Annotated in this window: 54 protein-coding genes and 2 riboswitches (1 of these 56 running past the window's edge); of the genes, 32 read left to right on the top strand and 22 right to left on the bottom strand. The window is 62.9% G+C overall.

What is annotated here, in order from left to right; all coding sequences use genetic code 11:
• Window positions 1-321: the 5' end (the start) of a mannose-1-phosphate guanylyltransferase gene (locus ACT3UQ_RS15760; protein WP_444637495.1), read on the bottom strand. Its footprint begins 792 nt before the window's first position; 321 of the gene's 1,113 nt are visible here — the first part of the coding sequence; the start codon lies at window positions 319-321; its stop codon lies off the left edge, out of view.
• Between the two features lie 247 nt (window positions 322-568).
• On the opposite strand from ACT3UQ_RS15760, the gene sdhC reads away from it, so the two are divergent.
• The 6 genes from sdhC (at window position 569) to ACT3UQ_RS15730 (ending at window position 5,817) form a co-directional block, all read left to right on the top strand.
• Complete coding sequence (gene sdhC, locus ACT3UQ_RS15755; RefSeq protein ID WP_170947871.1) at window positions 569-982, top strand: succinate dehydrogenase, cytochrome b556 subunit; 414 nt, start codon at window positions 569-571, stop codon at window positions 980-982.
• A gap of 3 nt (window positions 983-985) precedes the next feature.
• Window positions 986-1,429, top strand: a complete 444-nt coding sequence (locus ACT3UQ_RS15750; protein ID WP_096288996.1) for a succinate dehydrogenase hydrophobic membrane anchor subunit — start codon at window positions 986-988, stop codon at window positions 1,427-1,429.
• A 48-nt stretch (window positions 1,430-1,477) separates the two neighbouring features.
• On the top strand, window positions 1,478-3,265 hold the full coding sequence (gene sdhA / locus ACT3UQ_RS15745) for a succinate dehydrogenase flavoprotein subunit (RefSeq protein WP_105554137.1): 1,788 nt from the start codon (window positions 1,478-1,480) through the stop codon (window positions 3,263-3,265).
• Window positions 3,265-4,047 (top strand): succinate dehydrogenase iron-sulfur subunit, encoded by a 783-nt coding sequence (locus tag ACT3UQ_RS15740; RefSeq protein ID WP_096289000.1) that lies wholly within the window; start codon window positions 3,265-3,267, stop codon window positions 4,045-4,047. Before sdhA ends, ACT3UQ_RS15740 begins: the two co-directional genes overlap by 1 nt.
• A gap of 120 nt (window positions 4,048-4,167) precedes the next feature.
• On the top strand, window positions 4,168-4,329 hold the full coding sequence (locus ACT3UQ_RS15735; protein WP_176484302.1) for a hypothetical protein: 162 nt from the start codon (window positions 4,168-4,170) through the stop codon (window positions 4,327-4,329).
• Window positions 4,330-4,350: 21 nt separating this feature from the next.
• A complete protein-coding gene (locus tag ACT3UQ_RS15730; protein ID WP_096289002.1) occupies window positions 4,351-5,817 on the top strand; it encodes a catalase in 1,467 nt (488 codons plus the stop codon).
• Between the two features lie 97 nt (window positions 5,818-5,914).
• On the opposite strand, the gene dctA is transcribed toward ACT3UQ_RS15730, so the two are convergent.
• The 8 genes from dctA to ACT3UQ_RS15690 form a co-directional block, all read right to left on the bottom strand.
• Window positions 5,915-7,357 carry a C4-dicarboxylate transporter DctA gene (gene dctA / locus ACT3UQ_RS15725; protein ID WP_096289004.1) on the bottom strand — a complete coding sequence of 481 codons (1,443 nt, stop codon included), beginning with the start codon at window positions 7,355-7,357 and terminating at the stop codon, window positions 5,915-5,917.
• 167 nt (window positions 7,358-7,524) lie between these two features.
• The gene (locus tag ACT3UQ_RS15720) at window positions 7,525-8,622 is read right to left on the bottom strand and encodes a tartrate dehydrogenase (RefSeq protein ID WP_096289006.1); all 1,098 of its coding nucleotides are present in this window, start codon (window positions 8,620-8,622) and stop codon (window positions 7,525-7,527) included.
• A gap of 115 nt (window positions 8,623-8,737) precedes the next feature.
• The gene (locus ACT3UQ_RS15715) at window positions 8,738-9,643 is read right to left on the bottom strand and encodes a LysR family transcriptional regulator (RefSeq protein WP_096289008.1); all 906 of its coding nucleotides are present in this window, start codon (window positions 9,641-9,643) and stop codon (window positions 8,738-8,740) included.
• 192 nt (window positions 9,644-9,835) lie between these two features.
• Entirely contained in the window at window positions 9,836-10,312 is a 477-nt protein-coding gene (locus tag ACT3UQ_RS15710; RefSeq protein ID WP_176484303.1) for a 2'-5' RNA ligase family protein, read from the bottom strand.
• A gap of 62 nt (window positions 10,313-10,374) precedes the next feature.
• Window positions 10,375-11,412: a tryptophan--tRNA ligase gene (gene trpS, locus ACT3UQ_RS15705; RefSeq protein ID WP_181150413.1), complete on the bottom strand. Its 1,038-nt coding sequence runs from the start codon at window positions 11,410-11,412 to the stop codon at window positions 10,375-10,377.
• Between the two features lie 16 nt (window positions 11,413-11,428).
• A complete protein-coding gene (locus tag ACT3UQ_RS15700; RefSeq protein ID WP_181148545.1) occupies window positions 11,429-12,274 on the bottom strand; it encodes an exodeoxyribonuclease III in 846 nt (281 codons plus the stop codon).
• Window positions 12,275-12,342: 68 nt separating this feature from the next.
• A complete protein-coding gene (locus tag ACT3UQ_RS15695) occupies window positions 12,343-12,846 on the bottom strand; it encodes a hypothetical protein (RefSeq protein WP_105554139.1) in 504 nt (167 codons plus the stop codon).
• Between the two features lie 78 nt (window positions 12,847-12,924).
• Window positions 12,925-13,743 (bottom strand): GAP family protein, encoded by an 819-nt coding sequence (locus ACT3UQ_RS15690; protein ID WP_105650234.1) that lies wholly within the window; start codon window positions 13,741-13,743, stop codon window positions 12,925-12,927.
• Window positions 13,744-13,852: 109 nt separating this feature from the next.
• Here ACT3UQ_RS15690 and ACT3UQ_RS15685 point away from each other — a divergent pair, with 109 nt between their 5' ends.
• Window positions 13,853-15,091: a sensor histidine kinase gene (locus ACT3UQ_RS15685; protein ID WP_444619584.1), complete on the top strand. Its 1,239-nt coding sequence runs from the start codon at window positions 13,853-13,855 to the stop codon at window positions 15,089-15,091.
• Window positions 15,088-15,729 carry a response regulator gene (locus tag ACT3UQ_RS15680; protein ID WP_444637494.1) on the top strand — a complete coding sequence of 214 codons (642 nt, stop codon included), beginning with the start codon at window positions 15,088-15,090 and terminating at the stop codon, window positions 15,727-15,729. The genes ACT3UQ_RS15685 and ACT3UQ_RS15680 overlap by 4 nt, the downstream gene beginning before the upstream one ends.
• Window positions 15,730-15,745: 16 nt before the next feature.
• Here ACT3UQ_RS15680 and ACT3UQ_RS15675 read toward each other — a convergent pair whose 3' ends face one another.
• Together ACT3UQ_RS15675 and ACT3UQ_RS15670 are read right to left on the bottom strand one after the other, a co-directional pair.
• A complete protein-coding gene (locus ACT3UQ_RS15675; RefSeq protein WP_096289022.1) occupies window positions 15,746-16,102 on the bottom strand; it encodes a VOC family protein in 357 nt (118 codons plus the stop codon).
• A 156-nt stretch (window positions 16,103-16,258) separates the two neighbouring features.
• Window positions 16,259-17,209: a LysR substrate-binding domain-containing protein gene (locus ACT3UQ_RS15670; protein ID WP_105554143.1), complete on the bottom strand. Its 951-nt coding sequence runs from the start codon at window positions 17,207-17,209 to the stop codon at window positions 16,259-16,261.
• Between the two features lie 134 nt (window positions 17,210-17,343).
• Between ACT3UQ_RS15670 and ACT3UQ_RS15665 the strand changes: the two genes are divergently transcribed.
• Window positions 17,344-18,744 carry an MFS transporter gene (locus ACT3UQ_RS15665; protein WP_105554144.1) on the top strand — a complete coding sequence of 467 codons (1,401 nt, stop codon included), beginning with the start codon at window positions 17,344-17,346 and terminating at the stop codon, window positions 18,742-18,744.
• A 78-nt stretch (window positions 18,745-18,822) separates the two neighbouring features.
• Here ACT3UQ_RS15665 and ACT3UQ_RS15660 read toward each other — a convergent pair whose 3' ends face one another.
• Window positions 18,823-19,719: a LysR substrate-binding domain-containing protein gene (locus ACT3UQ_RS15660; RefSeq protein WP_181148543.1), complete on the bottom strand. Its 897-nt coding sequence runs from the start codon at window positions 19,717-19,719 to the stop codon at window positions 18,823-18,825.
• Between the two features lie 114 nt (window positions 19,720-19,833).
• On the opposite strand from ACT3UQ_RS15660, the gene ACT3UQ_RS15655 reads away from it, so the two are divergent.
• Genes ACT3UQ_RS15655 through ACT3UQ_RS15640 form a run of 4 tightly spaced genes read left to right on the top strand, consistent with a single transcriptional unit; the run spans window position 19,834 to window position 24,194 of the window.
• Window positions 19,834-21,111, top strand: a complete 1,278-nt coding sequence (locus ACT3UQ_RS15655) for a cytochrome P450 (protein WP_444637493.1) — start codon at window positions 19,834-19,836, stop codon at window positions 21,109-21,111.
• Window positions 21,112-21,167: 56 nt separating this feature from the next.
• Window positions 21,168-21,491, top strand: a complete 324-nt coding sequence (locus ACT3UQ_RS15650) for a 2Fe-2S iron-sulfur cluster-binding protein (protein WP_105554147.1) — start codon at window positions 21,168-21,170, stop codon at window positions 21,489-21,491.
• Window positions 21,492-21,496: 5 nt separating this feature from the next.
• Window positions 21,497-22,744 (top strand): NAD(P)/FAD-dependent oxidoreductase, encoded by a 1,248-nt coding sequence (locus ACT3UQ_RS15645; protein ID WP_105554148.1) that lies wholly within the window; start codon window positions 21,497-21,499, stop codon window positions 22,742-22,744.
• A 49-nt stretch (window positions 22,745-22,793) separates the two neighbouring features.
• Window positions 22,794-24,194, top strand: a complete 1,401-nt coding sequence (locus tag ACT3UQ_RS15640; protein ID WP_444637492.1) for an MFS transporter — start codon at window positions 22,794-22,796, stop codon at window positions 24,192-24,194.
• 190 nt (window positions 24,195-24,384) lie between these two features.
• Here ACT3UQ_RS15640 and ACT3UQ_RS15635 read toward each other — a convergent pair whose 3' ends face one another.
• Window positions 24,385-25,269 (bottom strand): bifunctional methylenetetrahydrofolate dehydrogenase/methenyltetrahydrofolate cyclohydrolase, encoded by an 885-nt coding sequence (locus ACT3UQ_RS15635; protein ID WP_444637491.1) that lies wholly within the window; start codon window positions 25,267-25,269, stop codon window positions 24,385-24,387.
• 55 nt (window positions 25,270-25,324) lie between these two features.
• Window positions 25,325-25,412, bottom strand: a riboswitch (ZMP/ZTP riboswitch).
• 78 nt (window positions 25,413-25,490) lie between these two features.
• Here ACT3UQ_RS15635 and ACT3UQ_RS15630 point away from each other — a divergent pair.
• The 4 genes from ACT3UQ_RS15630 (at window position 25,491) to ACT3UQ_RS15615 (ending at window position 29,319) form a co-directional block, all read left to right on the top strand.
• Complete coding sequence (locus tag ACT3UQ_RS15630; protein WP_444637490.1) at window positions 25,491-26,711, top strand: flavin-containing monooxygenase; 1,221 nt, start codon at window positions 25,491-25,493, stop codon at window positions 26,709-26,711.
• Between the two features lie 61 nt (window positions 26,712-26,772).
• Complete coding sequence (gene purU, locus ACT3UQ_RS15625; protein WP_096289032.1) at window positions 26,773-27,618, top strand: formyltetrahydrofolate deformylase; 846 nt, start codon at window positions 26,773-26,775, stop codon at window positions 27,616-27,618.
• 78 nt (window positions 27,619-27,696) lie between these two features.
• Window positions 27,697-28,218: a gamma carbonic anhydrase family protein gene (locus ACT3UQ_RS15620; protein ID WP_105570062.1), complete on the top strand. Its 522-nt coding sequence runs from the start codon at window positions 27,697-27,699 to the stop codon at window positions 28,216-28,218.
• A 42-nt stretch (window positions 28,219-28,260) separates the two neighbouring features.
• Entirely contained in the window at window positions 28,261-29,319 is a 1,059-nt protein-coding gene (locus tag ACT3UQ_RS15615) for a Gfo/Idh/MocA family protein (protein WP_444637489.1), read from the top strand.
• A gap of 96 nt (window positions 29,320-29,415) precedes the next feature.
• On the opposite strand, the gene ACT3UQ_RS15610 is transcribed toward ACT3UQ_RS15615, so the two are convergent.
• From ACT3UQ_RS15610 to ACT3UQ_RS15590, 5 genes are all read right to left on the bottom strand, one after another.
• A complete protein-coding gene (locus tag ACT3UQ_RS15610) occupies window positions 29,416-30,417 on the bottom strand; it encodes a bile acid:sodium symporter family protein (protein WP_444637488.1) in 1,002 nt (333 codons plus the stop codon).
• 67 nt (window positions 30,418-30,484) lie between these two features.
• The gene (locus ACT3UQ_RS15605; protein ID WP_444637487.1) at window positions 30,485-32,401 is read right to left on the bottom strand and encodes an HNH endonuclease signature motif containing protein; all 1,917 of its coding nucleotides are present in this window, start codon (window positions 32,399-32,401) and stop codon (window positions 30,485-30,487) included.
• 20 nt (window positions 32,402-32,421) lie between these two features.
• On the bottom strand, window positions 32,422-33,642 hold the full coding sequence (locus tag ACT3UQ_RS15600) for a cystathionine gamma-synthase (RefSeq protein ID WP_444637486.1): 1,221 nt from the start codon (window positions 33,640-33,642) through the stop codon (window positions 32,422-32,424).
• Window positions 33,639-34,949, bottom strand: coding sequence for an O-acetylhomoserine aminocarboxypropyltransferase/cysteine synthase family protein (locus ACT3UQ_RS15595; protein WP_444637485.1), 1,311 nt, complete (start codon window positions 34,947-34,949; stop codon window positions 33,639-33,641). The genes ACT3UQ_RS15600 and ACT3UQ_RS15595 overlap by 4 nt, the downstream gene beginning before the upstream one ends.
• 120 nt (window positions 34,950-35,069) lie before the next feature.
• A riboswitch (SAM riboswitch) is annotated at window positions 35,070-35,160 on the bottom strand.
• Between the two features lie 238 nt (window positions 35,161-35,398).
• Window positions 35,399-36,340 (bottom strand): LysR family transcriptional regulator, encoded by a 942-nt coding sequence (locus tag ACT3UQ_RS15590; RefSeq protein ID WP_105554158.1) that lies wholly within the window; start codon window positions 36,338-36,340, stop codon window positions 35,399-35,401.
• A gap of 122 nt (window positions 36,341-36,462) precedes the next feature.
• Between ACT3UQ_RS15590 and ACT3UQ_RS15585 the strand changes: the two genes are divergently transcribed.
• The 4 genes from ACT3UQ_RS15585 to ACT3UQ_RS15570 all read left to right on the top strand — a co-directional run bounded on the left by ACT3UQ_RS15585 (window position 36,463) and on the right by ACT3UQ_RS15570 (window position 40,513).
• The gene (locus tag ACT3UQ_RS15585; protein WP_444637484.1) at window positions 36,463-37,455 is read left to right on the top strand and encodes a DUF1852 domain-containing protein; all 993 of its coding nucleotides are present in this window, start codon (window positions 36,463-36,465) and stop codon (window positions 37,453-37,455) included.
• A 17-nt stretch (window positions 37,456-37,472) separates the two neighbouring features.
• Window positions 37,473-38,513: a methionine synthase gene (locus tag ACT3UQ_RS15580; protein ID WP_444637483.1), complete on the top strand. Its 1,041-nt coding sequence runs from the start codon at window positions 37,473-37,475 to the stop codon at window positions 38,511-38,513.
• A gap of 297 nt (window positions 38,514-38,810) precedes the next feature.
• The gene (locus tag ACT3UQ_RS15575; RefSeq protein ID WP_105554160.1) at window positions 38,811-39,383 is read left to right on the top strand and encodes a YdeI/OmpD-associated family protein; all 573 of its coding nucleotides are present in this window, start codon (window positions 38,811-38,813) and stop codon (window positions 39,381-39,383) included.
• 185 nt (window positions 39,384-39,568) lie between these two features.
• The gene (locus tag ACT3UQ_RS15570; RefSeq protein ID WP_444637482.1) at window positions 39,569-40,513 is read left to right on the top strand and encodes a hypothetical protein; all 945 of its coding nucleotides are present in this window, start codon (window positions 39,569-39,571) and stop codon (window positions 40,511-40,513) included.
• 106 nt (window positions 40,514-40,619) lie between these two features.
• Here the strand turns inward: ACT3UQ_RS15570 and ACT3UQ_RS15565 are convergent, their stop codons facing one another.
• Window positions 40,620-40,829 carry a hypothetical protein gene (locus tag ACT3UQ_RS15565; RefSeq protein WP_444637481.1) on the bottom strand — a complete coding sequence of 70 codons (210 nt, stop codon included), beginning with the start codon at window positions 40,827-40,829 and terminating at the stop codon, window positions 40,620-40,622.
• 182 nt (window positions 40,830-41,011) lie between these two features.
• Here ACT3UQ_RS15565 and ACT3UQ_RS15560 point away from each other — a divergent pair, with 182 nt between their 5' ends.
• Window positions 41,012-41,947 (top strand): 2-hydroxyacid dehydrogenase, encoded by a 936-nt coding sequence (locus ACT3UQ_RS15560; protein ID WP_146112490.1) that lies wholly within the window; start codon window positions 41,012-41,014, stop codon window positions 41,945-41,947.
• A gap of 62 nt (window positions 41,948-42,009) precedes the next feature.
• Window positions 42,010-43,542 carry a deoxyguanosinetriphosphate triphosphohydrolase family protein gene (locus ACT3UQ_RS15555; RefSeq protein ID WP_096289058.1) on the top strand — a complete coding sequence of 511 codons (1,533 nt, stop codon included), beginning with the start codon at window positions 42,010-42,012 and terminating at the stop codon, window positions 43,540-43,542.
• A gap of 21 nt (window positions 43,543-43,563) precedes the next feature.
• Here ACT3UQ_RS15555 and ACT3UQ_RS15550 read toward each other — a convergent pair whose 3' ends face one another.
• Complete coding sequence (locus ACT3UQ_RS15550; protein WP_096289060.1) at window positions 43,564-44,175, bottom strand: maleylpyruvate isomerase family mycothiol-dependent enzyme; 612 nt, start codon at window positions 44,173-44,175, stop codon at window positions 43,564-43,566.
• A gap of 277 nt (window positions 44,176-44,452) precedes the next feature.
• Between ACT3UQ_RS15550 and ACT3UQ_RS15545 the strand changes: the two genes are divergently transcribed.
• Window positions 44,453-44,887 (top strand): hypothetical protein, encoded by a 435-nt coding sequence (locus tag ACT3UQ_RS15545; RefSeq protein WP_141393620.1) that lies wholly within the window; start codon window positions 44,453-44,455, stop codon window positions 44,885-44,887.
• 96 nt (window positions 44,888-44,983) lie between these two features.
• Here the strand turns inward: ACT3UQ_RS15545 and ACT3UQ_RS15540 are convergent, their stop codons facing one another.
• Window positions 44,984-47,206, bottom strand: a complete 2,223-nt coding sequence (locus ACT3UQ_RS15540; RefSeq protein WP_444637480.1) for an NADP-dependent isocitrate dehydrogenase — start codon at window positions 47,204-47,206, stop codon at window positions 44,984-44,986.
• A gap of 206 nt (window positions 47,207-47,412) precedes the next feature.
• On the bottom strand, window positions 47,413-48,024 hold the full coding sequence (locus ACT3UQ_RS15535; RefSeq protein ID WP_096289066.1) for a TetR/AcrR family transcriptional regulator: 612 nt from the start codon (window positions 48,022-48,024) through the stop codon (window positions 47,413-47,415).
• Between the two features lie 150 nt (window positions 48,025-48,174).
• On the opposite strand from ACT3UQ_RS15535, the gene ACT3UQ_RS15530 reads away from it, so the two are divergent.
• From ACT3UQ_RS15530 to ACT3UQ_RS15495, 8 genes are all read left to right on the top strand, one after another.
• The gene (locus tag ACT3UQ_RS15530; RefSeq protein WP_255248536.1) at window positions 48,175-49,632 is read left to right on the top strand and encodes an MDR family MFS transporter; all 1,458 of its coding nucleotides are present in this window, start codon (window positions 48,175-48,177) and stop codon (window positions 49,630-49,632) included.
• Window positions 49,633-49,835: 203 nt separating this feature from the next.
• Window positions 49,836-50,594, top strand: a complete 759-nt coding sequence (locus ACT3UQ_RS15525) for a LamB/YcsF family protein (RefSeq protein ID WP_096289068.1) — start codon at window positions 49,836-49,838, stop codon at window positions 50,592-50,594.
• Window positions 50,591-52,201, top strand: a complete 1,611-nt coding sequence (locus ACT3UQ_RS15520; RefSeq protein WP_444637479.1) for a carboxyltransferase domain-containing protein — start codon at window positions 50,591-50,593, stop codon at window positions 52,199-52,201. Before ACT3UQ_RS15525 ends, ACT3UQ_RS15520 begins: the two co-directional genes overlap by 4 nt.
• A complete protein-coding gene (locus ACT3UQ_RS15515) occupies window positions 52,198-53,934 on the top strand; it encodes an acetyl/propionyl/methylcrotonyl-CoA carboxylase subunit alpha (protein WP_444637478.1) in 1,737 nt (578 codons plus the stop codon). The genes ACT3UQ_RS15520 and ACT3UQ_RS15515 overlap by 4 nt, the downstream gene beginning before the upstream one ends.
• Before the next feature lie 40 nt (window positions 53,935-53,974).
• A complete protein-coding gene (locus ACT3UQ_RS15510) occupies window positions 53,975-54,661 on the top strand; it encodes a GntR family transcriptional regulator (RefSeq protein ID WP_444619555.1) in 687 nt (228 codons plus the stop codon).
• 7 nt (window positions 54,662-54,668) lie between these two features.
• Window positions 54,669-55,112: an HD domain-containing protein gene (locus tag ACT3UQ_RS15505; protein WP_105570049.1), complete on the top strand. Its 444-nt coding sequence runs from the start codon at window positions 54,669-54,671 to the stop codon at window positions 55,110-55,112.
• A gap of 178 nt (window positions 55,113-55,290) precedes the next feature.
• Window positions 55,291-55,836, top strand: a complete 546-nt coding sequence (locus ACT3UQ_RS15500) for a Clp protease N-terminal domain-containing protein (RefSeq protein ID WP_444637477.1) — start codon at window positions 55,291-55,293, stop codon at window positions 55,834-55,836.
• A gap of 128 nt (window positions 55,837-55,964) precedes the next feature.
• Window positions 55,965-56,516, top strand: a 552-nt coding sequence (locus ACT3UQ_RS15495; RefSeq protein ID WP_444637476.1) for an adenosine deaminase family protein, incomplete at its 3' end; no start/stop codon positions are given.

Raw genomic sequence — 56,516 nt, 5'->3', positions numbered from 1 at the left:
ACGGCGATACAGGATGGCTGCGGCGAGTCCGATCGCGGCCGCCGAATCACGTGGCTCGGGTTCGAGCACCAGGTTCTCGTCACACAGTTCGGGGAGCTGGTCCATGACCGCGCCGCGGTGGGCACGACCGGTGACGACCATAATCCGCTCACCGGCCAATGGCACCAACCTGTCGTACGTCGCACGGATCAGGGTAGAACCCGAGCCGGTGAGATCGTGCAGGAATTTGGGAGCCGAGGCTCGGGAGAGGGGCCACAGTCGGGTTCCGACGCCACCGGCCGGAATCACGCCATGGAATCGCGCTAAAAGGTCTGCATTCACGAGCACAACACTAATTCATTCGGTGGGCAAACCCGGTCATTGAAGCTCTCGGGCGATCAATAAATACGAAACGTGTCTATGCGTTATTACGCGCGTATTTCCGGCCTTCTGGCGCATATTTGCCACTATTCGGTGAACATACTCACAAGCGCGAGACTCAAGATAGAACCGAGGCTCATATGTGGTTTAGACTCGCACAAGGAACGCTCGCACAAGTGCGTCAAATCTCATTGTGTGCAATATACACATGCGCCGTTGCGAGCCTTGGAGGTTTAGTTCAGTGTCGAAGACTTCGTCAGGCACCCTATACCGCGGCCGTGAAGGCATGTGGTCCTGGGTGGGACACCGGGTCACCGGTGTCGTTATTTTCCTTTTTCTTTTAGTGCACGTGCTTGATACAGCACTTGTACGCGTCGATGCCAGTGCATACGACGCAGTGATTGCCACGTACAAAAACCCCCTGATGGCACTCGGTGAAACCGCTTTGGTCGCCGCCATCCTCTTCCACGCATTCAATGGACTGCGTCTGATCTTGGTTGACTTCTGGAAGCAGGGCACCAAGTACCAGCGCCAGCTGTTGTGGGGCGTCATCGGCGTTTGGGTCGTTGTATTCGCCGGCTTCGCAATCCGCCACCTCTCGCTTGCATTCGGAGGACACTAAACCATGAGCGCAGAAATTGCTGCCCCCCGTAGCCAGCGTATAGACCCGAAGTATGTTCGCGGACCAAAGTCCCGCAGCAGCTTCGAGATGCTCGCATGGCTGTTCATGCGCCTATCCGGCGTAGTACTGGTCGTTCTGATCTTCGGTCACCTGATCGCCAACCTGCTGACCGGCACGGGCATCAACGCCCTGTCCTTCGGCTTCGTTGCCGGCAAGTGGGCCTCACCAATCTGGCAGTTCTGGGATTTGGCGCTGCTTTGGTTGGCGATGCTGCACGGCACCAACGGTGTGCGTACCATCATCAACGACTACGCCGAGAAGCACGCAACCCGTGCCTGGCTCAAGGGCGTCCTCTATGTGTCGACGATCTTCATCATCGTGCTTGGCTCCCTGGTGATCTTCACCTTCGATCCTTGCGTTGTGAACAGCCCGTTGCCACAGTGCTAAAACCCCTTTTTTAGCCACACAGATTTTTCAGAAAAGAGAGCATCAAGAATGCAGGTACACAAGTACGACGTAGTCATCGTCGGTGCCGGTGGTGCAGGTATGCGTGCCGCGATCGAGTCCGGTCAGCGCGCGCACACCGCAGTGCTTACCAAGCTTTACCCAACCCGTTCGCACACAGGTGCGGCCCAGGGCGGCATGTGCGCAGCACTTGCCAACGTCGAGGAAGACAACTGGGAGTGGCACACCTTCGACACCGTCAAGGGTGGCGACTACCTGGTGGACCAGGACGCAGCGGAGGTCATGGCGAAGGAAGCCATCGACGCCGTGCTCGACCTGGAAAAAATGGGTCTTCCGTTCAACCGCACCCCGGATGGCAAGATCGATCAGCGCCGCTTCGGCGGCCACACTCGTGACCACGGCAAGGCCGCCGTGCGTCGCGCCTGCTACGCAGCTGACCGCACCGGTCACATGATTCTGCAGACCCTGTACCAAAACTGCGTCAAGCACAACGTTGAGTTCTACAACGAGTACTACGTGCTGGATATGCTCATGGTTGAGGAGGATGCCTACCGCGAGGACGGCACCGCCTACAAGCAGAAGCGCGTTGCCGGCGTCGTTTCCTACGATCTGGCTACCGGCGAGCTGCACATCTTCCAGGCCAAGTCGGTTGTCTTCGCAACCGGCGGCGCGGGCAAGGTCTTCAAGACCACCTCGAACGCACACACCCTGACCGGCGACGGCATGGGCATCGCCTTCCGCAAGGGCATCCCGCTGGAAGATATGGAATTCGTGCAGTTCCACCCGACCGGCCTGGCCGGCTTGGGCATCCTGCTTTCCGAAGCGGCCCGTGGCGAAGGCGCGATCCTGCGCAACTCCGAGGGCGAGCGCTTCATGGAGCGTTATGCTCCGACCATTAAGGACCTCGCTCCGCGTGACATCGTCGCACGTTCGATGGCCAATGAGGTGCGTGAAGGCCGCGGCTGCGGCCCGAACAAGGACTACGTGCTGCTCGACCTGACCCACCTGGAACCGGCGCATATCGATGCGAAGCTTCCAGACATCACCGAGTTCGCCCGCACCTACCTGGGCGTTGAGCCGTACACCGAGCCAGTTCCGGTCTTCCCGACCGCGCACTACGTGATGGGCGGCGTGCCAACCAACATCGAGGCCGAGGTCCTGCAGGACAACGACACCGTGATCCCGGGCCTCTTCGCCGCCGGCGAAGTTGCTTGCGTTTCGGTCCACGGCTCGAACCGTCTGGGCACCAACTCGCTGCTGGACATCAACGTGTTCGGCAAGCGCGCTGGCCTCTCCGCGGCCAAGTACGCGGCCACCGCGGACTTCGTGGAACTTCCGGAAGATCCAGAGAAGTTCACCAGCTCCCAGATCGACTCCATGCTGAACTCCACCGGCACCGAGCGCGTTTCGGTACTGCGCAAGGAACTTCAGGACATCATGGATGCGAACGTCCAGGTGTTCCGTGACAAGGATTCGCTGGATCGTGCACTGGTAGTCATCGAAGAACTGCGCGAGCGCTACAAGAACGTTTCGGTCCAAGACAAGGGCAAGCGTTTCAACCTTGACCTGCTTGAGGCCATCGAGCTCGGCTTCCTGCTGGACATGGCAGAGGTCATGACCGCTGCAGCCATGCACCGCAAGGAATCACGCGGCGGACACTACCGCGAAGATTACCCGAACCGCGACGACGAGAACTTCATGAAGCACTCGATGTCGTACCGCGACGCAACGGCTACCACCGAGGGCATTTCCGGCATTCGCATGGAAACCAAGCCCGTAATCTTCACCCGTTACCAGCCGATGGAGCGTAAGTACTAATGAGCACGGAACTTCCGGAACCAGCATCAAAGATTGAACTCAAGCCAGGTGTCGGCGGCGGCGGAGAGATCCCTACCTTCGACATCACCTTGCGTGTTCGCCGGTACACCCCGGAGAGCACCGCTGACGCTTACTGGGAAGACTTCAAGCTGACCATGTACGGCACGGACCGCGTGCTGGACGCCCTGCACAAGATCAAGTGGGAGCACGACGGTTCGCTGTCCTTCCGCCGCTCTTGCGCCCACGGCGTCTGCGGTTCCGATGCGATGCGCATCAACGGCCGCAACCGCCTGGCCTGCAAGTCCCTGCTCAAGGATCTGGACACCTCCAAGCCGATCACCGTTGAAGCCATCAAGGGCCTGCCCCTTGAAAAGGATCTCATCGTTGACATGGAACCGTTCTTCCAGTCCTACCGCGAGGTCATGCCGTTCCTGATCAACGAAGGCCATGAGCCTTCCGGCGAGCGTTACCAGTCGGCAGAAGACCACGCCAAGTTCGAGGACACTACCAAGTGCATTCTTTGCGCCGCGTGCACCTCGTCTTGCCCGGTCTTCTGGACCGACGGCCAGTACTTCGGCCCGGCAGCCATCGTCAACGCGCACCGCTTCATCTTCGACTCGCGCGATGATGCAGGCGACATGCGTCTGGAGATCCTGAACGACAAGGAAGGCGTGTGGCGTTGCCGCACCACCTTCAACTGCTCCGAAGCTTGCCCACGTGGCATCCAGGTGACCAAGGCTATCGCCGAGGTCAAGCAGGCGATCCTGTCGCGCACCATCTAAGGATTCTTCCTTAACCCGCCAAGGGGCTCGAACCATCCGGTTCGGGCCCCTTCGCGTTAACTGCTGGCAACCAGCAGAGGAATTCCCGCCAGCGTATTTTGACCGATTCTGATTTGTGGCATGATGAGCAACAAGGGAGCTGGCGGCGACGCCAGCAGCCCTAAAAATTTCACAGACTTCCACGCACGCCACCCGTCCGTGGTTGAGGCCCATGCACAGGGCGTCCGCGTCGCAGCTGCCCGCGGAGCGCACGGGGTAAACCCGTTCCTGGCAAATATGTAATTTCCACGCAAAGGAGAAACAATGGCTGAGAACAAGAACGTGAACCCCTCTGGTTCGACCACCCAGGCTGGCATTCCGACGGTCAGCGATCGCAACTCGCTCACCGTAGGCGCCGACGGGCCGATCGTCCTGCACGACCACCACCTGGTCGAAACCCTGCAGCATTTCAACCGGATGAACGTTCCGGAACGCCGCCCGCACGCCAAGGGCTCCGGCGCTTTCGGCGAATTCGAAACCACCGAAGACGTTTCGCAGTACACCAAGGCGGCCCTGTTCCAGCCCGGCGTCAAAACCGAAACCCTGATGCGCTTCTCCACCGTCGCCGGCGAGCTCGGCTCCCCGGACACCTGGCGCGATGTGCGCGGCTTCTCGATGAAGTTCTACACCACCGAAGGCAACTTCGATCTGGTCGGCAACAACACCCCGGTATTCTTCGTGCGCGACCCGATGAAGTTCCCGCACTTCATCCGCTCGCAGAAGCGCCTGCCCGACTCTGGGCTGCGCGACGGCACCATGCAGTGGGACTTCTGGACGCAGAACCCCGAATCAGCCCACCAGGTCACCTACATCATGGGCCAGCGCGGCCTGCCGAAGACCTGGCGCGAAATGAACGGCTACGGATCGCACACCTACATGTGGGTCAACGCCAATGGCGAGAAGTTCTGGGTGAAGTACCACTTCCTGAACCAGCAGTCCGAGAAGTTCGAAACCATGGGCGGGGAGAGGGCCGAATCGCTGGCCGGCTCCGATGCCGAATTCCACCGCCGCGACCTGTTCGAGAACATCAAGGCCGGCAACTTCCCGAAGTGGGACCTGTACATCCAGGTCATGCCGTACGACGAGGCCAAGACCTACCGCTACAACCCATTCGATCTGACCAAGGTCTGGTCGAAGAAGGACTACCCGCGCATCAAGGTCGGCACGATGACGTTGAACCGCAACCCGGAGAACTTCTTCGCGCAGATCGAACAGGCGGCCTTCTCCCCGGGCAATATGGTTCCCGGCATGGGCATGAGCCCGGACAAGATGCTGCTGGGCCGCAACTTCGCCTACGCGGATGCCCAGCGCTACCGCATCGGCACCAACTTCCAGCAGCTGCCGGTGAACAAGCCGAAATGCCCGGTCACCTCGTACAACTTCGAGGGAAGCATGACCTACGAGCACACCTCGGATCGCAGCGTCTACGCCCCGAACTCCTTCGGCGACAGCTACAGCGACCAGACCGGTCCGGCGGAGAACTCCTTCGAGTCCGATGGCGAGCTGGTCCGCTCGGCCTACACCCTGCGTGAGGACGATGGCGACTTCGTCCAGCCAGGCATCCTGGTGCGCGAGGTGATGGACGACGCCCAGCGCGCCGAACTCGTGGAAACCGTCACCGGCGCGCTGGGCGGAGTGATCGAACCGGTGCTCACCAACGCCATCGAATACTGGAAGAATATCGACCCGGACGTCGGAGCCAAGATCGAAGCCAACGTGCGCGCCCAGTAGGCATTGCGCGGCGCTCTTCCGGGTGCAGGAGAGTGAGCTGAAACAGGTTGGTCCCCGCGAACATTCGCGGGGACCAACCTGTTTTTTTGCTTAACCGTTAGCGTGCTGTAGCTCCCGTTAGCGATTCTGACTGATTTTCGGGTTCATCGCACTTATGCGGATCGGGTTCCGATTCCAGGACTGCTTCCGTTTCATGCTCCGGGGAGACTTGCTCCCGGTTTGTGCCCGTTGCTCCAAGGGCGGGAACGTCTTCCCCGTTGAAAACCCGGCGGACCCGGTCGATATCCAGGGATTTGTCCCACCAGGCGATGAACAACGTAGCCACCGCATTGCCGCAGAAGTTCACCAGAGCACGGCACTCGGACATGAATTTGTCGATGCCGAAGATCAGCATAATGCCCGCTGCCGGAATGGTGCCCAATGTGCTCAGCGTTGCCGTCAGTGCGATGAATCCACCGCCGGCCACGCCTGCCGCGCCCTTCGAGGTCAGCAGCATCACCGCAAGCATTCCAATCTGCTGACCGACGGTAAGGTCCGTGTTGGTGGCCTGGGCTATATACACGGCAGCCAGCGACAGGTAGATCGCCGCCCCATCGAGGTTGAAGCTGTAGCCGGTAGGGACCACCAGGCCCACGGTTTCCTTCTTCACTCCTGCATGTTCCAGCTTCTTCATCAGCCCCGGAAGAGCCGGTTCGGCCGTTGAGGTACCCAGGATCAGCAGCAGTTCTTCGCGGAAGTGCTTAAACATCTTGAAAATGTTCAGTCCCAAGAAGGCCATGATTCCGCCAAGGAAGAAGACGACGAAGACGATAGAAGTGCCATAGAAGAGCAGGATCAGCCAGCCCAAGCTTGAGAGCGTTTCCACCCCGTATTTGCCCACGGCGAAGGCCATGGCGCCAAAGGCGCCCAGCGGGGCTGCTTTCATGATGAAGTTCAACACCTTGAAGATGACCGTTGTCAGACGCTGAACCATCTCCAGCACCGGGGCACCTATTTTACCGACCGCGTTGATCGCGATACCGAACACCACAGCCATGAAAATGATCTGCAGGATGTCGCCCTCGACGAATGGCGAAGCGACGGATCCCGGGATGATATGGGTGAGGAATTCCCACCACTGCTGGTTCTCGCCCTTGTCTATGAGTTCGGCCGCCTGGCCGGTGGTTTCGATCTTGCTCGCATCGGCGTTCACACCGTCACCCAAGCGGAAGATGTTGATCGCTACTAGTCCCAGGAGCATTGCGCAGATGGTGCCGATCTGGAAGTAGCCTAATGCCTTGAGCCCCGTGGCTCCGACCTTCTTCAGGTCGGCAACGCTGGCGATGCCGCCAACAATGGTCAAAAAGACGATGGGACCGATGAGCATTTTCATCGCTTCGACAAATGTCGTACCGATCGGTTGCATGGCTTGACCGGTCTTCGGCGCGAGCCAGCCCAGAATGATGCCGGCGACGATGGCGATCAGCACCCAGAAGTACAATTGCCGGTACCAGCGCTTGCGTACGGGAGGGTTGCTTTCGCTGTGCATGGTATTGCCCATGATTCCTACCTCAGTGTTGGAATAAGTCTTACTCCGTGGATCTCAGGCGTGCTTAGGAGCGAGACTAGAAAATATGTGGGGGGGGTCGAAGACTAAGTCGCTCCGTGGGCGGAGTGCGGACTCTCGGGTCGGGTCGAGCACCCGACCCGAGAGCGCCGTGGCGCAGCTTAGACGGCTGCCAGGGTGCTGCTCAGCGCGTGGACGATGGCTTCGGTGACTGCTTCCGTGTCGGCGTTGCCGCCGATGTCCCGGGTCAGGTTTCCGGAGCCGGTGGCGACCTCGATGGCCGCCTCCACTCGGCGCGCCTCCTGCTCAAGGCCAAAGTGCTCGAGCATCAGCGCGGCGCTGGCGATCGCACCAATCGGATTGCAGATCCCCTGGCCAGCGATATCCGGAGCGGTGCCGTGGACCGGTTCGAACATCGAGGGGAAACGGCGTTCCGGATTCAGGTTCGCGCTGGCCGCCAGGCCCAGGCTGCCGGCGAGAGCCGATCCGAGATCCGAAAGGATGTCCGCATTGAGATTTGAGGCCACGACCACCGAGAGTTCTTCCGGATTCAGGATGAACTTCGCGCTCATCGCGTCGACGAGCACGCTTTCAGTGCGCACCTCCGGGTAATCCAGGGCCACCCGGTTGAAGACCTCGTCCCAGAGCACCATGCCGTACTGCTGGGCATTCGATTTGGTGACTGAGGAGACCTTCTTCACCGTGCGAGTGCGAGCCAGATCGAAGGCGAAGCGGATGATGCGTTCGCAGCCCTTCTCGCTGAACAACGCGGTCTGCAACGCGATTTCGTTGCCCGGTCCACGGCCCGATAGGTTGCGCCCGCCCAGTCCCGCGTACTCGCCCTCGCTATTCTCGCGCACGACGATCCAATCAAGTTCGGTGTCGTCGGCCTTGCGCAGCGGCGAGGTGACACCGGGCAGGAACTTCACTGGTCGGATGTTGGCCCACTGGTCGAAGTTCTGCGTGATGTTCAGGCGCAGACCCCACAGGCTGACATGGTCGGGGACGTTTTCCCAACCGACGGCACCGAAATAGATCGAGTCGAAGTCCTTCAACGTTTCCAGTCCGTTCGGATCCATCATGACCCCGTGCTGGGCGTAGTATTCACAGCCCCAAGGAAATTCGGTCCAGTCGAAGGCGAATTTGCCCGAGGATTGCTCGGCGATGGTGTCAAGCACGCGGCGCCCCGCCGCAACAACTTCCTTGCCGACGCCGTCGGCCGGGATTGAAGCGATCTTGAATACCTTGGTCTGGCTCATAGCGTTCTCCTCTGGAGTGAAAGTGTTCCGCGTCACATGCGAACTTAGTTTCAATTAGACCGGCTCCGCTGAATTGCGTCCAAGACTGAAATTGCATATTCCGAATAGGAAAAACCTATGAGTGGTGGCCAAGACTCGACGCGGCATACGCTTCGGCGACGCTCAGAAACGCCCGGGCTGCCGGCGTCAGGTTCGACTGCCTGCTGATAATCGCCACATGCAATTCGGCCACAGGCTCCAGCCGCGTCACGCGAAGTCCCGAACGGCGCGCCAGCGGCGCCCACGAGACGGGGAGGATCGCGTGCCCCACGCCGGCCAACACCAGCGGAAGTATCGAGGTGCGATGTGCAACCTCCGCCACGATCTCAATGTTGACGCCACCGGCGAGAAGGTCGTCAACCAGGGCGCGCATCAGTGAGCCCCGCTGCGAGATGATGACGCGTTCCCCACCGAGATCCTGGCCACTGAGCACCTCGCGTGCCCCAAAATTATCGGCCGTCGGATTGATGATCAGCATCAGCGGCTGGCGTTCGAGTTGCACCACGTCGACCCCGGGGGCGGTGATGGGCCGATCCGCGCCAAGCAGTCCTATTTCATTGCTGCCGTTACGCACCGAGGAAACCACATCGTCGACGGTAAACGCCGCGGCGGTGCTCACGGAGATCTGCGGATAGCGTTCGGTGTAGCCGGCTATCAGCGTGGTCAGCGGTTCGATTGCGGGCGAGGGCATGGCGATCAGCTCCAGGCGCCCGCGGCGCACCCCCTTCAACGCTGACATGGCCGAATGCGCGGCATCCAGGTCCCGGACCACCAGTCGCGCGGGTCCCACAAGCTCCTTGCCGGCCTCGCTGAGCACGGCCCTGCGCCCGACCCTGTGGAATAGCGGCAGCCCGATTTCCCGTTCAAGGCTTTTGATAGTTTGCGACAGCGATGGTTGTGCGATCAGCAAATGCTCGGCCGCCCGATTGAACCCCTCATGGTCGACCACCGCTAGAAAATATCTCAGCTGCCGAACATCCATGTCTCTCCTCCGCCGCGTTGCCCTGGCCATCACCGTGGCCCACTGACTATTATGTGATGCACCCCACGGGTCGCGTCACATCGTGAGTCAGTATGTGTAGCGCTGTTGGGGTTCCGTGCAGCTGGCCGGACAGAGAAAAACCCCGTGGAACATTTTTGTTCCACGGGGTTTTTGCTTTCCGTTCGGTTAACGCTAGCATCGCAGCGCGAGTTCCTCGCTGAGATTCCACGCCCCGCCGCGGGTGTCGAACAGCTGCAAAGTCCGCACCTCGAAGCTCAGCTCCACCTCGCGCAGCTGTTCCTGCGCGGCATCCAGGTCCGCACTGGGCACGTTCTGCGCGATCGTCAGGTGCGGGTGGTACTCGAATTGCGATTCGTGGCGCAACTGGTCGGCCAGCAGCTGCCGATGCAGCTCCCAGCACCGCTCGGCCCCCGCCGCCAGCGGCAGGTAGACCACCTCGCTGGCCGGGCGGAAGGAGCCGACCGAGGCGAGCCGCACCTCAAAGCACGCACTGCCCTGGGCAACTCGGCGCACCTGCCTGGCCGCCTGCTCCCAGGACTCGCCGTAGGACCCGGAGATCAAGGTGATATGCGGGGCGATCGGCTCGGTCGCCGCTCCCCCATAAACCCGCCGCCATTCGCGCAGCACGCTGCGCTGTGGTTCGGGCACGGGAATGACAACCCCCAGCGTGAAGCGGGGCTCGAGCATTCCGGCCTGCGGCTCGATCACGGTTAGCTGTGGCTTCCCAGCGGCGGCAGGAAGCCGACCTTCTCGTAGACGTCGGTTATCGTCGCCGAGGCCACCGTGCGCGCCTTGGCGGCCCCGGCCAGCAGCAGCCGGTCCAGTTCCGCCGGGTCATCGAGCAGCGCCAGGGTGCGCTCGCGGATCGGGGTGAGCCGTTCCACCACGGCCTCGGCCACGGCCACCTTCAGGTGCCCGTACATCTTGCCCTCGAATTCGGCGACCAGCTCGGTCACCTGGCGCCCGGTCATCGCCGCCAGGATGTCCAGCAGGTTCGAGACCCCGGGCTGCTCCTGTCGGTCGTAGGCGACGACGCTGCCCGCATCGGTGACCGCGGACTTGATCCGCTTGGCGATCAGCTTCGGCTCGTCGAGCACGTTGATCAGCCCGGCCGGGGACTCTGCGGACTTGGACATCTTGGAGGTCGGGTTCGCCAGGTCGTAGATGCGCGCCCCTTCCTTCGGGATGAAGGCCTCGGGCACCACAAAGGTCTCGCCGAAGCGGTGGTTGAAGCGCTTGGCCAGGTCGCGGGCCAGCTCCACATGCTGGCGCTGGTCATCGCCCACCGGCACGCCTTGGGGCTGGTAGAGCAGGATGTCCGCGGCCATCAGCATCGGGTAGGTGAACAGCCCGACGCTGGACTGGTCGGACCCGCCCTTGGAGCTCTTGTCCTTGAACTGGGTCATCCGGCTCGCCTCGCCGAAACCGGTGAGGCAGTTCAGCACCCAGGCCAGCTGCGCGTGCTCGGGGACCTGGGACTGGACGAACAGCGTGGATTTCTCCAGATCGATGCCGCCGGCGATGTACTGGGCCGCGGTCACCCGGGTGCGCTTGCGCAGCTCGGCCGGGTCCTGCGGCACGGTGATCGCGTGCATATCGGGGATGAAGAAGAACGCCTCGTAGTCGTCCTGGGCCTTGACCCAGTTGACCAGCGCGCCGAGGTAGTTGCCCAGGTGCAGCGAGTCGGCCGAGGGCTGCATGCCCGACAGGACGCGGGGACGGGTGGTGGTGGCGAATGTTTCGCTCATGGGATGAAGTGGTCCTTTAGAACTGGTAGTCGACGACCAGCGGTGCATGGTCGGAGAAGCGCAGATCGTAGGCCGAGGCACGGTCTACGTGGGATTTGATGGCCTTCGCCGCGAGCTGCGGCGTGGCCATCTGGTAATCGATGCGCCAACCGGCATTATTGTCGAAGGCCTGCCCGCGGAAAGACCACCAGGTGTAGGGACCCTGGGCTTCGGGGCCGGCCAGTTCGCGGGCCACGTCCTTGTACCCGATCTCCGCGCCGAAGAACCCGTCGAAGTAGGCGATCTCCTCGTCCATCACGCCGGCGCGCTTATTGTGGTTCGGCTTCCAGTTCTTGATGTCCTTCTCGGTGTGCACGACGTTCAAATCGCCCACCACCAGCACGTGGTCCTTCTCGTTCTTCAGCTCGAGCAGGCGCACGTTCATGCGTTGAAGGAAACGGTACTTGTCCACCTGCTTCTGGGTGTTCAGCTCCCCGGAGTGCACATAGGCGGAGACCACGCACAGCGTGCTGCCGTCTTCCATGCTGAAGTCCGCTTCCACCCAGCGCCCGGATTCGGCGAAGTACTCCTCGCCGATATCCCCGCGCACCGCGGTCGGCTCGGCGCGCGAAAGCACCGCCACCCCGGCGCGGCCCTTGTCCTTGGCTTCGGCGTGCAGAATGTGCCAGCCCTCGCCGATCAGCTCGCGCACGATCGCATCCGGCGCGCGCACCTCCTGCAGGCACAGGATGTCCGCGTCGCGGGCGGCGATCCAGTCGGCCATATTGCGCTTGTAGGCCGCGCGAATGCCGTTGACGTTGACCGAGGCGACGCGCACGGCGCCCTGAAGCTTGCTCAAAATTTCCACGCTGGTAGGTATCACAGTTCCACCTTACAAACAGACAGCGCAACGTTCGGCGTGAACGTTGCGCTGCGCGGTAACAAAATAATTTAGTTGACGATCTCGCCGTCGATGGCCTCGCCGGAGGGCTTCATCATGTCGCGCGCGTTGGTCGCGGTCATTTGGATGGTTTCCAGGGCACGGTCGATCATTTCCGCGGAGTTCTCCGCGTTCTGCTCGCGCTGCTCGGCGATCACCCGGGCCTGCACCTGGATGATCTTGAAGGAATGGTCCAGCTTCATATCGCGCTGGCTCGTGCCTTCGTCGACGACGACGGTGGAGCCACCTTGCGCGCGGCCGGTGGCTGCCGCGGTGGCTTCGCGAAGCGAGCTGTTGATCTTATCCGCCCCGCGCTTCAGGCCGAACATCATGAACGCCGCAAGCAGCAGCCAGCCGGCGGAGATCGCGACGATGAACCAGCCGACGACCTCGTTCGAGTTGGCGGCGAACACGACCGCCACCAGGAGGACGACGACCATCACTGCCATGGCCAGAGTCGATGCGTTCAGGGTGACTTTCTTGCCCTGCTTCGCGGTGCTGCCTAGAGGTTCCATAGCTGAAATTATCTCATTTTGGCTCCGCGCTGACCAATTTTCAGGCCACCGGTTCGCCCACAGCGTGCCCCCGTGGCGCTAGGAATTGAATACGCGACTCATGAAGTCCCCCAGAGACATCCCGTCCAGCGCCGCCCGGATGATCAGAAAGCCGGCGATGCCCACCACCCAACCGAGGGTTTCCTGCGCGTAGCCGCCCAGTTTTCTGCCCACCCGTTGCAGCCAGTTATCCAAGCGGTCTCCGGCCGCCGCGCGGATGGCCACGAAAATGAGGCCCGGGACGATCATCACCACGCAGTAGATCGCCAGCAAGGAGAGCTGCATCGGTTCGGACCAACCACTCTGCTTGAGTATCGCCATGGCGCCGAGGTAGGGAAGCATCGTGGGCAGTTCCAGCAACCCCGCGACCAGCGCCAGCACCGCGATCCCGGACTTGCTATCCAGTGCCCGGGCCAGGAACCCGCGCAGGTTCTTCGGTACTTGCGGCCCGGCAGCCCCCGGCGCAGCTGGGTCCGTTGGCTCCGCGCGCTCTCGGGACGCGCCACCGACGGCCGATTTGCGCAGCGCAGCGGCCTTTTGCGCATCGGTTTTGTAGGTCAACGCCCAGATGATCATGCCCGCCCCGAGCAACAGGCTGAGCAGCCTGATCGTCGGGTGTTGGAAGAAGCCGGCCGGAACCAGTCCCGCACCAAGGTTCCAGCCCGAGCCGATCAGCACGCCAATCACCCAGTAGAACGCCGCGAGCAGCCCCAGATACACAATCACGCGCGGGATGGCTCGCCGGTAGTCGCGCCGCAGCAGCAACCAGATCGGGATGACCAGGGTGCCGATGCTTGTCGCATCGATGAGCGCGAGGATTAGCAGCATCAGGCCCGGGGACTGCATCAAGAAGTTCATGCTTCTCACTGTGCGGCTTCGCGGCGTGCTTGAAAATCGGGCAACGGGCCACCTGGCCTCCTACTTTAGGAGGACGCGAGGCGGCCGGAATAACGGGCATGCTTAATGGGTGAGAAGAAAACTAGCGCAGCTGCTGCGCCGCCTGGGCAGCGGGGATCAGGAACCCGAAACCGTAGGCATGTACTTGCTGCTCACCTCCGTGCTGCACTTGGCAAATCTGGTCAATCCGCCGCTGGCGGGTTTTGCTGCGCTGGCCGGATGGTGGTTCCCGGTGCTGGCCCTTGGCACGGCTCCGCTGTTTCTGCGCCGCCGGATGCCCACGCTCTGCGCCTTATGGCTGCTGCTGTTCGCGGCATTGCTGCTGGCGATGGGCAGCATCGGCGGGTATTTCCTGCTCTTCGAATCCGTATTCACCATCTACCTGCTGGCCGGCGCACCGGTGCGGCGCTGGACGCTGATCGTGTTGAGCCTGGTCACGCTCACCGTGGCCGGGTACATCTGGGCGAAGACCGGATCCACCTCCGATGCGGTGCTGGCGATCTTCATCGCCGGGTTTGTCTTCTTCACCCCGATGCTCTGGGCCGAGAACGTGCGTACCGCCAAGGAACTGGCGCACAGCGAATCGGCGCGGGCCGCCGCGGTAGGCGCCGCCGCGGCGGATCGCGAGGAACTGTTGGTGGCCGAGCATCGGGCGTCGAATATCGAGGAACGCACCGCGCTGGCCCGGGAGATGCACGACGTGCTTTCCGCACGGCTGTCCTCCATCGCGCTGCTCAGCGGCGCACTGCTCGAACGCGAGCCGGTGACCAGCCGGCCTGATCTGCACGCCCCGCTGGAAAGCATCCGTGCCGAATCGGTAGCCGGGCTGCAGGAGATGACCTCGATGGTGCGGATGCTGCACGCGGGCAGCAGCTCGGCCCTGCGCGCGGACCTTAGCGGGCTGCCCGAACTGGTGCAGTCCTTCCAACAGGCCGGGCAGCGAATCCGCTATGACACCGGCGTGGATTCGGATCTGGCCCTGGTAGCCGAGCAGACCCAGACGGCGATCTACCGGACGGTGCGCGAGCTGCTGGTCAATCACGCAAAGCATGCGCCGGGCAGCGCGCTGCACCTGGAGCTGCTCCAGGCGCCGGCGGCCCTGGTGGTGCAGTCCAGCAATCCGCTGCGCGACGCGCCCGATTCGGCCGGCGCCCCTAGCGCTGGCGGAGCAGGCAGCGGGCTGAATAATATCCGTGCCCGCGTGCAGGCCCTGGGCGGGCACTGCGAATTTGGCAGCGGCAGCACATTCTGGACGCGGTGCGAATTCCCCACCGTCCCGGAAATCCAGCAGGGGAGCCGCATGAGATGAGCGTCAAAATCTTGATCGTCGACGATCATTCCACGGTGCGCATGGGGATCCGGCTGGTTCTCGAGGCCGACTCGGCCATCGAAGTCCTCGGCGAGGCGGCCGACGGCCGGCAGGCGGTGAGCATGGCGCGGGCGCTGCGCCCCGACGTGGTGCTCATGGATCTGCGCATGCCGATCCTCGATGGGGTCGCGGCGACAGCCGAAATCAGCTCCGCCGGATTGGCCCGCGTGCTCGTGCTGACCACCTTCGACGATGACGCCTACCTCTTCGGTGCGCTGCAGGCCGGCGCGCACGGGTTCCTGTTGAAAAGTTCCACGCCGACGCAAATCCTCGACGGGGTGAAAACGACCGCGCGCGGCTGTTCGGTGCTGGACCCCGAGGTGACTTCCCGCGTCGTGGCGCAGGCGATGGCGGCACTGGACCCGCACCCGGTGCCGCCCCCGCTACCCGAGACCCTCACCGACCGGGAATTGGAGGTGCTGGCCGGCCTCGGTGCGGGATTGAGCAACCCGCAGATCGCCGCGCGCTTGGGCATCGGGGAAACGACGGTGAAAACCCACGTATCCCGGGTGATGGGCAAGTTGTCGGTCAGCTCCAGATTGCAGGCGGCAAAGATCGCCTTTGCGCACTGGGGCTAGGCAAAACCCGCGCGGCTTACCAGCTCACCAGGCAGAACGGATGCTGCTGCGGGTCCAAATACACGCGGAAGGTCTTCGAGCCTTCACCGGTGAGCGCGGCACCGAGGGCGAGTACCTGCTGCTCGGCGAGATCCAGATCCTTGACCTTGACATCGAGATGCGCCTGCTGCGGGTGCAGATGCCCCGGCCATTCGGGGGCCACATAGGGGCTGACCGCCTGGAAAGCCAGTCCGGGACGGTCCGGTGCGTCGCCGATGCTCACCCAGTCCGGCTCATCGTCGAGCCGGATCATGCCCAGCAGCTGCTCATAGAATGTGGCCAACGCGCTGGGATCCTCGCAGTCGATGACCATGGCCTGCCATGTGCCAATCATTTCCTTAGCCCTTCGCCTTGAAAAGTCGTGTGTGCTTCGGATGCTTCCCATTATGCCCAGCCGCACGGCCTGGCGATAGTGCCCGTCGGGGCAAGAATCCACGCTCTGCGGCGGTTCGGCCGTTGGCTTGGTGCGATGGGTTTTTGCCGATTTGGGCTAACTGCCGGCAGAGCTCTGGTTCTCCGGTTGCGCACGCTGCCAGGACTCGTTCATCGCGGTAATGGCAAAGTCGATCAGGGCGAGCACCCGCGCCGAGAGCTGCGCCTTGCGCGGCCAGATCGCCACGACGGCGCTGGGATAATTCGGCGGGTTGAGCCGGCGAATTGCCAGTTTGCGCCCCTCGAGCGATAGCTCGGCATTGTTCGGCCGTGACATCAGCAGCCCGTAGCCCAACCCGCGGCCAACCATCGCGTTGACCAGAATCATCTGCGGCACCGAGGCGGTGATCTTCGGCACCAGCCCGCGCGCCGCAAAAAGCTGCATGGTGTATTCGGTGCTCGGCACCGATTGGTACATGATCAACGGTTCCGTCACGAGATCGCTTAATTCCAGTGGCCGCTCAAGGCGCGCCAGCGGATGCTCGGGGTGCAGCACCACCTGCATCTCGGTCTCGTAGATGACCTGCTTATTCATCTCTTGCGGCAGCAACAGGTCGTAGACGAAGGCAACGTCGAGGTCCCCGGAGTTCAGCGCCGGGATCAGTTCCTCATGGGTGCCCACGCGCACGCTGACGTCCAGCTCCGGGTGCACCCGGGGAAATCCCTCGAGCAGCGCGGGGACCACATGGGGTGAGAGCGAGGCGAAGCAGCCAAAACGCACCGGACCGCGCAGCTTTCCCTCTTGGTGCGGAAAGGTCGCCTGCAGCTCATCGACCTGGGCAATGATTTTTCGCGCCATCGATGCGAAGTACTCCCCCGAGGCGGTCATCGAAACGCCATGGGCCTTGCGGCGCAGGCACAACGGTTCGCCGGCGATTTTTTCGATTGCGGTAATCGATTGGGACAAGGCCGATTCGGAAATCTTCAGCTCGCTGGCGGCCGAGCCTAGGGTGGCATGTTCGGGCAATTCGGCAATGATTTCCAGATGGCGCAGGGTGAATTTCGGCATACAGTTAAGTCTACCTTCAATAGTTCTGCAGATCTTTGAAGTTTACCTAAGGTTTGTGTGGTGCGACACTGTAGTGACTTACAACTCACGCAGTACTGGTTTTTTGGGGCCAGCGCAGCTCAGCGAGGAGCACCATGGGTAACACCGCAAACATCGCAGGACGGAGCGCCAAGTCCAATCAACGGCGCGTCGCTTTTGCCACCATCATCGGCACCACCGTTGAATGGTACGACTTCTTCATCTACGCCACCGCAGCCGGCCTGGTCTTCAGCCAGCTGTTCTTCGAACCGGCCGGCAAGGAAATTGGCCTGCTGATCTCCTTCGCCTCGGTGGGCCTGTCCTTCCTCTTCCGCCCGCTGGGTGCGTTCCTCGCCGGGCACTACGGCGACAAGATCGGCCGCCGGGCGATGCTGGTGCTTACGCTGAGCCTCATGGGCGCCGCGACGATGCTCATCGGCGTGCTGCCAACCTACGAGACCGCAGGCATCCTGGCGCCGATCCTGCTGCTGTCGCTGCGCATCCTGCAGGGCATCTCCGCCGGCGGCGAATGGGGCGGCGCGGTCCTGATGGCCGTCGAGCACGCACCCGATACCCATCGCGGACGTGCCGGTTCCTACCCGCAGATCGGCGTGCCGCTGGGCATGCTGCTCGCCTCGGGCACCATGGCGCTGATGACCGGCGTCATCTCCCCGGGCGAAGAATTCGTGCAGTGGGGTTGGCGCGTGCCGTTCCTGGCCTCCATCGTGCTGATCGCCGTGGGCTACTTCGTGCGCCGCGCGGTCGACGAGTCCCCGGTCTTCGAAGAGATCGCCGAGCAGAAGGCGCAGACCAAGGTGCCGATCCTCGAGCTGTTCCGCAAGCACTGGCGTCTGGTTGTCGTCGCGGCATTGGTATTCGCGGGCAACAACGCGGCCGGCTACATGACCACCGGCGGCTTTTTCCAGTCCTACACCACCGACCCGGATGGGCCAATCGGTCTGGAACGCACCGACGTGCTCATCGCGGTGGTCTTCGGGGCCGCAATCTGGCTGATCTTCACGATGATCGCCGGACTGCTGGCCGACGTGCTGGGCCGCGTGCGCACCTACCAGGTAGGCTTCGTGATTCTGGGACTGTCGATGTTCCCGGTCTTCGCGCTGGTCAACACCGGGTCGCTGGGCCTGCTCTACCTGGCCTTCGGCATCTTCGGCATCGGGCTGGGGCTGACCTACGGCGCCCAGTCGGCGCTGTACTCCGAAATGTTCCCCGCCTCGGTGCGCTTCTCCGGTGTGTCGATCTCCTACGCGATCGGCGCGATCGTCGGCGGCGCTTTCGCCCCGACCATCGCCCAGGCGCTGGTGCAAGCGACCGGCGGGACGAACGCGGTGGCCACCTACCTGCTGATCGTGGTGGCGATCTCGCTGATCGCAGTCTCGATGATCCGCGATCGGAAAGGCATCGACCTGTCCTTCCGCAATCAGGCCGAACAGGAAGTCGGCGCGCTGGTCTTCGACAAGCGCGTGGCAGAACCTGCCAAGGATCTGAGCAACCGCTAAACGGCACCTGGCATACAGCAATGCCCCGGCAAGAAACCAAATGGGTTTCCTGCCGGGGCATTGCCGTGCCCGTGGCGCTTAAAGTGCATGGATCTGCACGGCAAGATCCCGCATGGCAACGGCCGCGAGGGAGAGCCTGACCCCGGCTCCGTACACCATCGAGACCCCGACCCTTCGAACCGCCGGGTGAATTCGCTTGGTCACCAACCTCCGCCCTTCGTAGGTCAGATCAGAAGCGGGTCTCTGCACCAAAATCGCGTAGCCCATCCCCCGCCCCACCATCGAGCGGGTGACTTCGAAGTCGGTGGTGCGATACCTGATCCAGGGAGTCAGCCCCGCGGCTTTGAACACCATTTCTGTATGCTCTCGGCTAGGCGGCACGTCCAGCAGGATCATCGGCTCTGCGACGAGCTCCGCCAAGGCGACCTTCTGTTCACCGGCCAAAGCGTGGCCTGCCGGCAGCACCAGCGAGGGCTCGGTGGAAAAGAGCTTGGTCCGCTCCAGCCCGGCATCGAGCGAAAAATCGTAGACCAAGGCCAAATCCAGTTCGCCGGCCAACAACATCTCGTTGATGCGTTGCTGCGTTCCCGCATAGAAGTCCAGCTGCACCTGAGGGTGCAGCTGGCCATACACGTCCAAGAGCTCGGTGAGCACGGTGGGGGCCAAGGACGAGTAGCAGCCGATCTTTACCCGCCCACGCAGCACCTCTCCCACGCCGCTGGCCATTAGCTCCAGATCTTCGGCGCCTTCGATGAGATTGCGCGCCTGTGACAGCACGTAGCTGCCGGCAGGAGTGAGCTGCACCCCATGGGCTTTGCGCCGGATCGTCAGCTGGGTATTGAAGATCTTCTCCAACTCGTTCAGTGACCCGGTCACCGCCGAAGCCGATAGCGATAAATTTTTCGCCGCGCCGGCTATCGATCCGGCCGCGCCGATCGCTACCAGGCATTCGAGCTGCCGCAGGGTAAAACGCATTTCAAAACCTCGCCTAAACCGTGGATACAGCTCACATAAAACCAGTTTACCGACGATTGTGGCTTGTCGCACACTGGAGGAAGCCAGGAACATAACACGTACAGGAGCCCAGCCATGAGCACTTCCACCGACGCACCTGCCAGCTGCCCATTCAGTGGGGCAGCCGCCGAGGCTTCCAGCATTTCACCTGCGAAGGCCCGGCCGTCCAGCGAGACCGGAGCGGAAGCGCCTAGCGCGGACTGGGTCACCATCGCCGACTTGCACGACGATCCGTTCCCCATCTACCAGAAGCTGCGGGCGCAGGCTCCGATCCACTGGGTGCCCGCCGTCAACAGGTATATGGTCACCTCTTACGCGGCCGCACATGAAATCGAACAGAACGAGGCAGATTTCACCGCCAATGAACGCGAATCCCTGATGAAGCGCTCCATGGGGCATTCGATGCTGCGCAAGGACAATCCAGAACACCAGATCGACCGTGACTCCTATGGCAAGACCCTGCGTCCGGCAACCATCAAGAACCACTGGAATGAGATCTTTGCCGCCAACAACGACAAGTATCTGAACGAGCTGCAGGCCAAGGGGCCCGGCGCCGACTTCGTCTGGGACTATGCGGCCCCGTACACCGCGGAAAACTTGCGTCTGATCTGCGGATTCCACAACGCCAGCCAGCAAGACATGCAGCGCTGGAGCCAGAGCATGATCGACGGCACCGGAAATTACGCGGACGACCCGGCGATCTGGGCTAAATCCGCCGAGTCCTCCGCCGAGGTCGACGCCGCCATCGCGGAAATGCTTCCCTACCTGGCGAAAAATCCGGATCATTCGCTGCTCTCCGGGCTCGCTTCGATGCCGATTCCGTTGGAAGCGATCCGCGCAAACCTGAAAATGACCATCGGCGGCGGGCTGAACGAGCCACGCGACGTGCTGGCAACTACCGTCTGGGCCCTGCTGAATCACCCGGACCAGCGACACGCGGTGCAGAATGACGATGCGCTTTATTCCAAGGCTTTCGAGGAATCCGTGCGCTGGGTGGCACCGATCGGCATGTACCCCCGGGAAACCACACGTGATCTGGTGCTCGAGGGCATTGCTCTACCCCAGGGGGCCCGACTGGGGGTCGTGCTTGGTGCCGCGAACCGCGACCCGCAGGTGTTCGATGATCCGGAGTCCTTCAACATCTTCCGTCCGAAAAAAGCCCACTTGGCCTTCGGCGGTGGCGTGCACTTCTGCGCCGGCACTTGGATCGCCCGCGCACAGGTCGCCCAGAGCGCCCTGCCAACTGTCTTCAGACGCCTGCCGAACCTGCGATTGGATCCGGCCAATGCGAGCGTCGACGCCGGATGGGTCTTCCGCGGCATGACCAAGATGCCGGTGCTCTGGGACAGCTAGTCCGCGCCGCATCTCCCGAATTTCCACCAACTATTCCAGTACGAAAGCGAGCCCCCGTGCCTACCATCATTTTTTCACAATCGGACCAGTCAGCTACCGAGATCGAGGTCTCCGAAGGCACCAGCTTGATGCGCGCCGCGGTCAGCAATGGTGTGGCCGGAATCGTCGGTGAATGCGGCGGTCAAGCCATGTGCGCGACCTGCCACATCTACGTCGACCCGGAATTCTCTGCCGAACTCGATGAGATCGGCGAGGACGAAGAGGAAATGCTCGACTGCACCACCGCAGCCCGCACCGAATACAGCCGGCTGGGCTGCCAGGTGAAGATGTCCGCCAAGCTCGCGCGGATTCGCGTAAGCGTACCGAACGAGCAGGTCTAGGGCCCGTGGGTGCAATCAACGAACGCGTCGTGATCATCGGCGGCGGGCAAGCGGGAATCCAGCTCGCCGACTCGCTGCGCGCGCAGGGGTACCAGGGCAAGATCAGCATCGTGGACGATGACCGGGCACTGCCCTACCAGCGTCCGCCGCTGTCCAAGGACTTCCTCGCCCAAGGCCCGGCCCCCGAGCCGCTGCCGCTGCGCGCGGCCAGCTTCTTCGCGGAGCAGAACATCGAGCTGCGCAGCGGTCTCACCGTGCTTAGCGTGGACACCGTACGACGCAGCGTGGCGCTCAGTGACGGAAGCACGCTGGGCTATGCGCATCTGGTGTTCGCCACCGGGGCACGCAACCGGCAGCTGGCCTGCCCGGGGGCGGAACTTCCCGGCGTGCTGGGGCTGCGGACCTTGGCTGACGCGCAACAGCTGCAACAGGCGTTGGGCCGCGCCCGGCAGGTGGTGGTGATCGGCGCCGGATTCATCGGCCTCGAATTCGCTGCGGCGGCGCGAGCCCGCGGGCTCGCCGTCACGGTGCTCGAATTCGCGCAGCGGCCGATGGGCCGCGCGGTGTCCACCTGCCTGTCGGACTGGTTTGCCCAGGCCCACCGGGACAACGGCATCGATCTGCGGCTCGGCGAGGGTGTGCGCGAAATCCGTGCCACGGGCAATTCCCTGGTGGTCGGATCGAGCACCGGCGACGAATACGATGCTGATCTGGTGGTCTATGGCATCGGGGTGCTGCCCAATATCGAGCTGGCCCAAGCCTCCGGGATTCACACTGAAAACGGAATCACCGTGGACGCCGCGCTGCGCACCAGCACCGCCGGGGTCTACGCCATCGGCGACTGCGCCTGGTTCCCCAACGCCTTCAGCGGATCGCGGACGCGCCTGGAATCGGTGCAGAACGCCACCGACCAGGCCAAAGCACTGGCCGAAGTGATCGCGACCGGATCCGGCGAGTACGCCGCGCTGCCCTGGTTCTGGAGCACGCAGGGAGCGTTGCGGCTCCAGATCGCAGGGCTTGCGCACCCGGAGGACACTCCGCTCGTGCTCGGCGAAATGCGGGCCGGCAAGTATTCGGTCGCGCTCTTCCGCCAGGGAGTGCTCACCGCGGTGGAGTCGGTTAATTCACCGGCGGACCACATCGCCGCGCGCAAGCTGCTCGCCTCCCGCACCGAAATTACCCCGGCGATGCTCCGCGAACCGGGGAGCACGCTGAAGGAATTGGCCAAGCGCGCGGTTCTCATCGGCGCCTGAGCCCGAACCTCGGAATCAGCTCAGCCATCAACGTCCAGTCAGGAACTCCATGAACACCGCCACCAGCACCCCAGGCCGCCGCGGCACCAATCAGCGCCGCGTCGCCTTCGCCACGGTCATCGGCACCACCATCGAATGGTACGACTTCTTCATCTACGCCACCGCCGCCGGACTCATCTTCGCGCAGCTGTTCTTTGAACCGGCCGGCGCCCAAATCGGGCTGCTGCTGGCGTTCGCCTCGGTGGGCATCTCCTTCCTCTTCCGCCCGTTGGGTGCCTTCCTCGCCGGACACTATGGGGACAAAATCGGCCGCCGGGCCATGCTGGTGCTCACCTTGACACTCATGGGGGCCTCCACCACGCTGATCGGCGTGCTGCCCACCTACGACACCGCCGGGGTGCTGGCACCAATTCTGCTGTTGTCCCTGCGCATCCTGCAGGGCATCTCGGCCGGCGGCGAGTGGGGAGGCGCGGTGCTGATGGCCGTGGAACACGCTCCGGCGGACCGCCGCGGCCGGGCCGGGGCTTACCCGCAGCTCGGTGTGCCGCTGGGCATGCTGCTGGCTTCCGGGGTCACTGCCCTGATGACCGGAGTGATCTCGCCCGGCGAAGCATTCCTCGCCTGGGGCTGGCGGGTCCCGTTCCTGCTGAGCATCGTGCTGGTCCTGGTCGGATACTTCATTCGCCGTGCGGTGGATGAATCACCGATCTTCGAGGAGATCGCCGCCAAGAGGGCGCAAACGAAGGTCCCCGTAGTCCTGCTCTTCCGCAAGCACTGGCCGCTGGTGCTCATTGCCGCACTGGTCTTCGCTGGGAACAACGCCGCAGGTTACATGACCACCGGCGGATTCCTGCAGGCGTATATGACCAACCCGGAGGGTCCGGTCGGCTTCAGCCGCACCGCGGTGCTGATCGCGGTGTCCTATGGCGCGGTCATGTGGTTCATCTTCACCGCGCTGTCCGGATTGGTGGCCGACAAGCTAGGGCGCAAACGAACCTACCAAATCGGTTTCATCTCGCAGCTGCTGTGCATATTCCCGCTCTTCTGGTTGGTCGATACCGGGAATCTAGGTCTGCTCTATCTGGCGTTCGCCTTCTTTGCCGTCGGGCTCGGATTCTCTTATGGTCCGCAGGCGGCGCTGTATTCCGAGCTGTTCCCGGCGTCGGTGCGCTTTTCCGGTGTGTCGATCTCCTACGCCCTCGGTGCGATCCTGGGTGGGGCCTTCGCCCCGATGATCGCCACCGCCCTGGTGAACGCCACCGGAGGGACCAATGCGGTGGCGCTGTACCTGATCAGCATCACCGCGGTGTCGCTGATCGCCGTGTCGCTGTTGCGTGATCGCAGTGGGATCAACCTGTCCATCGAGAACCAAGCCGAGCAGGAAGTCGGGGCCACCATCTTCGACAAGCGCGTTGCCGTTGCGGTCCCGGAACAAGCAGGCATCCGCTAGACCACTTTGAGCATGTATCAGGCTCGATAACCTGGCTCTTCGGCGGTCGTGCCCGGGTCAGCGCGGCGGGCGTGGCCAGCGGAGCTGACCGCCGGAGGCATCACCAGCCGGCGTTCCGGGTACGCAAAAGGCCCGTGGGCCATCCCCGCCGCGGCGGGGATGGCCTACGGGCCTTCGGGTTGCGTTGCGCCTAGCTGGCGGCGTGGGCGGCGTGGGCGGCGTTGCGTTCTGCCGCCTCGACCACATTGTTCAGCAGCATCGCGCGGGTCATCGGGCCTACGCCGCCCGGGTTCGGGCTGATCCACGAAGCGACCTCGGCGGCCGCCGGATCCACATCCCCGGTGACCTTGCCGTCAACCCGGGAGACCCCCACGTCGAGCACGATCGCGCCGGGCTTGATGGACTCGGCCTTGACGATGTGCGGGACCCCGGCGGCGGCGATGATGACATCGGCCTGGGCCAGCAGCTCGGGCAGGTTGGTGGTGCCGGTGTGCGCCAGGGTGACGGTCGCGTTGACCGACCGGCGGGTGAGCAGCAGTCCGACCGGACGTCCGATGGTCACGCCGCGGCCCAGGACCAGCACGTGCTTGCCGTTCAGATCGATATCGTGCCGGGCCAGCAGGTCCACGCAGCCCAGCGGGGTGCACGGCAGCGGGGAGGCCATCGGGCGGTTCACGTTGGCGACCAGGCGGCCCAGGTTCATCGGGTGCAGCCCGTCGGCGTCCTTCTGCGGATCCATCGCCTCCAGGATCGTGTCCTGGTCGATATGCTTGGGCAGCGGCAGCTGCACGATGTAGCCGGTGCAATCCGGGTTCTCGTTCAGCTCGCGCACCTTGGCCAGCAGCTCCTCCTGGGTGGTTTCCTCCGGCAGATCCACGCGGATCGATTCGATGCCGACCTCGGCGCAGTCCTTGTGCTTGCCGCCGACGTACCAGGCCGAGCCCGGGTCGTTGCCCACCAGGATGGTGCCCAGCCCGGTGGCGTAACCCTGCTCCTTGAGCTTGGCGACGCGTTCGGCCAGCTCCGCCTTGATGGTTGCCGCGGTGGCCTTGCCGTCGAGAATACGTGCGCTCACACTGTTCCTTCCGTTGTGGCCTGCGCAGCTGCTGCGCGGCTCACGATGCTGTTCGGTACCAGACCCAGGCGCGCGGTCCGTATTCACTGCAGGTTGCTCGCTCCCCGGTGGTTATCCACCTCACGCCAGTCACGATGCTTCTGCGCACAAGTCTAACGAACTTCGCGGTGCGCACACCGGTGGATGACGGGCGAAAAATGTGATTTCCTCGGCCGAAGGCTGTGCACCATGTAGCGGGTGCGACGGGAATGCGCACCGCTCCGGGATTGTTGTACCCGGTGAGCGCAACGTGGAGAAAGCAGGTTCGGGTGAGCTACCAGAGCATCGTGATCGGCGCCGGCCAGGCGGGGCTTTCGGCGGCCTATCAATTGCACCGGCGCGGACTGGTACCCGGCGAGGATTTCCTGGTGCTCGACGCGAACGAGCGCCCCGGCGGCGCGTGGCAGCACCGCTGGGACACCCTCACCCTGGGCAAGACGCACCGGATCCACCCGCTGCCGGACTTCCCCTTCGAAAATCAGGACCCCACGCGGCCAGCCTCCGCGGTGGTCTCCGACTACTATGCGCAGTTCGAAGCGCTGCATCGCTTGGCGGTGCGCCGGCCCGCGAAGGTAGCGGCGGTCAGCCACGACGGAACCTGGTTCAGCGTTCGGCTTTCCAGCGGCGAGGAGCTCGCGACGCGCACGCTGATCAACGCCAGCGGCACCTGGACCAACCCCTTCTGGCCGGTCTACCCCGGCAGCCAAGAATTCACCGGGCCGCAAGTGCACACCTCCGGATTTGTGGCGCCGGAGCAGTTTGCCGGGCAGCGGGTGCTGGTGGTCGGCGGCGGGGCGAGCGCCACCCAGTTCATCGTGCAGCTGCGGGCCGCCGGGATCGACACCCTCTGGTCCACCCGGCGCGCCCCGGACTGGCGGGAGGTGGGCAACGATCCCGAATGGGGCGTGGCCGTGGAGCGCGAGGTCAACGCGCGGACCGCCGCCGGGCTGCCGCCGAAATCCGTGGTCGGCACCACCGGGCTGATTCTCACCGAGGCGATGCGGGCGGGCATCGACTCCGGCGCGCTGATCTCCCGCGGGGCCATCTCCTCGCTGGGTGCACGGTCGGTGCGCTTTGCCGACGGCACGAGCGAAAAGATCGACGCGATCCTGTGGGCCACGGGGTTCCGCCATGCCCATCGGCACCTGCGCGGGCTGAAGCTGCACACCAGCGCCGGCGGGATCCGGGTGCTTGCCGATTCGGTGAGCGCGGCGGCGCTGCCGGGAATGTTCTTCGTCGGGTACGGCGCCTCGGCCTCCACGATCGGGGCGACCCGGGCCGGGCGGAAAGCCGCGGTGGCGGCGGTGCGCCGGCTGGCCGAGCTCGGGGTGGCGGCTGGTTCCGCGGACGCGAGCGAAGCGGGGGCCGAAAATCGCCCGCCGCAGATGACAACGGCCAGGTAAATATCGCGCTGGCAAGACGCCGGATTCGGCGCAGGGGGCTCCGGGAGGTTAACCTCGATCCATGAGCAACCAGTACATCGTGACCCTTTCCTGCCTGGACCGACCGGGCATCGTGCATGCAATTTCCGGCGGGCTGCTGGGCGCTGGTTGCAATATCACCGAGTCCCAGCAGTATGAATCGCCGGATTCGAACACCTTTTTCATGCGCATCGAGGTGGCCACCGAACAGTCCCTGGTCCAGGTGCGCGCGGCGCTCGCGCCGATCCGCGAGGAATTTGTGATGTCGCTGCGCGTGGACGACGCGGCCAAGCGCACCCGCACCATGATCATGTGCTCCAAGGCGGGGCACGCGCTCAACGACCTGCTCTTCGCCCAGCGCGCCGGAAATCTGGCCATCGAGGTGCCGGTGATCGTCTCCAACCACCTGGATCTGAAGCCGATGGCCGAGTTCTACGGGGTGGACTTCGTGCACCTGCCGGTGACCCCGGCGAACAAGTTCCAGGCCGAGGCGGAGCTGCTGGCCCTGGCCGATGAGTACGATATCGAACTGGTGGTGCTCGCCCGCTACATGCAGATCCTCTCCGACGCCTTGTGCGAGCGGATGGCCGGACGGGTCATCAACATCCACCACTCCTTCCTGCCCTCCTTCAAGGGGGCGAAGCCGTACCACCAGGCCCACGCCCGCGGGGTGAAGCTGATCGGCGCGACCGCGCACTATGTGACCGCGGATCTGGATGAGGGGCCGATTATCGACCAGGAAGTCACCCAGGTTTCCCATGCGCGCACCCCCGCCCAGCTGGTCGCGCTCGGGCGCAGCGTCGAGGGCCGCACGCTGACCCGTGCGGTGCAGTGGCACTCCGAGCACCGGGTGATGCTCGATGGGCAGCGCACCATCGTCTTCTCCTAGTTTCGCGGCAGTGCCCGGCGGCGCGCACCGCGCAGCGCTTCGCCGAGCCGGACCCCGGCTGCGGATAGGATGGGTGCCATGGCTCACATCATTACCATTGACGGCGTTACCCCTACCGTGGGCGCCGAAGTTTTCCTTGCCCCGACCGCGACGCTGAGCGCCGACGTGCACCTGGCAGATCGCGCCAGCGCCTTCTACGGTGTCTCGGTGCGCGGCGATTCGGCCCCGATCCGGGTGGGCACGGGCACCAATCTGCAGGACAACGTCGTATTGCATGCCGATGCGGGGTTCCCCTGCACGCTCGGGGACGCGGTATCCGTCGGCCACAGCGCGGTGGTGCACGGCGCCACCGTGGGCGATGGCTGTCTGGTCGGGATGAGCGCGACGATCATGAACGGCGCGGTCATCGGCGAGCAGTCGCTGGTGGCGGCCGGGGCCCTGGTGCTTGAGGGCACGCAGGTGCCGCCGCGCTCGCTGGTGGCCGGGGTTCCGGCGAAGGTGCGCCGCGAACTGACCGCGGAAGAGGTCGCCAGCCTGAACGTGAACGCCGAGCACTACCTGGTGCTCGCCGCCAAGCACCTGGCCGCCAACGGTTCCTGACCGCCCCGCCGATTCTCGACTCCCAGTACAAGGACACCGCCGATGACCTCGCATATCCGCACGCCGCCCACCGCACAGCCCTCGGCTCCGCCGGCCGCCGAGGCCACCGGACGGACGTTGAACTGGGGCGTGGTGTCCACCGGGCGGATCGTCTCCAAGGTGATCGGAGACCTGCAGGCTCTAGCCGACGCGCAAGTCTGCGCGGTGTCCTCGCGGAATACGGCCAAGGCGCGGGAATTCGCCGACAAGCACGGCATTGATCGGGCCTACGGGTCCTATCAGGAGCTGTTCGCGGACGAGCAGGTGGAGGTCGTCTACATCGCGACCCCGCATGGGCAGCATTATGAGATCGCCATGGCTGCGCTGGCGGCCGGCAAGCATGTGGTCTGCGAGAAGTCGCTGACCATCAACGCATCCGAGGCGCGCACGCTGGTGGAATTCGCGGCCGAACGTTCGCTGTTCCTGATGGAAGCGCTCTGGGCACGCTTCACTCCGGCATTCGCCCGGGCCCTGGCGATCCTCGCATCGGGGGAACTGGGCGAGGTCACCTGGGTGCAGGCGGATCTGGGGTTCCACGCCGCCTATGATCCGGCCTCGCGCCTCTTCGACCCGAAGGCCGGCGGCGGGGCCCTGCTGGATCTGGGCGTGTACCCGCTGACCTGGGCCATCGGCGCCCTCGGCTTCCCCGAGTCGGTGCACGCGGTAGCTCAGCTCAATCGGGACGGCGTGGATACGCAGACCGCGATGAACCTCTCATACGCCGGTGGCAAGCATGCCCAGTTGCTGCTGACGCTCAACGGGGGCGCCCCGCAGCAGGCGCGAGTCACCGGCACCGGCGGATGGCTGGCCACGAACGCGCCGCTGTACAACGCGAGCAAATTATTCATCCACCCCACCGATGGCCCGCCCCGCGTAGAAGAGTTCGAGGCGGTAGGCGAGAACTACGGATACGAATTCCGCGAGGCGACCCGCTGCATCCAGCAGGGGCTCACCCAGTCGCCCACGATGCCCTGGGAGCACTCGGTGAAAACCATGGAGCTCTTCGATACGATCCGCGAGTCTGCAGGGGTCGTCTACCCGAACGATCTGGTGACGCGCTGAGCTCCGGTCGCGTCAAAGCTCTGCGGCACAAAAGCGCCGGCCCCACGCTGAATTTCAACGTGAGGCCGGCGCTTTTTGCGTGGTGCAGCCGTGCGGCTAGTTGAGGGGCTGTTCCGCGGTGGCCAGCTGGTCATTTTTGGCGCTGCTGCGCCGCCAGTAGGCGGCAATGAGCGCGCCGGAGAGGTTGTGCCAGACGGAGAAGACCGCGCCGGGAAGCGCCGCCTCGGGGGTGAAGAAGTCCTTGGCCAGCCCCGAGGCGAGGCCGGAGTTCTGCATGCCGATCTCCACGGCCATGGTGCGGCGGCTCGCGATCGGCTGCTTGAACAGCTTCGCGGTGCCATAGCCCAGGGCGATGCCCCCGGCGTTGTGCAGGATCACCGCGAGCAGGATCAGCAGGCCCGCGCTGAAGATGGCCGCCGAGCTGCCAGCCACCACGATGACCACCACGAAGGTGATCGCGATGACCGAAACCCACGGCAGGGCCGGCAGCACCATGTTGACCAGGCGCGGCAGGATCGTGCGCAAGACGAGGCCCAGGACCACCGGAATGAGCACGATCTGCACAATGGACAGCGCCATGGTTCCCGCGGCCACCGGCAGGTATTGCCCGGCGAGCCACAGGGCCAGCAGCGGGGTGAAGATCGGCGCGAGCAGCGTCGAGACCGAGGTCATCGTCACCGAGAGGGCCACGTCGCCCTTGGCCAGGTAGGTGACCACATTCGAGGCGGTGCCGCCCGGGGCGCAACCGACCAGGATGACGCCGGCGGCCAGCGCCGGCGGCAGCGCCAACGCCATGGCGATGCCCAGGCCCAGCAGCGGCATGATGACGAATTGGGCGATGACTCCGAGGAGCACCGGCAGTGGCCTGCGCACCACGAGGGCAAAATCGGGCAAGGTGAGCGTGAGCCCCATGCCGAACATGATGACCATCAGCAGCGGATTGATCAGCTTGGAGAAGCCGGAGAAGGTTTCGGGGGTGAGCAGTGCGAGCGCGCCGCCGGCCAGCACCAGCAGCGGGAAGAGGGTGACCGCAACTTTGGCGCTGCGTTCCTCGCCGGCCTTTTCGGGCGCGGAGTGAACAGGAAGATCAGAAGACATGGGATAATCTTGGCAAATCGATCATCGTTGCGCCAATTGTGACGGCAATTCGATCAAGCGCAGGCGGTCAGGGATCGACGATTTCCACGTCCAGCTGCCCCGCGCGCCACAACCGCGTCATCCGCTGCGCCAGCTCCTCGGCTTCCAAGGCCTCCGAAGGCGTCATGAAAAACGTATTGACCCGCAGGCGCTGTTGTGGATCCAGCTCCTTGGAGAGCAGCACCATTGGCCGGCACCCCTTGATCTTCACCGCGTGGAACAATCCGCAGTGCCGCTCGATATGGTGCACCGAGCAGCCCAACTCCGAGGATTCCACATCCGTGGCTCCGCCCTTCTCCCAGGCGTCCAGATGATCCAGCTCGCACCGCTCGGCGGGCATGCTGCATCCAGGATAGGCGCACCCCCGATAGGCGGCGCGTATCGCCCGGCCCTGAGCCTTGGAAAACAACCGCTGGGTGCGTCCCAAGTCCAATGGCAGGCTCTTGCCGTTGAGCACCAACGGGTACACTCCCGCGTTGCATAACGCCGCCCGGGTTTCGCCTGCCGACAACTCGATGCCCGAGGAGGTTACGGCGAAATCCTTGCCGCGCTCGCGCATCTTCTCGTAGTCCAAGATGATGCTCACCTGCGGGGCGACCAGTCCCGGCCGCTTCCCCTTCGAACCACCCGAACCGGTGCGGTCGGCCATCAGCAGCGCCATGAAGCCGATCAGATACCGGCGTTCGGGCCGCAGCTCTTCCCACGGCGCCTGCGCCTCAGGGCCGGCACGGGCAAGATCTGGCGGGTCAACCGCGGAATCGGGAAGGTCCTCGGCATCGCGGCTCTGCGCCACCGGGGTCGAGAACCGCGGCGCATCGGTGCCCGGGAGCGCCGGCGCTGCAGGACAGCCGCCGGGCAGATCCGCTGGGCGGCTTTCGGCTTCCGCCGCCGGAGCCGCCGGTTCTTCATCCTGGGCTGCGCTGCCGCGCTCCACGGCGTTGCCTGGCTCGTCGTTTTCCGCGGGCTCGGTGGCGTCGTTGCCGGGCTCGGCATGCGCTGGGCGGTTTTCGACGTTCTCGGCATCCGCGTCGCCTTTGGCCCAGCCGGGCATCGAATCCGAGTCGTCCCACGAGCTGCCTGGCTCCCCGGTCAGCTCGGCATCCAAATCCTTCAACGCCTCCCGGTTGCCCGCGATCGTCTTCGGATTGTTCAGCGCCTGCTGGAACGCTTCGATCTGCGCCGCCTGCGCAGGCAGCACGCGCAGCAAGTACTCCACCAGCCCGTTGCGCACCCCGAGCTTGAAAAAGCCGATTTCCGCCAGCAGCGCCTTCATCGGCCGCTTCCCGGCCTTCACCTGCGCGACCAGATCCGCCACATGCTTGCGCGCGGTTTCCGGTTCGTTCTTGATAAAGCTCACCGCTTCGGCCTGCAGCCGCGCTTTGGCGGCCTCGCCCTCGGCTCCTTGGCCCAGATCGTTGCGGGCCGCGTGGATCTTCTTCGCCGTCCCCACGACCAGGCGCGGATCGGCGGCGGGATCGGCGAACTGCTCTGCCAGTTGCGGCAGCCAGGGGTCGAGGCGTTGCCCGGCTTCGTCGACCCCGGCGATCAGGCAATCGGCCTGCACCAGGCGTTCCCGCGCGGTGGTTGCGGGCACGCCCAGCCAGCCGTGCAGCAGCTCCGCGGTCGCCTTGAACTGCGTCCGGCCGGTGGTGGTCTGCCCGTGCAGTGCGTCGAGCTCTTCGGGTGCCGTCTGCGAGCCGGCGTCGGAAATCTTCTGGAGGGACTGCTGGTCCAGCTTGTGCGCTCCGCTGCGGCGCAGTGCGTCGGCCGCATGGATCTGCGCGTGGGCCACGGCCGCGGCGGCCCGCTCGGTGAGCCAGGCGAAGTAGGCGGCGTGCCCCGGGGCGGGCGTCTCGGCGGCGATGGCCTGCGTCGCGGCGGTCATCAGCGCCAGGCCCCGGGCCAGCTGGCCCAGGGCCTCTGCGGTGCTGCGGGAGTTGTCCATGGCCCCAGTGTGCGCGGCGGCTAAAGCTGCAGTGCGGGTTCCCTCGCCGGCTGTGGACAAGTGGTGCGTGCCGGGCCGGCGACGTTACGCGCGGCGGCCAACCCGAGGGAAAGATCCGCGATGAGGTCCTCGGGTTCCTCGATGCCCACCGAAAGGCGGACCAGGTTGGCCGGGATTTCCAGCTCGGTGCCGATCAGCGAGGCATGGGTCATTTCGCGCGGGTAGCAGACCAGGGATTCCACCCCGCCCAGGGAAACCGAGAGCTGGAAGTACTCCATGGATTCGGCGAAAGCGCGCGCGGCGGGTTCGTCGGTGAGCTGCAACGAGACGATGCCGCCAAAACCACGCTGCTGGCGCGCCGCAAGCTCATGGCCGGGATGGGATTCCAACCCGGGGTAATAGACCCGCGTCACCTCAGGCTGGTCATCAAGCCAGCGTGCCAGCTTAGCTGCGGAGGCGCAGTGGCGTTCCATGCGCAGTCCCAAGGTCTTCAGGCCGCGTGCGGCCAGGTAGGAATCCTGCGGGCCGGCCACCGCGCCGCCGGCGAATTGCTGGAAGCCGACGGCTTCGGCCAGCGGCTGGCCACGGAAGAGGTGATCGGCGACGATCACCGCCCCGCCGAGCACATCCGAGTGTCCCCCGATGTACTTGGTGGTGGAGTGGACCACCGCGTGGGCCCCGAAGTCCAAAGGCCGCTGCAGGTAGGGAGTGGCGAAGGTGTTGTCCACCACCAGCAGGGCGCCGTGCTCGCGGGCGATGTCCGCCCAGCCGGCAAGATCGGCGATGCCCAGCAGCGGGTTGGAGGGAGTCTCCACCCAAAGCAGCGCGGTGTTCGGGCGCACCGCTGCGCGCACCGAGTCCAGGTTGGTGATATCCACCGCGGAAGAGGTGATGCCCCATTTGCTGTGCAATTTGGAGATCAGCCGGTTGGTGCCGCCGTAGCCGTCGGCGCCCAGGATGATGTGGTCGCCCGGTTCAAGCACCGCACGCAGCAGCGCGTCTTCGGCGGCGATGCCCGAGGCGAAGGCGAACCCCGCGGCTCCGCCTTCCAGGGCGGTGAGCTGCGCTTCGAAGCCATCGCGGGTCGGGTTCGAGCCGCGGGAGTATTCGTGCCCGGAGCGCAAGACGTTGATTCCGTCCTGGATGAACGTGCTGGTTTGGTAGATCGGTGGGACCACGGCTCCGGTGTGCGGGTCTTTATGCTGGCCGGCGTGGACGGCGAGGGTGTTGAAGCCGCTCATGATGCTCCTTGGGTTTGCGGGGCCAGGGCCCGGTTTAGTGCGCTGTCCAGCGCTTGGGTGAGGTCGGCGAGCAGATCGGCGGGGTCTTCAAGCCCCACCGAAAGGCGCAGGGTGGAGGTGTTCAGGCCCGCGGCGAGAAGTTGCTCCGCGGAGAGCCGGCAGTGCGTCATGGTGGCCGGGTGGGCGACCATGGTGCGGGTATCGCCCACATTTGCGGCCAGGGAAATCAGCTGCAGCCCGTCGATCACCGGGGACACCAGCGAGGGGTGGGCCAGTTCGATGGCCAGCACGCAACCGGTGCCCTTGGGCGTGAGCTTTTTGGCCAGCTCGTGGCTCGGGTGGGCCGGCAGCGAAGGGTGGTGGATGGCCGCAATGCCCGGGTGATCTGCAAGTTCCTGGATCAGGGTGCTCACGCTGCGCTGCACGTGTGCGGCACGTACCGGCAAGGTTTCGATGCCGGTCAGAATGCCTTGGGCGCTGGCCGGGGCCAAGGCCGGCCCCAGGTCGTGCAGGAATTTGGAGCGGACCAGCATGGCGTAGGCGGCCGATCCGTGGCGTTCAAGCAGCGAGGCATTGTTCAGCCGCACTCGCGGGGCGGCGATTTGCGGCCAGCGGGTGGAATCCGAGAAATCGAACTTCCCCGAATCCACGACCACGCCGCCGAGCACCGAGCCGTGTCCGGCTAGTCCCTTGGTGGCCGAGTGCACCACAATGTCGGCGCCAAAATCCAGCGGGCGAATATTCAGCGGGGTGGCCAGCGTATTGTCGACGACCACCGGAATGTTGTGCTCGTGCCCGATCGCCGAGATGGCGGGCAGGTCCGCCACGGTGCACAGCGGGTTGGAGACGGACTCCAGGAAGAACGCCCGGGTGTCTTCTTCGATGGCCCCGGCCCAAGCTGCGGGGTCGGCCTGGTCGACAAAGCTGACCCGGATGCCGAAGTCGGCAAAGGTGTCGGTGAACAGGTCCACGGTGCCGCCGTACAGCGAGGAGGAAACCACGATGTGCTTAGGACCCTGGGTCAGGGCAAGCAGCGAGAGTGCAACGGCCGACTGCCCCGAGGCGGTGGCTACCGCTTGGGCTCCGCCTTCAAGGGCGGCCACCCGCTGTTCCAGGATGGCCACGGTGGGGTTGCCGGTGCGTGAATAAGTGAAGCCGGCCTGGCGCAACGCGAATTTTTCGATCGCTTCTGCGTGCGATTCGAACTGGTACGCTGCGCAATTGTGCAGTGGCGGCAGCATCGGGCGGAAATCTCCGCTCGGACGATACCCTGCATGGACCGCGTCGGTTCCTTGGCGTTGGCTCATAGCTCCTTCTCGTTTCTGATCCACGAGAGAGTGCACCGAACACCCGGCGTCGTACCGCCCCTCGGCCGCCCTGAGGCCACAACGGTACGAAGCATGGCGCCTTATGGCACGTTCGGAACTGCTCCATCGTTCCTGGCATTAGCACCTTTCGGTTTCCCGATGGTTGCTGCGACGTCTACGAGCCAGATCTCTCGGTCGCTCTTGATGGGTTGTTGTTCTTCCATGGTTGGACATCGGCATCCGGCGGCGCAAACGACGCCCACGCCCGCGCTTCATACAGGGGCACCTGGCTTCACATCCCGCGCCAGTCCCGTAATGGGGCCCGGCCCGCAGTCCCTTTGTGACGCGCGGCAACCGCCAGAATCCTTGAAGAACCAGGGTTTTGCGCAACTATTATGTCGCCGACGGTCCGCCAAATGACACGGTGTTACGTCTTGGGGGCCGGGGATTCAGTCCAGGACCTCAACTCCGAAGCTTGAGACGACCGAGCGCACCTCGTCCAGATAGCGCCGCGCTTGCTCGGTCAGCGGAATCGCTGCATGGTCGATCCAGCCGATCTCGATGCGCTCATCGACATCCAGCGGGATGGCGACGATGGACGGGTCCAGCTCGTCGCTGATGATGCCCGTGGAGATGGTGTACCCGCCCAGGCCGATCATCAGGTTGAAGATGGTCGCGCGGTCCGAAACCTGGATTTCGCGCTTGCTGGAGCTGGTGGAGAGCACTTCCTCGGCGAAGTAGAACGAGTTGTTCGCACCCTGGTCGAAGGTCAAGCGCGGCAGGTCTTCGAGGTCCTCGAGCGTCACCCGCGCCCGGGAGGCCAGCGGGTTGCTGCGCGAAATGAAGATGTGCGGATCGGCGAGGAACAGGGGGTGGAATACGAGCCGGGACTCGCGCAGCAGCTTGTCGATGACCTTCCGGTTGAAGTCGTTGCGATAGAGGATGCCGATGTCGCTGCGCAGGGTGCGCACGTCCTCGATGATCTGTTCGGTGCGGGTCTCGCGCAGCGAGAATTGATATTCCTCGGCCCCGCTGGCCTGAACCATCCTGACAAAGGCATCCACCGAGAAGGAATAGTGCTGCGTGGAGACGCCGAGCAGGCGACGGACCGAGGGACGCCCGAGGTAGCGATGCTCAAGCAGCTCCACCTGCTCCAGAACCTGCCGGGCATAACCAAGGAATTCTGCTCCCTCGGCGGTGAGCGTCACTCCCCTGGCCGAGCGGACCAGCAAGGTGCGTCCCACGCGGGCTTCGAGCTCCTTCATCGCCGCCGACATGCTCGGCTGTGCGACGTAAATTAGGTCAGCCGCCGCGGAGATCGACCCCTCGCTGGCGACCGCAATGAAATAGCGCAACTGCTGCAGTGTCAAACCACTCGTCCCCTGAACCATAGTGCGAGTCTATACGAATCCATAGTTATATCGAGTTACCTGATATCCTCGATCTCACTGCATGATGGACGCATCGACTTACTTTCGGCCGGCCCAGGCCACTGAGCACCAGATAGGCCACCATGGCAGACGCGTTCACCTTCAGCATCAGCACCACCAAATTCGACGAAGACTACACCCCCTGTGCGAGCTCACGAGTCACGACAAACTTCGCCAACCTGGCCCGCGGGGAAAACCGCCAGGAGAACCTGCGCAACGCTCTGACGATGATCAACCGCCGCTTTAATTCCCTGGCTCACTGGGACAATCCTCAGGGCGATCGTTATGAACTCGAGCTGGAGATCATCTCCGCCAATGTGCACTTCGACTCGGCGAACGCAGCGGAGCAGTTCCCGCTGCTTGAAGTCTTAGACACCACCATCGTGGACCGAGCCACCAGCACCCGCAGCCACGGCATGCTGGGCAATAATTTCTCTTCCTATGTGCGCGATTACGACTTCAGCGTGGTGCTTCCGGCGGCCGGCAACGGCTCCGGTGCCCCTAAATTGCCTGAAGATTTTGGCGAACTTCATGGCCAGCTCTTCCAGCACTTCCTGGATTCGCAGGCTTATCGTCAGCGCTTTGCGCAACTACCCGTGGTCTGCATCAGCGTCTCCACTTCCAAAACCTACTACCGCACGGGCAACAGCCACCCGGTCCTCGGCTTGGAATACCAGCAGGATGAGAACTCCCTGACCGATGCGTACTTCGGCAAGATGGGGCTGCGCGTGCGCTATTTCATGCCACCGGGCGCCGTCGCTCCGCTGGCGTTCTACTTCCGTGGCGACTTGCTCAACGATTACACCAATCTGCAGCTGATCAGCACCATCGCCACCATGGAGACCTTCCAGAAGATCTACCGCCCCGAGATTTACAACGCAAACTCCGCTGCACCGGCCGTCTATCGCCCAAGCTTGGGGGCACAGGATTTCGCCCCGACCAGGATCTCCTACGACCGCGAAGAGCGCACCCGGCTCGGCGCAGTGCAGGGCAAGTACACCGCGGAGCACTTCATCACCCCGAACCGCGAATTGCTGGACCAGTGGGCCGCCACTTGCCCCGCTCCCGTCGCCTGAGAACCGAAAGACACACGATGACATCAAAGCTACTTCCCACCTCTATTGTAGGCAGCCTGCCCAAGCCTTCCTGGCTGGCGAAGCCCGAAACCCTCTGGTCTGATTGGAAGCTGGAAGGCGCGCAGCTGCGCGAAGGCAAGCAGGACGCCATGCGCGCAACGGTGCTGGAGCAGACCCGGCGCGGCATCGACATCATCAGCGACGGCGAGCAGACCCGCCAGCACTTCGTCACCACCTTCATCGAGCACCTGACCGGGGTCGATTTTGAAAAGCGCGAAACGGTGCGCATCCGCAACCGCTACGACGCGAGCGTGCCGACCGTGGTCGGTGCGGTGCGGCGTGAGAAGCCGGTGTTCGTTGAGGACGCGAAGTTCCTGCGCTCGTGCACCGACCGCCAGATCAAGTGGACCCTTCCCGGCCCGATGACCATGGTCGACACGCTGTATGACGCGCACTACCGAAGCCGCGAGAAACTGGCCTGGGAGTTCGCGACCATCCTCAACCAGGAGGCCAGAGAACTCGAAGCAGCCGGGGTGGACATCATCCAATTCGACGAACCGGCGTTCAACGTGTTCTTCGACGAGGTCGCGGACTGGGGCGTCGCCGCGCTGGAGCGCGCCTGCCAGGGGCTGAAAGCTGAGACCGTGGCGCACATCTGCTTCGGCTACGGGATCAAGGCGAACAACGATTGGAAGGCAACTCTCGGCGCCCAGTGGCGCCACTACGAGAAGTCTTTCCCACTGCTGCAGGCCTCCTCCATCAACACCATCTCCCTGGAGTCCCACCACTCCAATGTCCCGCTCGAGGTCGTTGAGCTGGTGCGCGGCAAAAAGGTCATGCTCGGCGCCATCGATGTGGCCAGTGAAACGGTGGAAACCCCCGAAGAGGTCGCGCAGACGCTGCGCAATGCACTTGAATTCGTCGACGCGGACAAGCTGGTGCCCAGCACGAACTGCGGCATGGCACCGTTCCCCCGCGACGTCTCACTGGCCAAGCTGAGCGCGCTCAGCGCAGGAGCCGGCATCCTGCGCGAGGAGCTGGTTGCCGCACGCGTCTGAGCTGGCGACGGCCAATTCACGGATCGGGTTAAAGGTGCATGCTGGGTCTCAGCGCCCGGCTGCGGAAGGTCCTAGCAAAGTTCTTGCATGAAGGCCGAAAACCCATCAGCCCCGGCACCAGCCGGAGGCTGATGGGTCTCGCCGTTCCAGAGCCGGGAAATAGGGCCAATCTCTGACCCGCGTGCCGGCCACCACTGGACGGAAACAATCACCATTGCAGGGACCGGTCCAGAGCAATTGTCCTGGCGCCGGATGCATCCCTAGCGGCAATCAGCAACTAGGGGCAGGATAGATGGCATGGATCCTGACGATGCTTTGATTCTTCCCGACGTTGCCGCATGGCGGGCATGGCTCGATGAGCACGAAGAGACCAGCGACGGCGTATGGCTGGTTGTAGCGAAGAAAGGGACTACCACTCCGACTTCGCTGACTGTCACCCAAGCCCTGCCCGAGGCGCTATGCAGCGGATGGATTGATGCCATTCGTCGCAAGCGCGATGAGACGACTTTCCTCCAGCGCTACACCCCTCGGCGCAAGGCCTCTGTCTGGTCGGAGAAGAATACTGGATATGCCCAGGAGCTGATCGACCAAGGCCGCATGCGCCCGCGAGGGTATGCGGAGATCCAAAAGGCGAAGGACGATGGACGGTGGGAACGCGCGTACCAAGGCCAAGCCACCGCCCAGGTGCCGCAAGATCTCCAAGATGCGCTGGACCGCGCCCCGCTTGCTGCCAAGAATTTCGCCGCGTTGAAGTCCCAGCCGCGCTATCACATCCTGCACCAGCTGATGATTGCCCGGACCGAGAAGACCCGGAGCGCGCGGCTTGCCAAGTTCCTGGCCGAGCTGGAAGCCACCGACACCGAAGGCTGAGGGGCCAGCTCCCTGTCCACGATGCGCAAAACGGTCAACGATGCTACTTAGTGCGGTTCCGCCGCCTAGGCTGATTCTCCGGGTTCTCAAGTAATCGAGCCGAGGCGTCCTTGAGCGAACGGCGTTAGTCCCAACTGTCGGTAGGACATGTCAGCATTTAGTAAACCGCGATCGAAGGATATCAATTGGACTCTCAGCTTCCTCTGCGAATACTTGAAGCCGTTGGACTGCTGCACCGCTTGGGCTACTACGGTCTGCGTGTTTTGCCCGGAATGAATGCCTCAGGTACGGCCTGGCGGATTGTTATTTTCAACGTCACGGAATGGAACCTCGAGGATGAGTTCGGCGACCCCTATAACGCCGAAGAGCGTTGCCTCTACTCCACCTCTGGCCAGAACGTCTTCAACAATGACATCCAATTTCCCGAAGATGTCGGCCATGTGAGCGTTGCGGAAGCAATTCTTGAGGCGATGCCGTCACTCCAGCGCAGTACCGGCAAGGAGAATGGAAACAAGCAATATACCGACTGGTACGCGATGCTTTTGTCCCAAGTTCATAGCCTGGCTGATCTCCCCGTTGCCTACGCCGACTACTTCGACGATTCACTCGGCTGGGAGCTGGGGTGGTGCAGCAGGCACCGTGTGCCAGCGCCGCCGAAGCACCTGCCTGCACCCACGCTCAGCAAACGCGCTGACAGCGACGAGCACTACGTGCTCGAGCTCTGCGACCAGGTGCTGGCGGCAAAGCGGACAGGCCAGCAAACGTTCCCTTGGCTCGTCGGCGATCCGTCGGCCAAGAATGGAAAAGTCAAGCCGCTACCGGTGGACGGTTACTGGGCTGAACTAGGAGTCGTCGTGGAATATCACGAAAGGCAGCACACCGAATCCGTGCCGTTCTTCGACGACAAAATCACGGCGAGCGGACGACGACGCGGCGAACAGCGCAGAATCTACGATGCCCGCAAAGCAGAACTTATTCCGGAGCACGACTTGAAGCTTGTCATCATTGATTTCACGGACTTCGGCAACAAGCGCGGCAAGATCGTTCGAAAGCCTGCTGAAGATTTGAGAATCGTCGAATCGATACTCGCGCAGGTTATGGAAGATTCCGCACGGAGTATCCCAAGATAAGGATCGCTGAACTACCAACGGTACCTATCGGAACTACAAGGCCAGGACGACACATCCGGATCTTCCGCAACGCCTTGGCCCCGAGGTGCCAACACGGCCGGCGATGCTATTTAGTGCGGATTGCTTCGGTGATGGTGGTTCCCACGTACAGCACGGCACCGGAGAGCAGCAGCAGCCCGCCGCTGATTCCGCCGCCCAGAATGAGGCTGGCGAGACCAAGAACCATCACCGTGCATCCCAAATACATGAAGATCGACGAGCTGGTATTCGCCTGGGACTTGTTGGATGTTTTCACGTATTCTTCCGGCTGCGACATGCCTAAACTCTAACATCTTGATAATCAGCAGAACATCATGAAGCACCTGATTCGCCTAATCAGCGTGCGCTTCACACAAGGACAAGGCACTTGCACGGTTTGGCAAAGATGCGCAGAATAAGCTCCGAGGCTCGCACCAAAAAACATATGTCGCCGGTGTGACCAGTTCGGGAGGAAACCCTTTGACTTTACGAGTGCTTGTGCCCAATGGCCGGCTGGCAATGAAACTGGATCTGCCTGGCATCACTCCGATCTACTGGCACCTCAACGACTCGGACGAAGCAGCGCCGGAAGCAGATATGTTGATTACCGAGCGTCCGCTGCAAGTCGAGCGGCGAGCACGGGTTGCGCAGATTCCAGGACTGCGCCACGTGCACCTGCTCTCCCTTGGCTACGAATGGATCCTAGAGCATCTGGCTCCCGGCGTCAGCTTGAGCAATTCCCGCGGGGCGGTGGAAGACGCCACCGCCGAGCACACGCTGGCTTTGGTTCTGGCTTCGCTGCGCGAGCTTCCCGCGGCAGGAGCTCAACAGCTCAAGCGGGATTGGAATCCGCTCTGGGGCGGCACGCTCCATGGAGCCACCGTCTTGCTGTTGGGATTCGGCGGAGTCGGACAGGAAATCTACCAACGCCTGCTGCCCTTCAAACCCAAGGAGGTGTTCGCGGTGGCCAGCCGTGCTCGGCAGCTGGCAAATGGCACTCCGGTCCATGGGATCGATGAGCTGCCAGAGCTTTTGCCTCAGGCACAGGTCGTGATCGTGGCCCTGCCCGATGCCCCGTCGACACGCGGACTCGTCGATGCCGGGTTCTTGGCCCAAATGCCGGATCAGGCCCTGCTGGTAAATGTGGGACGCGGACCGGTTCTCGACTCCGACGCGCTGCTTGCCGAATTGCAGTCCGAGCGGCTGCACGCGGCATTGGATGTCACCGATCCCGAACCGCTGCCCGTTGCCCACCCCTTGTGGTCGGCCCCGAACTGCTTGATCACCCCGCATATTGCCGGAAATACCCTGATGTTCATCGACTTGGCCATGAACCTGGCCGTTGAACAGGCCCAACGCCTCGCCGCGGGAGACGATCCGCTGCATGTGGTCCGCGGCGCACTGCAGGAGAATTAGCCTCACCAATTTTCTCTCCTTGCCTGCTCCCCGGGTTCCGATCGCCTAGGCTGGTTCCTACGATGGATATCAGGCAGAAAACCCATGACACCGGCGGCCGGGAACGCGCGATCGACGAGGCTAACCGTACAGGTGAGGACGAGTTCCGCATCGATATCGAGCGCATTCGATTCTCCCCGTACTTCTCGCGCCTCTCGGCGGTGACCCAGGTGATTCCGCAGGCGGGTTCGGGCACCACCGTGCACAACCGGTTGACGCACTCCTTGAAGGTCTCCGCGGTGGCCCGCACCATCGCGATCCGCTTGCGCACCGCAGATGAGCCAACCCGAAAACTCGTCGCCGAGCTCGGCGGCTGCGACCCCGTGGTCGTGCAGGCGGCGGCCGCGGCCCACGATTTGGGCCACCCGCCATTCGGGCATTTGGGTGAGCAGGAATTGGATCGTGTTGCCCGCAATACCTTGGGGTTGCCCGACGGCTTCGAAGGCAACGCGCAGACCTTCCGCATCCTCACCGCGCTGGATAGCTGCGATGCCACACCACGCGGGATGAATCTGACCCGTGCCGTACGCGGCGCGGTGCTGAAATACCCGTGGACTCGCAACGAATGGCGCACTATGGCTCCGCTCGCCCCGGAAATGCTGCCCCGCGGGGTGGGGACCGACCCGGCGGCGGGAGCCTTGAAGTACTCCGCCTACGACATCGAGGCCGCCGAAATGCGCGATGTGCTCTCGGTGTTCCCCGCCATCGGCAAATTCCAGCAGACCCTGGAAAGCTCCGTGATGGATATCGCCGACGATATCGCCTACGCGGTCCACGACCTCGACGATTTCTACCGTGCAGGGATCTTGCAGTACACCACCGTTTCGGCCGAGTTCCGTGCCTGGCTCGATCAAACGGCGCAGCTAGCTGCCATGCGCCAGGCCGATCTCGACCTGCGCAAGCCGGGCCACGCCTTGGAATCCACCTGGCGGCGCGCCTTTGCAAAGGACCCGTGGATCGCCGACGCGGAGGCCTTCCGCGCCTCGGTGCAACGCGTGGGCCATGACCTGGTCGAGGGGCTGCTGGCGGTTCCTTATGACGGTGGCCTGGAGGCGGATCGGGCGGTCACCGCTTTCACCCGGCGCTGGATCGACCGGCTGCAGGAATCCGTCACGGTGGAACGCAATCCGACGATCCGCAGCGGACACGTCCGCCTCACCAAGGAGGCCTGGCACGATGTGGGCGTGCTGAAGTTCGTGCACTCGCGCTTTGTGCTGGACCGCTCGGATTTGGCCGTGTACCAGCGTGGCCAGACGCGCATCGTCAGGTCCTTGGCCGAGGGCTTCCATAGTTGGCTCAACGACGCGGAGGATGCGGCGCGTGCCCCGCGCCGGCTGCTTGATTCGGTGGAAGCCGCTACCGACGAATACCGTCAATTGCGCGCGCACTCCCCCGAGCTTTTCTTGCAGGCCGGACCGGATGAGGTGCAGCGTTTGGGCCAGGCCCGAGCGATCGTGGATTACATTGCCTCGTTCACTGATGCCCAGGCGGTCTCGCTGAATGCCTTGCTGGCAGGTACGGCGGATAACCTCTGGGAGGCCGGGCGCGGGCTGTAGCTCGCCGAAGCCATTGCCCGACTAAAGCAACTCGATGCCGGGTCCGGAGAGGCTGCCCTCGCGCGCCTCGCGGGCGGTGGCGATCATCAGCAGCTCTAGCGCCGGGCCGCGGACTTCGGGTCCGGTGCCAAAGATGACACCCGCATCTTCGGCCACGAGGCTGACGCGTTGGGCCAGTTCCTTCGCGCCGCCAAAGGACTGGCTCGTCCGGGTCTGGTAGCGAATAGCCGCGGTGACGGCCTGCGCCGGATAGCTGCGGGTGATCCCCAAGGGCCTGCGGATATCTTCGCCATGGGCGACTTCTTCGACGAGTCGGCTGGCGAGCGGAGCCGGCGGCCCGCTCTTGCGCACAGCTACTTCGCGCAGCCGCTGCAAGGTCAGTTGCGGAGTCGCGCCCTTTTCGGCGGCGACTCCATTTGAGTTTTGCCGGTCGAAATCAAAGCGCGCCCGGAGCATGGCGAGCAGCAGCCCAGGGGTGGTGGTGCGCGCGTTGTTCACGAGATGAGCGGCGACGTCGTGAACCGTCCACCCCGAGCACATCGATGGACGCTCCCACTGCTCCGGGCTCAGGACGGACAGGTCATCGATCAGTGCCTTGCGTTCGGCATGTACTAGTTCCCAGACTTCTTGCATAGGTAGAGTCTGGCAGTTGGAGCCACGCGAAACAACACGCGTGGTGTGCCACAGCGTCGGCCAACACCTTGGAGGAAGCGTTCACTCGCCATGTGCCAGCGGGCAATCAACCCGTGCGCTCGGAGGCACAGACCATTACTTTCTTGGACAACGTATGTTCGCCGCTCAATCGGTCGGACACCGTCGGAGCTCTCTACCGTAGTTTTACTTTTAGTGGCTAGGCTAATAAGCGGCCCCTCGTGGGCTTGCTCCGAAACCAACTCAGCGAGGAATGAAATTGAAGCTAAGACCTCTCGCAGTCGTGGCTGCGGCATTTGCCGTGGCGACGCAGCTGGCTGCTTGCGATGCCACAGGTGACATACGGCCAGCTGGATCGAACGACGATGCCCCGCCGTCCTTGCAGGGCCATGAGATCGCCGTATTATCTACGGTTGTTCAGAACAATAATCAAGAAATTTCCATCGGCCGCGCTATCGCCGGCGGTCGCTATTCGATTGCGGTCCGGTGCAACGGTCAGGACCAAGCAACACACATCCCCTGGGCTGGCGGCACCGAGAACAATCGAGGCCAGCTGGAGATTCTTTGCTCGCCAGAGAGCCCGGTCAGGTACGCAGAGATCGAGCTTCCTGACTACGCCGAGGCCGTCTCATTCCAGCTTCAGCAGCTGCGCGCCAGCGAAGTGACCATCTCGATTGCCGCGGTCGAAGGCTGATCCTGGAAACTCTATGCACGAGTTCAGATACTTCAGGTTAAAACCGTGGGCACCAACTCTTTCGAGTTGGTGCCCACGGTTTTTGGCCGGCTAGGACTACTTGGTCAGCAGTTCCAGCGTCTTGTTCAGGGTGGCGCTTGGACGCATTACGGTTGAGGTCTTGGCCTCGTCCGGACGGTAGTAACCAGCGATATCCACTGCCTTGCCCTGGACCTCGGCAAGCTCGGAAACGATTGCTTCCTCATTCTCGCCCAGTGCCTTGGCAACTGCGGAGAAGGCCTCAGCAAGCTGAGCGTCCTTGTCCTGCTTGGCCAGTTCTTCTGCCCAGAACTTAGCCAGGTAGAAGTGGCTGCCACGGTTGTCCAGCTGGCCAACCTTGCGCTTTGGCGACTTGTCTTCCAACAGGAAGGTGCCGGTCGCGGCATCAAGGGTGTCAGCCAGCACCTGAGCGCGGGCGTTGTCATTGGTGGTGGCCAGGTGCTCGAAGGAAGCGGCCAGGGCCAGGAACTCGCCGAGCGAATCCCAACGCAGGTGGTTTTCGTTCACCAGCTGCTGGACGTGCTTTGGAGCCGAACCACCGGCACCGGTCTCGAACAGCCCGCCGCCGGCAAGCAGCGGAACGATCGAGAGCATCTTTGCCGAGGTGCCCAGTTCCAGAATTGGGAACAGGTCGGTCAGGTAGTCGCGAAGCACGTTGCCGGTCACCGAAATGGTGTCCTCGCCACGGCGGATACGTTCGATGGTGTACTTGGTGGCCGCAATCGGATCCAGGATCTCGAGGGTCAGGCCGGCGGTATCCAGATCCTTGAGGTACTCGTTGACCTTGGTGATCAGCACCGCGTCGTGCGCGCGCTTTTCATCCAGCCAGAATACGGCCGGGGTGGCCGAGGCGCGGGCACGGTTCACGGCAAGCTTGACCCAGTCGCGGATGGCAACGTCCTTGGTCTGGCAGGCACGCCAGATGTCACCGGCGAAGACCTGGTGCTCGATGAGGACCGCGTCGTTCTCGTCCAGGATCTGGACGTGGCCGTTGGCCGCCAGTTCGAAGGTCTTGTCGTGGGAGCCGTACTCTTCGGCCTTCTGAGCCATCAGGCCAACGTTTGGCACGGTGCCCATGGTGGTTGGGTCAAAGGCGCCGTTTGCACGGCAATCCTCGATCACGGTCTGGAAGACGCCCGAGTAGGAGGAGTCTGGCAGGACTGCCAAAGTCTCGGCTTCCTTGCCATCTGGGCCCCACATCTTGCCGCCGAGGCGGATCATTGCTGGCATCGAAGCATCAACGATCACATCCGAAGGGACATGCAGGTTGGTGATGCCCTTGTCGGAATCGACCATGGCAACCGCTGGGCCCTCTTCAAGTCCCTTGGCGATCAGCTTCTCCACACCGGCGCGCACGTCGTCGGAGAGCTCGTCCAGTCCGGCGATGATGGCCGCCAGGCCGTTGTTCGGGTTCAGGCCGGCTGCTGCCAGCTCGTCGCCGTAGGTCTCGAAGAGTTCGGCGAAGTACGCCTTGACGACGTGGCCGAAGATGATTGGGTCCGAAACCTTCATCATGGTGGCTTTCAGGTGTGCCGAGAAGAGCACTCCTTCTTCCTTGGCGCGGGCCACTGCGTTCTTCAGGAATTCGGACAGTGCCGCCACGTGCAGGACGGTGCCGTCGATGACTTCGCCTTCGAGGACCTTGAATGGCTTCTTCAGAACCTTGACTTCTCCGTCTTCGCCCACGAAGCGGATGGAGATGCTCTTGTCCTTGTCGATGACGACGGACTTCTCGTTCGAGGCGAAGTCATCGGCGGCCATGGTGGCGACATTGGTCTTCGAGTCGGCTGCCCAGGCACCCATGGAGTGCGGGTACTTGCGTGCGTAGTTCTTCACGCTCAACGGCGCGCGGCGGTCCGAGTTGCCTTCGCGCAGCACAGGGTTCACTGCCGAGCCCTTGAGCTTGTCGTAGCGTGCGCGGACGTCGGTGTCTTCATCCGAGGATGGGTTTTCCGGGTAATCCGGAAGCGCGTAGCCGGCTGCCTGGAGCTCGGCGATGGCGACCTTCAGCTGCGGGATGGAAGCCGAGATGTTCGGCAGCTTGATGATGTTTGCCTCTGGGGTCTTGGCCAAATCGCCAAGCTCTGCCAGGGCATCGGAGATGCGCTGTTCCTCGGCGAGGTAGTCCGGGAAGGTGGCGATGATGCGTCCTGCCAGCGAAATGTCGCGGGTCTCAAGTTCAACACCGGCGGTCGACGCGAAGGCCTCCACGATCGGCAGGAACGAGTGGGTTGCCAGCATCGGGGCTTCGTCGGTGTGGGTGTAAATAATCTTGGCCATAGGTGTGGCGTCTCCCTGAACGTCGTGCGGAAGCGGGCTAACCGCCCTAAACTCAACGTTCCAAACTTACCTGATTTTGGCCTGCACCACACTTTTGGGTGCCCAGATTTCCCCGGGCAGCACAGCGTTTAGCCCCGAAATGCCGGGATGAATGGCGGTAGAGCAGTTCGTCACATTTAAGTTAATGCGCAATAACTCAAAGCGGGCTATGGCGTCTTTTCGGCGCTCGGAGCGGGCAATGAAGCGATTTGCGCCAGACCCAGTACCGCCTTCTCAAAAAGTTCAGCAGGCTTTGAATCAATTCCCGCCCGTTCTTCATGGGCGAAACATTGCCACGCAACGCGCCAGGTAGTCGCCAGCATTTCGGCAAGCAGCAGGGCTTGGATCGAATCCAGCAGCTCGCGGTCAATCAACGATTGGCTCAGCGCTACGACCAGTTCCTGCTCACGCCGCGTGGCGATCATGAGCAGCTTCGGATCCTGCAGCATGAGCCTTGAGATCCTGCGGAATTCATGGTGCCTGACTTCAACGCTGAAGTGCCCGCGGCACACTTCGAGCAGTGCGTGAAAAATTTCTGCGGCGGAGCTTCCCGGGGTCATTTCGGCGGCGACGAGCGCGTTGATCAGTTCTCGCTGGCCCGGAACTATAGCGGATTCCTTGGAATCGAAATAGCGGAAGAAGGTGCGGTCCGAGATCCCTACGCGTTCGGAGATCCGCGCCACCGTGATGGCCTCTAGCCCCAAGCTTTCGACAAGGTCGAGGGTCGCGGCCTGAATCTCCCGTTTGGTCGCGGCTTTGCGTTCGTCACGAATTCCCATTGCGCTCCCCCTGTCATTCTGCGTGCATTTATCGTCCCATGACCGCACGGCGAAAACTTATTTCCTGTCACAGTCTGCCAGTTCTTCTTACGAAATTCTGTCACTCTGTGACAGAATTTGAAAGTTGACATCACCTAGAAAGAGGAATCCGTGACTTCCGAGCGCACCGAAATCAAGGCCGAGTCCGCCCCTCCGCGGCCTGAGAAACCCGAACTGACCACGAAACAGCTCACCGGAATCATCGGCGCACTGGCACTTGCCGCCTTCCTGATGATCCTCAATGAGACCGTGCTGACCGTGGCGTTGCCCGGAATCATGTCCGACATGAATATTTCGGCGGCGGCCGGCCAATGGCTCACCACCGGATTCCTGCTCACCATGTCCGTGGTCATTCCCACCACCGGCTTCCTGCTGCAGCGTTTCAGCACCCGCTCGCTGTTCATCTTCGCGCTGTCCAGCTTCTTCATCGGCACGCTGCTCGCCATCTTCGCCCCGAGCTTTGCCGTCTTGCTTGCCGCCCGAATCATCCAGGCTATTGGTACCGCGATCGTTTTGCCGTTGCTGATGACCACCACCTTGACGCTGATTCCAATGCACAAGCGCGGCGCGGTGATGGGCCTGAACTCCATCGTGATCTCCGTCGGACCGGCAGTCGGCCCAACCGTATCCGGCGCGATCGTCCATGCTTGGGGATGGCACTACATCTTCGTCCTGATGGCCCCGCTATCGATGATCATCCTGGCCTTGGGCATCATCTTCCTCAAGCTTCCCTCGAATACGCGCAAACTTCCCGTTGACGTGATCTCCGTGATTCTTTCCGCGCTTGCATTCGGTCTGCTGGTTTACGGAATCTCCACCATCGACAAGGCCAGCGAAAACATGCTGCTCACCGTGGCAACCTTCGCCATCGGCTTGGTCTCCCTGGCCCTATTTATCAGGCGCCAGATTCGCTTGACCCGCGAGGGCAAGGAATTGCTGAACCTCACCCCGTTCACCTCGCGAACCTTCACCTTCGCGATTCTGATGATCATGATCGCCTTCGGCACCTTGCTCGGCTCGATCATGATGGTTCCGATCATCCTCGAATCCGGCAAGGGCATCAGCTCCCTGGCAATCGGCATGATGCTGCTGCCGGGCGGCCTGGCCCAGGCCATCGTTTCGCCCATCTTTGGTCGCATCTACGACAGGCACGGACCACGCCCGGTGCTGATCCCCGGTGCCATCATGCTCGCGCTGGGACAGTGGATGTACGTTTCGGTCACCACCGAGACCGAGCTATGGATGTTCATGCTCAGTCACAGCGTCTTCTCGATTGGCCTGGCACTGCTCATGACCGGCTTGATGTCTTCGGCCATGGCCTCGGTGAATCCACGCCTCTACGGCCACGGCTCGGCCATCTTCAACACCGGCCAGCAGCTCGGCGGTGCCATCGGCACCACCATCTTCATCACCGTGCTGACGGCGCTCTCAAACGCCAAGCTCCAAGAGGGCGCCGAGCTTGCCGAAGCCTTGTTTGCCGGCGCCCACGCTGCCTTCATCGTTGGTGCGTTGCTCGGCACGGCCGGCGTGGTGCTTTCCCTCTTCGTGACGGTTGAAAAGCGCGGCTAGCCACGATTGCCCGAAGCGCGGGCAAAATTGCGCGGGGTTCAGCAGCCAGTGGCTGCGGAACCCCGCGCTCTTTTAACGATTGCCTTCACTTCGGCCGCACCCCGCCCCGCACAGCAAATTTACGATCCAGTCAAAAGATTGTTGAACAATCTCTATTTTTGGTGCATGCTTAGATAAACGGCACAGCGAGACGGGGATCACAAATGACATGCATCGACCTGAATTCCGACGTAGGCGAATCCTTTGGCAATTGGGTTATGGGCGACGATGCGGCCATTTTCAGATCCGTCTCCTCGGCCAACGTAGCTTGCGGCTTCCATGCAGGGGACCCCACCGGCATTGCGCAGACCTGCCGCGCTGCAGTCTCCGCGGGCGTCACCATCGGTGCACATGTCGGATATCGCGATCTTGCCGGGTTCGGTCGTCGATTCCTCGACTGCTCCGCTACCGAACTCGCCGATGACGTGCTCTACCAGCTGGGCGCACTGCAGAGCTTGGCCCGAGCTGCGGGATCCAGCATCAAGTACGTCAAGCCGCACGGCGCCCTCTACAACACCATCGTGCACCATGAGGTCCACGCTCAAGCCGTCATCGACGCCATTAAAGCGTTCGGCGACGATCTTCCGGTGCTGCTCTTGCCCGGTTCGGTGGCACTGGCCAAGGCCGAGGCCGCCGGGCTGCGTCCGGTCGCCGAAGCCTTTGCAGACCGCAACTACACCCCCGAGGGCACCCTGGTCTCGCGCCGCGAGGCGAACGCCGTGCTCCACGACTCCGTGCTGGTCACCGAAAACATGATCCGCCTGGCCACCGAGGGGACCATCAAGGCGGTGGACGGTTCGATTATCCTGATGCCAGCCGAGTCGATCTGCGTGCACGGCGATACCGCAGGATCGGTCGCGATGGCGGCCGCGGTCCGCGCCGGACTTGAATCGGCCGGCGTGCAGATCAAGAGCTTCGCATGAGCATCACCGCGGTACACGCCGCCGGAAGCCACGATGTGCTCGTCGAATTGGATGATCTCGAATCCGTCCTTTCCCTCGACGCCCTGTTGCAGGCCCAACCGTTGCCTGGGCAACGCGACGTCCTAGCTGCCGCCGCGACGCTCATGGTGAAATTCGAAAACGTCGAACAGGCCCGGCAGGCCAGGCAGCTGTTGCCCAAGCTGACATTGAACACGGCAGCGGCAACTACGGGCAAACTTGTCACCATCGAGGTCTATTACGACGGTGCGGATCTGGAAACCGTCGGGGAGCTCACCGGCCTTGGGGCCCAGGGAGTTATCAACGCGCATACCGGCCAGCAGTGGCGTGCGGCGTTCGGCGGATTCGCGCCCGGTTTCGCCTATCTTCTGGGAGAAAACACCGACCTGCAGGTTCCCCGCCGCGAGAGCCCCCGTACCCAGGTGCCCACCGGTTCCGTGGCCCTCGCCGGTGAGTACTCGGCCGTTTACCCACGCCAGTCCCCCGGCGGATGGCAGCTGATCGGCCATACGAATGTCGCGCTGTGGGATCTGGGTCGAGAAAATCCGGCGCTCATCCGCCCGCAGGACCGTGTGCAGTTTATTGCCTCACGCCAAGCGCTGACCGTGAAAACGGCGGCCTCGGCCGCTACCGAAACCGAAGCTCCAACGGGTGCCGGATTGGCCATTCTCGATTCGGGTTTGCAGAGCCTGCTCCAGGACACCGGCCGGCAGGGCTTTGGCGGGCTCGGCGTACCGGCCAGCGGCGCCGCCGATCTCGCCTCCTTGCATCAGGCAAATCGGCTGGTTGGAAATACGGCCGATTCTGCCTGCATCGAAAACCTGACCGGTCGGATGAGCCTGCTCGCCCACGGCGACCAGGTCCTTGCGGTGTGCGGAGCCGAAGCAAGGCTGTGCATCACTCCGGCGGCCGGCGACGACCTCCGTGCCGAACGCGAGGTTTGCATGGACGCGCCCTTCGCCCTGCTGGACGGCGAGCGCCTGGATCTGGAGCCCACCGGGAACGGATTGCGCAGCTACCTTTCGATTCGAGGCAAGATCCAGCTGCCCCGAATTCTGGGTTCGCTGTCCACCGACACGCTCTCCGGGGTGGGTCCGGCTCCACTGATGGATGGAAGCTTCCTGCCGGTATCGCTGCCGGAGAACCTGCAAATCGTGGGACAGGGCGAACCGAGCACCCTGCCCCAGCCAGATGCCGAGGGCTGCTATGTTCTGCGCGTCCAGGCTGGCCCGCGCGATGACTGGTTCGGCCCCGCCGGACTGCCGAAACTACTGGACCAGCGCTGGCTGGTCACCAGCGAGTCCAACCGCATCGGCGTGCGGCTGGGTACGGAAGGGGACGCCAGCGCGCTTGAACGCGTTCGCTCCGGCGAGCTTTCCAGCGAAGGTGTCGCGCTCGGCTCCTTGCAGGTACCTCCCTCGGGATTGCCAGTGCTGTTCCTGGCCGATCACCCGGTCACCGGCGGTTACCCGGTGATCGCCACGGTCATCGCCGAGGATCTATCCGCCGCGGCACAGTTGCCGCCAGGCTCACAGCTTCGTTTTGAACTTTCCGAATCCACCCCAAGCACCGAAGGATCCCAGGCATGAAAAAGGTCTTGATCGCCAACCGCGGCGAAATCGCTGTTCGTATTGCCCGCGCCGCAGCCGACGCCAATTTGGTATCGGTTGCCGTCTATTCCGATCCCGATGCGGATGCCCTGCATGTGCGCCGGGCCGATGAAGCCTACGCGCTGGGTGGGACTTCGAGTGCCGAAACCTATCTGGATATTTCCAAGATCATCGCCGTTGCCAAACGCTCCGGGGCCGACGCGGTCCACCCGGGCTATGGGTTCCTTTCGGAGAACGCCGGCTTTGCCCGCGCAGTCATCGAGGCCGGGCTGATCTGGATCGGCCCAACCCCTGAAGCTATTGAGCTATTGGGCAATAAGGTGACGGCGCGCGAAATTGCGGTACGCGCCGGTGCCCCGCTGGTGCCCGGTACCGATGCACCAGCGGCCGACGCATCCGAGGTGCGCGCCTTCGCCGAGAAGCATGGCGTGCCGGTAGCCATCAAGGCGGCGTTCGGAGGCGGCGGACGCGGGTTGAAGGTTGCGCGCACCATGGAAGAAATCGAGGATGCCTTCGAATCGGCGGTCCGTGAAGCCACCGTCGCCTTCGGCCGCGGCGAGTGCTTTGTGGAGCGATTCCTGGACAAGCCGCGCCACGTCGAGGCACAGGTTCTCGCCGATACGCACGGCAATGTCATCGTGGTGGGTACTCGCGATTGCTCGTTGCAGCGCCGTCACCAGAAACTCGTCGAAGAAGCGCCAGCCCCATTCCTCTCGGATGAGCAGCGTGCCAAGATCCACGAGTCGGCCAAGGCCATATGCCGGGAGGCAGGCTACGTAGGCGCAGGAACCGTCGAATACCTGGTTGCGCCGGACGGACTCATCTCCTTCCTGGAAGTTAATACCCGTTTGCAGGTTGAGCATCCCGTTAGCGAGGAGACTGCCGGAGTGGACCTGGTCATCGAACAGTTCCGGATCGCCGAGGGCAAAGAACTGTCTTTGAAGGAAGATCCGCAGCCGGTAGGCCATGCCTTCGAATTCCGCATCAACGCCGAAGATCCGGCCCGTGGTTTCCTGCCCGGCCCGGGGACCGTGACCCGGTTCGAGGTCCCTACCGGCTCCGGAATTCGTGTCGATGCCGGGGTGCGCAGCACCTCGAATATTCCCGGGCAATATGATTCGCTGATGGCTAAGCTGATCGTGCATGGTGCGACTCGCGAGCAGGCTCTGCGCCGCGCCCAGGTGGCTCTGGCGGAGTTCACCATCGAGGGTGTTCCCACGGTTTTGCCCTTCCACCGGGCCGTCGCCAAGCATCCAGACTTCACCGCCGAGCAAGGCTTTAAGGTCTACACCACTTGGATCGAATCGGACTTCGCCGAGGAACTGGCAAATAGCGAGGAAATCGCCACCACGTCCGTCGGCGGTGAGCGTGAAGTGCTCACCATCGATCTAGACGGCAAGGCGATGGCGTTGGGCCTGCCTGCCGCGCTGGTGCACGCCATCCGCCACGGTGGTTCCGCCTCGGATGGGGCAGGCGGAGGCGAGGCTTCGGTGGTCGACGCCGACGCACTGCTGTCCCCCATGTCCGGAAATCTGGTCTCTTTCTCGGTCGAGGACGGAACCCCGGTGGCCAAAGGCCAGACGGTGGCAGTCTTGGAAGCAATGAAAATGGAATCACCGGTCATCGCGCATCGCGATGGAGTCTTCACCGCGGCATCGTTTAACCCGGGACAGGCAATTAATCGTGGTGAGTCATTGGGAAGCATCGCTTAGCCAATGCGGGATTCTGCGAAGCACTGGCTAGATTAGAGGAATGAGCGTGAACGAGATCTACACTTCGATTCCGCTGGGCAGCGGATCCACCCATGCGCATACCAGCACCTGGGTGGCCTCGACGTTGCGCCAAGAAATCGCCCAGGGGCGGCTGTTGCCAGGCTCTAAGCTGTCGGAGCAGGCGCTGGCCGACGCGCTGGGAGTCTCACGTAATACCCTCCGCGAGGGGTTCACGCTCTTGGACAGTGAATTGATCATCACGCGAATTCCAAACCGTGGAGTGTTCGTGTCTTCCCCGGGTGCCGCAGACATCCGTGAGATCTACGCGGTGCGTCGCACCATCGAACCCGCAGCGCTTGCGTGGGGGCCCGCTTTGGATGTCCCGGCACTGGCCCAGGCGATCGTCGAGGCGCGCGCCGCGGCCAAAGCGCAGGACGTTCCAGGCATGGCTGATGCCAATCAACGTTTTCATGAGTCCGTGGTGCGAGCCACCGGGAGCGTTCACTTGCTCGAACTCATGGGCCGAATTCTCGCCAAAATGCGCTTGGTCTTCCATTCGATGAGTGATGCCCCAGATTTCCATTCGCACTATGTGGAACGAAACGCTGCACTTGTTGAATTGCTGGCCTCCGGCCAACGGAACGAAGCAGCCCAAACCCTACTGGGCTACCTGGACACCGCGGAAGCCGAACTTCTCGACCATTACGAGTCATCTCAAAAGATCTAGGAGCGCTATGCCTGAGTCTTCTTTGCCTGCATTGGCCGAAACGATTGCACGTCGAGCCCACGAAGGGCAAAACGATAAGTCAGGCGCGGATTACATTACGCATCCTGCTCGCGTGGCGGCCAACGTTAGTGAACAAGGCGGTAGCGAAGAGGCCGTCGCAGTGGCCTGGCTACACGACGTCCTTGAAGATTGCGCGGTCACTTCCTCGGATCTTCTGTCTGCTGGGATCCCGCAGCGGGTCATCGATGCCATCGAATCGGTGACCAAACGTGAAGGGGAACAAATCGAAGATTATTGTGCCCGGGTCCGGGCAAACCCCATCGGACTCATGGTCAAGTACGCCGACCTCGCGGACAATACCTCCCCGGAACGCACTGCGCTGCTTGAGGACGCGGTACGAACCCGGTTGGCGGAAAAGTACGCGTACGTCCACTCATTGCTGGCGAGCTAAGTGCGTCTGCGCCTGGTCGTCCAGTCCTGAGGTATACCAGGTTATGGGACCGGCATAGCCGGTCGTAGATTAATGTCCGGGCTGTGCCGATGACTTGGTGTGCGGAAATCGCTAACCAAAAACTGTCCTCAATACGGTTGCAGAGGCCCCTAGCCGTGCTCGCGAATACGCTGTGTCGTTGAAAATCTGCACGGCATTTTCTCTTCACATGATCCGTGAAGCGCGTAGCATCGAAGTACTAGGTGGGAAGGACCGTGCCGACATGTTTGAGAAATTCACCGATCGAGCACGGCTTGTCGTTGTCTTGGCACAGCAAGAAGCCACTGCTCGAAACGACGACCATTTAGGCACGGAGCATTTCCTGCTCGCTCTGGTGCGAGAACCTGATGGTATTCCTGCCAAAACTTTTGAGGCCCTGAACATCTCCTACGAAAATGTGCGCGAGCAGGTCAACGCGTTGGCAGGCAACGAGAAGTCCGGAATTACTGGCGAGCTGCCGATCACCAAGCATGTAAAGAAGCTCTTAGGGCTATCGCTGCACGAGGCCAAAGAGCTAGGCCATGACTTGGTCGACACCGAGCATCTCTTATTGGGGCTGCTTCGCGGTAGCGAAGGCATCGCGTCCAAAGCCTTCAAAAGGTTGGGAACCACTCCCAACCGAATTCGCCAGGAACTCATTAGGCTCTGGTCTGGTAATTCTGGTGAATCTCAAACCGGCAGCTAAGCCGGTCCTTCCAGCACTTGGGTGATCGCCACCTCATCATGCCTTGGGCCCAGCGTTCTGTTTGGAGAGTATCGTTAGAAACGGCTAGCAGGTCAATTAGTACGTGGCCAGAGCAACTTGAGTGGAGTTTGTCCGCCACGGATACTGCATATTTTCCTTGCGCCGATGCTGCGACGGACCGAAGCAGCCATACTTTGGCTCATTTTCCGAAAGGACAAGACTTGAAACTGCCTGTAGCCGAACTACATATCCATTTGGAAGGTTCGTTAGAGCCCGAAACGATTTTTGCCCTTGCCGCCAAGAATCGGATCGCTCTGCCCTACCAGTCGGTGGAGGAGCTGCGGGAGCAGTACGATTTTAACAACCTTCAGTCCTTCCTTGATCTTTTCTACGCGAATATGGCCGTGCTGCGCACCAGCGAAGATTTCCATGAAATCACTCGCGCCTACCTGCAGCGAGCACACGATTCTGGTGTTCGTCACGTTGAACTGTTCTTTGATCCCCAAGCACATTTGGAACGCGGGCTGACACTGTCCGACGTGATTTCCGGAATCAGTGCTGGTCTTGATGAAGCCAAGCAGCGTTGGGGCATGACTCATAAGCTCATTGCCTGTTTCTGGCGACACGCCCCGGCAGCCTCTGCCATGGAAATCCTGCAGCTGATTGTTTCCGAAAAGCAT

Origin of the sequence: Glutamicibacter sp. AOP12-B1-11, from assembly GCF_052379245.1 — a bacterium.
In the GTDB taxonomy this organism is placed as follows: Bacteria; Actinomycetota; Actinomycetes; order Actinomycetales; family Micrococcaceae; genus Glutamicibacter.
Note: the sequence above shows the minus strand (reverse complement) of the source record. Positions and strands in the feature narration are given on the sequence as shown.

Bases quoted from the DNA above. Each gene is read 5' to 3' on its own strand.
- ACT3UQ_RS15580 (WP_444637483.1), top strand. From the start codon at position 37,473: ATGACATCAAAGCTACTTCCCACCTCTATTGTAGGCAGCCTGCCCAAG.
- dctA (WP_096289004.1), bottom strand. From the start codon at position 7,357: ATGGGCAATACCATGCACAGCGAAAGCAACCCTCCCGTACGCAAGCGC.
- ACT3UQ_RS15715 (WP_096289008.1), bottom strand. From the start codon at position 9,643: ATGGATGTTCGGCAGCTGAGATATTTTCTAGCGGTGGTCGACCATGAG.
- purU (WP_096289032.1), top strand. From the start codon at position 26,773: ATGAGCAACCAGTACATCGTGACCCTTTCCTGCCTGGACCGACCGGGC.
- ACT3UQ_RS15750 (WP_096288996.1), top strand. From the start codon at position 986: ATGAGCGCAGAAATTGCTGCCCCCCGTAGCCAGCGTATAGACCCGAAG.
- ACT3UQ_RS15730 (WP_096289002.1), top strand. From the start codon at position 4,351: ATGGCTGAGAACAAGAACGTGAACCCCTCTGGTTCGACCACCCAGGCT.
- ACT3UQ_RS15555 (WP_096289058.1), top strand. From the start codon at position 42,010: ATGGATATCAGGCAGAAAACCCATGACACCGGCGGCCGGGAACGCGCG.
- ACT3UQ_RS15740 (WP_096289000.1), top strand. From the start codon at position 3,265: ATGAGCACGGAACTTCCGGAACCAGCATCAAAGATTGAACTCAAGCCA.
- ACT3UQ_RS15610 (WP_444637488.1), bottom strand. From the start codon at position 30,417: ATGTCTTCTGATCTTCCTGTTCACTCCGCGCCCGAAAAGGCCGGCGAG.
- ACT3UQ_RS15520 (WP_444637479.1), top strand. From the start codon at position 50,591: ATGAGCATCACCGCGGTACACGCCGCCGGAAGCCACGATGTGCTCGTC.
- ACT3UQ_RS15665 (WP_105554144.1), top strand. From the start codon at position 17,344: ATGGGTAACACCGCAAACATCGCAGGACGGAGCGCCAAGTCCAATCAA.
- ACT3UQ_RS15515 (WP_444637478.1), top strand. From the start codon at position 52,198: ATGAAAAAGGTCTTGATCGCCAACCGCGGCGAAATCGCTGTTCGTATT.
- ACT3UQ_RS15565 (WP_444637481.1), bottom strand. From the start codon at position 40,829: ATGTCGCAGCCGGAAGAATACGTGAAAACATCCAACAAGTCCCAGGCG.
- sdhA (WP_105554137.1), top strand. From the start codon at position 1,478: ATGCAGGTACACAAGTACGACGTAGTCATCGTCGGTGCCGGTGGTGCA.
- ACT3UQ_RS15505 (WP_105570049.1), top strand. From the start codon at position 54,669: ATGCCTGAGTCTTCTTTGCCTGCATTGGCCGAAACGATTGCACGTCGA.
- ACT3UQ_RS15670 (WP_105554143.1), bottom strand. From the start codon at position 17,209: ATGCCGAAATTCACCCTGCGCCATCTGGAAATCATTGCCGAATTGCCC.
- ACT3UQ_RS15675 (WP_096289022.1), bottom strand. From the start codon at position 16,102: ATGATTGGCACATGGCAGGCCATGGTCATCGACTGCGAGGATCCCAGC.
- ACT3UQ_RS15525 (WP_096289068.1), top strand. From the start codon at position 49,836: ATGACATGCATCGACCTGAATTCCGACGTAGGCGAATCCTTTGGCAAT.
- ACT3UQ_RS15640 (WP_444637492.1), top strand. From the start codon at position 22,794: ATGAACACCGCCACCAGCACCCCAGGCCGCCGCGGCACCAATCAGCGC.
- ACT3UQ_RS15680 (WP_444637494.1), top strand. From the start codon at position 15,088: ATGAGCGTCAAAATCTTGATCGTCGACGATCATTCCACGGTGCGCATG.
- ACT3UQ_RS15735 (WP_176484302.1), top strand. From the start codon at position 4,168: ATGATGAGCAACAAGGGAGCTGGCGGCGACGCCAGCAGCCCTAAAAAT.
- trpS (WP_181150413.1), bottom strand. From the start codon at position 11,412: ATGAGCGAAACATTCGCCACCACCACCCGTCCCCGCGTCCTGTCGGGC.
- ACT3UQ_RS15695 (WP_105554139.1), bottom strand. From the start codon at position 12,846: ATGGAACCTCTAGGCAGCACCGCGAAGCAGGGCAAGAAAGTCACCCTG.
- ACT3UQ_RS15540 (WP_444637480.1), bottom strand. From the start codon at position 47,206: ATGGCCAAGATTATTTACACCCACACCGACGAAGCCCCGATGCTGGCA.
- ACT3UQ_RS15690 (WP_105650234.1), bottom strand. From the start codon at position 13,743: ATGAACTTCTTGATGCAGTCCCCGGGCCTGATGCTGCTAATCCTCGCG.
- ACT3UQ_RS15655 (WP_444637493.1), top strand. From the start codon at position 19,834: ATGAGCACTTCCACCGACGCACCTGCCAGCTGCCCATTCAGTGGGGCA.
- sdhC (WP_170947871.1), top strand. From the start codon at position 569: ATGCGCCGTTGCGAGCCTTGGAGGTTTAGTTCAGTGTCGAAGACTTCG.
- ACT3UQ_RS15585 (WP_444637484.1), top strand. From the start codon at position 36,463: ATGGCAGACGCGTTCACCTTCAGCATCAGCACCACCAAATTCGACGAA.
- ACT3UQ_RS15595 (WP_444637485.1), bottom strand. From the start codon at position 34,949: ATGAGCCAACGCCAAGGAACCGACGCGGTCCATGCAGGGTATCGTCCG.
- ACT3UQ_RS15590 (WP_105554158.1), bottom strand. From the start codon at position 36,340: ATGGTTCAGGGGACGAGTGGTTTGACACTGCAGCAGTTGCGCTATTTC.
- ACT3UQ_RS15575 (WP_105554160.1), top strand. From the start codon at position 38,811: ATGGATCCTGACGATGCTTTGATTCTTCCCGACGTTGCCGCATGGCGG.
- ACT3UQ_RS15615 (WP_444637489.1), top strand. From the start codon at position 28,261: ATGACCTCGCATATCCGCACGCCGCCCACCGCACAGCCCTCGGCTCCG.
- ACT3UQ_RS15720 (WP_096289006.1), bottom strand. From the start codon at position 8,622: ATGAGCCAGACCAAGGTATTCAAGATCGCTTCAATCCCGGCCGACGGC.
- ACT3UQ_RS15510 (WP_444619555.1), top strand. From the start codon at position 53,975: ATGAGCGTGAACGAGATCTACACTTCGATTCCGCTGGGCAGCGGATCC.
- ACT3UQ_RS15620 (WP_105570062.1), top strand. From the start codon at position 27,697: ATGGCTCACATCATTACCATTGACGGCGTTACCCCTACCGTGGGCGCC.
- ACT3UQ_RS15535 (WP_096289066.1), bottom strand. From the start codon at position 48,024: ATGGGAATTCGTGACGAACGCAAAGCCGCGACCAAACGGGAGATTCAG.
- ACT3UQ_RS15550 (WP_096289060.1), bottom strand. From the start codon at position 44,175: ATGCAAGAAGTCTGGGAACTAGTACATGCCGAACGCAAGGCACTGATC.
- ACT3UQ_RS15605 (WP_444637487.1), bottom strand. From the start codon at position 32,401: ATGGACAACTCCCGCAGCACCGCAGAGGCCCTGGGCCAGCTGGCCCGG.
- ACT3UQ_RS15660 (WP_181148543.1), bottom strand. From the start codon at position 19,719: ATGCGTTTTACCCTGCGGCAGCTCGAATGCCTGGTAGCGATCGGCGCG.
- ACT3UQ_RS15600 (WP_444637486.1), bottom strand. From the start codon at position 33,642: ATGAGCGGCTTCAACACCCTCGCCGTCCACGCCGGCCAGCATAAAGAC.